The organism is Mycobacterium sp. (assembly GCF_036273375.1).
Taxonomy (GTDB): Bacteria; Actinomycetota; Actinomycetes; order Mycobacteriales; family Mycobacteriaceae; genus Mycobacterium.
In genome coordinates, this window is record NZ_DASUHS010000147.1 from 1 (window position 1) to 51552 (window position 51552).

Annotated in this window: 45 protein-coding genes and 1 pseudogene; 23 read left to right on the forward strand and 23 right to left on the reverse strand. The window is 66.5% G+C overall.

Annotation, left to right across the window (positions count from 1 at the left end; translation table 11 throughout):
• The 3 genes and pseudogenes from VFW69_RS13905 to ribD form a co-directional block, all read left to right on the forward strand.
• Nucleotides 1-197 (forward strand): annotated as a pseudogene (locus VFW69_RS13905) (rRNA cytosine-C5-methyltransferase); the annotation flags it as partial.
• A 51-nt stretch (nucleotides 198-248) separates the two neighbouring features.
• The gene (gene rpe, locus VFW69_RS13910) at nucleotides 249-938 is read left to right on the forward strand and encodes a ribulose-phosphate 3-epimerase (RefSeq protein ID WP_526502102.1); all 690 of its coding nucleotides are present in this window, start codon (nucleotides 249-251) and stop codon (nucleotides 936-938) included.
• A complete protein-coding gene (gene ribD, locus VFW69_RS13915) occupies nucleotides 935-1960 on the forward strand; it encodes a bifunctional diaminohydroxyphosphoribosylaminopyrimidine deaminase/5-amino-6-(5-phosphoribosylamino)uracil reductase RibD (RefSeq protein WP_526502103.1) in 1026 nt (341 codons plus the stop codon). Before rpe ends, ribD begins: the two co-directional genes overlap by 4 nt.
• Here the strand turns inward: ribD and VFW69_RS13920 are convergent.
• Both VFW69_RS13920 and VFW69_RS13925 read right to left on the reverse strand, forming a co-directional pair.
• Nucleotides 1957-3525, reverse strand: a complete 1569-nt coding sequence (locus VFW69_RS13920; RefSeq protein ID WP_526502139.1) for an MFS transporter — start codon at nucleotides 3523-3525, stop codon at nucleotides 1957-1959. The genes ribD and VFW69_RS13920 overlap by 4 nt on opposite strands.
• An 8-nt stretch (nucleotides 3526-3533) precedes the next feature.
• Complete coding sequence (locus tag VFW69_RS13925; protein ID WP_526502104.1) at nucleotides 3534-4241, reverse strand: LppX_LprAFG lipoprotein; 708 nt, start codon at nucleotides 4239-4241, stop codon at nucleotides 3534-3536.
• 115 nt (nucleotides 4242-4356) lie between these two features.
• On the opposite strand from VFW69_RS13925, the gene VFW69_RS13930 reads away from it, so the two are divergent.
• Entirely contained in the window at nucleotides 4357-5004 is a 648-nt protein-coding gene (locus VFW69_RS13930) for a riboflavin synthase (RefSeq protein WP_526502105.1), read from the forward strand.
• 179 nt (nucleotides 5005-5183) lie between these two features.
• Complete coding sequence (locus VFW69_RS13935) at nucleotides 5184-5393, forward strand: hypothetical protein (protein WP_526502106.1); 210 nt, start codon at nucleotides 5184-5186, stop codon at nucleotides 5391-5393.
• 858 nt (nucleotides 5394-6251) lie between these two features.
• Here VFW69_RS13935 and VFW69_RS13940 read toward each other — a convergent pair.
• Nucleotides 6252-6563: a hypothetical protein gene (locus VFW69_RS13940; protein WP_526502107.1), complete on the reverse strand. Its 312-nt coding sequence runs from the start codon at nucleotides 6561-6563 to the stop codon at nucleotides 6252-6254.
• A 528-nt stretch (nucleotides 6564-7091) separates the two neighbouring features.
• Between VFW69_RS13940 and VFW69_RS13945 the strand changes: the two genes are divergently transcribed.
• Genes VFW69_RS13945 through VFW69_RS13960 form a run of 4 tightly spaced genes read left to right on the forward strand, consistent with a single transcriptional unit; the run spans nucleotide 7092 to nucleotide 10011 of the window.
• Complete coding sequence (locus tag VFW69_RS13945; RefSeq protein WP_526502108.1) at nucleotides 7092-8369, forward strand: bifunctional 3,4-dihydroxy-2-butanone-4-phosphate synthase/GTP cyclohydrolase II; 1278 nt, start codon at nucleotides 7092-7094, stop codon at nucleotides 8367-8369.
• The gene (gene ribH / locus VFW69_RS13950) at nucleotides 8366-8848 is read left to right on the forward strand and encodes a 6,7-dimethyl-8-ribityllumazine synthase (RefSeq protein WP_526502109.1); all 483 of its coding nucleotides are present in this window, start codon (nucleotides 8366-8368) and stop codon (nucleotides 8846-8848) included. Before VFW69_RS13945 ends, ribH begins: the two co-directional genes overlap by 4 nt.
• Nucleotides 8845-9315 carry a PH domain-containing protein gene (locus tag VFW69_RS13955; RefSeq protein WP_526502110.1) on the forward strand — a complete coding sequence of 157 codons (471 nt, stop codon included), beginning with the start codon at nucleotides 8845-8847 and terminating at the stop codon, nucleotides 9313-9315. Before ribH ends, VFW69_RS13955 begins: the two co-directional genes overlap by 4 nt.
• An 18-nt stretch (nucleotides 9316-9333) precedes the next feature.
• Entirely contained in the window at nucleotides 9334-10011 is a 678-nt protein-coding gene (locus VFW69_RS13960) for a hypothetical protein (RefSeq protein ID WP_526502111.1), read from the forward strand.
• A gap of 31 nt (nucleotides 10012-10042) precedes the next feature.
• Here the strand turns inward: VFW69_RS13960 and VFW69_RS13965 are convergent, their stop codons facing one another.
• The 3 genes from VFW69_RS13965 to VFW69_RS13975 all read right to left on the reverse strand — a co-directional run bounded on the left by VFW69_RS13965 (nucleotide 10043) and on the right by VFW69_RS13975 (nucleotide 13428).
• Nucleotides 10043-10375 (reverse strand): hemophore-related protein, encoded by a 333-nt coding sequence (locus VFW69_RS13965; RefSeq protein WP_526502112.1) that lies wholly within the window; start codon nucleotides 10373-10375, stop codon nucleotides 10043-10045.
• 102 nt (nucleotides 10376-10477) lie between these two features.
• The gene (locus VFW69_RS13970) at nucleotides 10478-11947 is read right to left on the reverse strand and encodes a PPE family protein (RefSeq protein ID WP_526502140.1); all 1470 of its coding nucleotides are present in this window, start codon (nucleotides 11945-11947) and stop codon (nucleotides 10478-10480) included.
• 299 nt (nucleotides 11948-12246) lie between these two features.
• Nucleotides 12247-13428 carry a cupin domain-containing protein gene (locus VFW69_RS13975; RefSeq protein WP_526502141.1) on the reverse strand — a complete coding sequence of 394 codons (1182 nt, stop codon included), beginning with the start codon at nucleotides 13426-13428 and terminating at the stop codon, nucleotides 12247-12249.
• Between the two features lie 97 nt (nucleotides 13429-13525).
• Between VFW69_RS13975 and uvrC the strand changes: the two genes are divergently transcribed.
• From uvrC to VFW69_RS14000, 5 genes are all read left to right on the forward strand, one after another.
• Nucleotides 13526-15469 carry an excinuclease ABC subunit UvrC gene (gene uvrC / locus VFW69_RS13980; protein WP_526502113.1) on the forward strand — a complete coding sequence of 648 codons (1944 nt, stop codon included), beginning with the start codon at nucleotides 13526-13528 and terminating at the stop codon, nucleotides 15467-15469.
• Nucleotides 15466-16386, forward strand: a complete 921-nt coding sequence (gene rapZ, locus VFW69_RS13985) for an RNase adapter RapZ (protein WP_526502114.1) — start codon at nucleotides 15466-15468, stop codon at nucleotides 16384-16386. The genes uvrC and rapZ overlap by 4 nt, the downstream gene beginning before the upstream one ends.
• A gap of 8 nt (nucleotides 16387-16394) precedes the next feature.
• On the forward strand, nucleotides 16395-17456 hold the full coding sequence (yvcK, locus tag VFW69_RS13990; RefSeq protein ID WP_526502142.1) for a uridine diphosphate-N-acetylglucosamine-binding protein YvcK: 1062 nt from the start codon (nucleotides 16395-16397) through the stop codon (nucleotides 17454-17456).
• Nucleotides 17447-18430 carry a DNA-binding protein WhiA gene (gene whiA / locus VFW69_RS13995; protein ID WP_526502115.1) on the forward strand — a complete coding sequence of 328 codons (984 nt, stop codon included), beginning with the start codon at nucleotides 17447-17449 and terminating at the stop codon, nucleotides 18428-18430. Before yvcK ends, whiA begins: the two co-directional genes overlap by 10 nt.
• Nucleotides 18431-18495: 65 nt before the next feature.
• A complete protein-coding gene (locus VFW69_RS14000) occupies nucleotides 18496-19896 on the forward strand; it encodes a WS/DGAT/MGAT family O-acyltransferase (protein ID WP_526502116.1) in 1401 nt (466 codons plus the stop codon).
• A 21-nt stretch (nucleotides 19897-19917) separates the two neighbouring features.
• Here the strand turns inward: VFW69_RS14000 and VFW69_RS14005 are convergent, their stop codons facing one another.
• The 4 genes from VFW69_RS14005 to VFW69_RS14020 all read right to left on the reverse strand — a co-directional run bounded on the left by VFW69_RS14005 (nucleotide 19918) and on the right by VFW69_RS14020 (nucleotide 25055).
• On the reverse strand, nucleotides 19918-21285 hold the full coding sequence (locus VFW69_RS14005; protein ID WP_526502117.1) for an HNH endonuclease signature motif containing protein: 1368 nt from the start codon (nucleotides 21283-21285) through the stop codon (nucleotides 19918-19920).
• Nucleotides 21286-21409: 124 nt separating this feature from the next.
• The gene (locus VFW69_RS14010; RefSeq protein ID WP_526502143.1) at nucleotides 21410-22675 is read right to left on the reverse strand and encodes an alpha/beta hydrolase; all 1266 of its coding nucleotides are present in this window, start codon (nucleotides 22673-22675) and stop codon (nucleotides 21410-21412) included.
• A gap of 5 nt (nucleotides 22676-22680) precedes the next feature.
• Nucleotides 22681-24312, reverse strand: a complete 1632-nt coding sequence (fadD12, locus tag VFW69_RS14015; protein ID WP_526502118.1) for an acyl-CoA ligase FadD12 — start codon at nucleotides 24310-24312, stop codon at nucleotides 22681-22683.
• Nucleotides 24313-24314: 2 nt separating this feature from the next.
• On the reverse strand, nucleotides 24315-25055 hold the full coding sequence (locus VFW69_RS14020) for a lysophospholipid acyltransferase family protein (protein ID WP_526502144.1): 741 nt from the start codon (nucleotides 25053-25055) through the stop codon (nucleotides 24315-24317).
• Nucleotides 25056-25695: 640 nt separating this feature from the next.
• On the opposite strand from VFW69_RS14020, the gene VFW69_RS14025 reads away from it, so the two are divergent.
• On the forward strand, nucleotides 25696-27456 hold the full coding sequence (locus tag VFW69_RS14025) for a DUF3556 domain-containing protein (RefSeq protein ID WP_526502119.1): 1761 nt from the start codon (nucleotides 25696-25698) through the stop codon (nucleotides 27454-27456).
• Nucleotides 27453-28880: a phytoene desaturase family protein gene (locus VFW69_RS14030; RefSeq protein WP_526502120.1), complete on the forward strand. Its 1428-nt coding sequence runs from the start codon at nucleotides 27453-27455 to the stop codon at nucleotides 28878-28880. The genes VFW69_RS14025 and VFW69_RS14030 overlap by 4 nt, the downstream gene beginning before the upstream one ends.
• Before the next feature lie 406 nt (nucleotides 28881-29286).
• Here the strand turns inward: VFW69_RS14030 and VFW69_RS14035 are convergent, their stop codons facing one another.
• The 4 genes from VFW69_RS14035 to VFW69_RS14050 all read right to left on the reverse strand — a co-directional run bounded on the left by VFW69_RS14035 (nucleotide 29287) and on the right by VFW69_RS14050 (nucleotide 33203).
• Nucleotides 29287-29667 (reverse strand): hypothetical protein, encoded by a 381-nt coding sequence (locus VFW69_RS14035; protein ID WP_526502121.1) that lies wholly within the window; start codon nucleotides 29665-29667, stop codon nucleotides 29287-29289.
• A 234-nt stretch (nucleotides 29668-29901) separates the two neighbouring features.
• Entirely contained in the window at nucleotides 29902-31506 is a 1605-nt protein-coding gene (locus VFW69_RS14040; RefSeq protein ID WP_526502122.1) for a wax ester/triacylglycerol synthase family O-acyltransferase, read from the reverse strand.
• Between the two features lie 663 nt (nucleotides 31507-32169).
• Nucleotides 32170-32295: a hypothetical protein gene (locus VFW69_RS14045; protein ID WP_526502123.1), complete on the reverse strand. Its 126-nt coding sequence runs from the start codon at nucleotides 32293-32295 to the stop codon at nucleotides 32170-32172.
• 164 nt (nucleotides 32296-32459) lie between these two features.
• A complete protein-coding gene (locus tag VFW69_RS14050) occupies nucleotides 32460-33203 on the reverse strand; it encodes a TetR/AcrR family transcriptional regulator (RefSeq protein ID WP_526502124.1) in 744 nt (247 codons plus the stop codon).
• 368 nt (nucleotides 33204-33571) lie between these two features.
• Between VFW69_RS14050 and gap the strand changes: the two genes are divergently transcribed.
• The 4 genes from gap to secG are packed head-to-tail and all read left to right on the forward strand — an operon-like array spanning nucleotide 33572 to nucleotide 36901.
• Nucleotides 33572-34591, forward strand: coding sequence for a type I glyceraldehyde-3-phosphate dehydrogenase (gene gap / locus VFW69_RS14055; protein WP_526502125.1), 1020 nt, complete (start codon nucleotides 33572-33574; stop codon nucleotides 34589-34591).
• 3 nt (nucleotides 34592-34594) lie between these two features.
• On the forward strand, nucleotides 34595-35824 hold the full coding sequence (locus VFW69_RS14060) for a phosphoglycerate kinase (protein ID WP_526502126.1): 1230 nt from the start codon (nucleotides 34595-34597) through the stop codon (nucleotides 35822-35824).
• A 14-nt stretch (nucleotides 35825-35838) separates the two neighbouring features.
• Nucleotides 35839-36624, forward strand: coding sequence for a triose-phosphate isomerase (tpiA, locus tag VFW69_RS14065; protein ID WP_526502127.1), 786 nt, complete (start codon nucleotides 35839-35841; stop codon nucleotides 36622-36624).
• 43 nt (nucleotides 36625-36667) lie between these two features.
• Nucleotides 36668-36901, forward strand: a complete 234-nt coding sequence (secG, locus tag VFW69_RS14070; RefSeq protein ID WP_067132831.1) for a preprotein translocase subunit SecG — start codon at nucleotides 36668-36670, stop codon at nucleotides 36899-36901.
• 39 nt (nucleotides 36902-36940) lie between these two features.
• Here the strand turns inward: secG and VFW69_RS14075 are convergent, their stop codons facing one another.
• On the reverse strand, nucleotides 36941-37153 hold the full coding sequence (locus tag VFW69_RS14075) for a hypothetical protein (RefSeq protein WP_526502128.1): 213 nt from the start codon (nucleotides 37151-37153) through the stop codon (nucleotides 36941-36943).
• Between the two features lie 105 nt (nucleotides 37154-37258).
• Between VFW69_RS14075 and ppc the strand changes: the two genes are divergently transcribed.
• Together ppc and VFW69_RS14085 are read left to right on the forward strand one after the other, a co-directional pair.
• A complete protein-coding gene (gene ppc, locus VFW69_RS14080; protein WP_526502129.1) occupies nucleotides 37259-40066 on the forward strand; it encodes a phosphoenolpyruvate carboxylase in 2808 nt (935 codons plus the stop codon).
• 74 nt (nucleotides 40067-40140) lie between these two features.
• Nucleotides 40141-40926, forward strand: a complete 786-nt coding sequence (locus tag VFW69_RS14085; protein WP_526502130.1) for a bestrophin-like domain — start codon at nucleotides 40141-40143, stop codon at nucleotides 40924-40926.
• 36 nt (nucleotides 40927-40962) lie between these two features.
• Here the strand turns inward: VFW69_RS14085 and VFW69_RS14090 are convergent, their stop codons facing one another.
• The 7 genes from VFW69_RS14090 to tkt all read right to left on the reverse strand — a co-directional run bounded on the left by VFW69_RS14090 (nucleotide 40963) and on the right by tkt (nucleotide 48838).
• Nucleotides 40963-41892: a histone deacetylase family protein gene (locus VFW69_RS14090; protein ID WP_526502131.1), complete on the reverse strand. Its 930-nt coding sequence runs from the start codon at nucleotides 41890-41892 to the stop codon at nucleotides 40963-40965.
• Nucleotides 41893-41911: 19 nt separating this feature from the next.
• Nucleotides 41912-42310, reverse strand: coding sequence for an ATPase (locus VFW69_RS14095; protein WP_526502132.1), 399 nt, complete (start codon nucleotides 42308-42310; stop codon nucleotides 41912-41914).
• Nucleotides 42311-42417: 107 nt separating this feature from the next.
• On the reverse strand, nucleotides 42418-43161 hold the full coding sequence (pgl, locus tag VFW69_RS14100) for a 6-phosphogluconolactonase (RefSeq protein ID WP_526502133.1): 744 nt from the start codon (nucleotides 43159-43161) through the stop codon (nucleotides 42418-42420).
• Entirely contained in the window at nucleotides 43158-44069 is a 912-nt protein-coding gene (gene opcA / locus VFW69_RS14105) for a glucose-6-phosphate dehydrogenase assembly protein OpcA (RefSeq protein ID WP_526502134.1), read from the reverse strand. The genes pgl and opcA overlap by 4 nt, the downstream gene beginning before the upstream one ends.
• Nucleotides 44069-45613, reverse strand: a complete 1545-nt coding sequence (gene zwf / locus VFW69_RS14110) for a glucose-6-phosphate dehydrogenase (RefSeq protein ID WP_526502135.1) — start codon at nucleotides 45611-45613, stop codon at nucleotides 44069-44071. The genes opcA and zwf overlap by 1 nt, the downstream gene beginning before the upstream one ends.
• Complete coding sequence (gene tal, locus VFW69_RS14115; RefSeq protein ID WP_526502136.1) at nucleotides 45610-46731, reverse strand: transaldolase; 1122 nt, start codon at nucleotides 46729-46731, stop codon at nucleotides 45610-45612. The genes zwf and tal overlap by 4 nt, the downstream gene beginning before the upstream one ends.
• A 16-nt stretch (nucleotides 46732-46747) precedes the next feature.
• Nucleotides 46748-48838: a transketolase gene (tkt, locus tag VFW69_RS14120; protein WP_526502137.1), complete on the reverse strand. Its 2091-nt coding sequence runs from the start codon at nucleotides 48836-48838 to the stop codon at nucleotides 46748-46750.
• 257 nt (nucleotides 48839-49095) lie between these two features.
• On the opposite strand from tkt, the gene VFW69_RS14125 reads away from it, so the two are divergent.
• Nucleotides 49096-50022, forward strand: coding sequence for a heme o synthase (locus tag VFW69_RS14125; protein ID WP_526502138.1), 927 nt, complete (start codon nucleotides 49096-49098; stop codon nucleotides 50020-50022).
• A gap of 180 nt (nucleotides 50023-50202) precedes the next feature.
• Here VFW69_RS14125 and VFW69_RS14130 read toward each other — a convergent pair whose 3' ends face one another.
• Entirely contained in the window at nucleotides 50203-51438 is a 1236-nt protein-coding gene (locus VFW69_RS14130) for a DDE-type integrase/transposase/recombinase (RefSeq protein ID WP_526502145.1), read from the reverse strand.
• Nucleotides 51439-51552: the final 114 nt, after the last annotated feature.

Genomic DNA, 51552 nt, shown 5'->3' on the forward strand with positions numbered 1-51552 from the left:
CCTGCTCACCGCACCTGGCCGAAACCGTCGGTGTGGTCGCCGACGCGCTGCGCCGCCACCCGGTGAGCGCGCTGGACGCCCGGCCGATGTTCGCGCCCGTCGCCGACCTGGGGGACGGGCCGCACGTCCAGCTCTGGCCCCATCGGCACGGCACCGACGCGATGTTCGCCGCCGCGCTGCGCCGCGAGGCGGATTAGCGGGGCGCGCCGGATGTGAAGCGGGCCGCGCGGCTCAGTAGTCTGGCGCTCATGCCTCGCAATACCGCGGGACCTCTGATCGCGCCGTCGATCCTTGCCGCTGACTTCTCCCGGCTCGCCGACGAAGCCGCCGCCGTGACCGGCGCCGACTGGTTACACGTCGACGTGATGGACAACCACTTCGTGCCGAATCTGACCCTCGGGCTGCCGGTGGTGGAGAGCCTGCTGGCCACCACCACCATCCCGATGGACTGCCATCTGATGATCGAGGACCCCGACCGCTGGGCGCCTCCGTACGCCGAGGCGGGGGCATACAACGTCACCTTCCACGCCGAGGCCACCCAGAATCCGATCGCGGTGGCCCGCGATATCCGCGCCGCCGGCGCCAAAGCGGGGATCAGCGTCAAGCCGGGAACCCCGCTGGAGCCCTACCTGGAAATCCTGCCGCAGTTCGACACCCTGCTCATCATGTCGGTGGAGCCCGGCTTCGGCGGCCAGAGCTTCATCCCCGAGGTGCTGAGCAAGGTGCGCACCGCGCGCAAGCTCATCGAGGCGGGGGAGTTGACGATCCTGGTTGAAATCGACGGCGGCATCAACGCGGACACCATCGAGCAGGCCGCCGAGGCCGGCGTCGATTGCTTCGTCGCCGGGTCGGCCGTCTACGGCGCCGATGACCCGGAGGCCGCGATCGACGCGTTGCGGCGCCAGGCCGCCGACGCATCCCCGCACCTGCGTCGATGACGGTTTCGCCGGGCGACAGCCTGGACACCGCGATGCGCCTGGCGATCGACCAGTCCAACCACGTCAAGGGGACCACGTATCCGAACCCACCGGTGGGGGCGGTCATCTTGGACGCCGGGGGCGAGGTGGTCGGTGTCGGCGCCACCGAACCGGCCGGTGGCGATCACGCCGAGATCCTGGCGCTGCGGCGGGCCGGTGATCTGGCGGTCGGGGGCACCGTCGTTGTCACTCTCGAGCCGTGCAACCACTACGGCAGAACCCCGCCGTGCGTGAACGCCCTGCTGGACGCGAAGGTGGGGGCCGTGGTGTACGCCGTCGCCGACCCGAACCCGGAGGCCGCCGGTGGAGCGGGCCGCCTCGAAGAAGCCGGCGTGGCGGTGCACTCCGGCGTGCTGGCCGACGAGGTGACCGGCGGCCCGCTGCGGGAGTGGCTACACAAGCAACGGACCGGGCTCCCGCACGTGACCTGGAAATACGCCAGCAGCGTCGATGGCCGCAGCGCGGCCGCAGACGGCTCCAGCCAGTGGATTTCCAGTGAGGCCTCGCGGCTGGATCTGCATCGCCGCCGCGCGGCCGCCGACGCGATCGTGGTGGGGACCGGCACCGTGCTGGCCGACGACCCGGCGTTGACCGCCCGACTGCCCGACGGCTCACTGGCCGGCCGGCAACCGCTGCGTGTCGTCGTTGGGAAGCGTGAAATACCCTCGGAGGCAAAGGTTCTCAACGACGATTCGCGGACCATGCTGATCCGAACGCACGACCCACTAGAGGTACTCAAGGCTGTGTCGGACCGCACCGATGTGCTGCTGGAGGGTGGCCCGACCCTGGCGGGCGCCTTCCTGCGGGCCGGGGTGGTCAACCGGATCCTGGCTTACGTCGCGCCGACCCTGCTGGGCGGCCCCATCACCGCGGTCGACGACGTGGGGGTGTCCACGATCGCGCGGGCGCTGCGCTGGCAGTTCGACGGCATCGACCGGGTCGGACCCGACCTGGTGCTCAGCCTGGTGCCGCGCAGCGGCTAGCGCTCACCCAGCGAGACCGCCTCCGGCTCGGGGACTTCCGGCTCTTCGGCGTGCTCTTTACGCCCGCCGAGCAACAGACCCAGCAGCGCACCCGCGATACAGATCACGACGGTGGCCAAGAAGATGTCGCCGTACATCTGGGCGAAGGCCTTGAGGTACAGCGTGCCCTGGGCGGCGATGCGCTCCAGCAGGGTGGCGTTGGGTGGGATCGAGGCAGTCAGGTTCGCCACGATCTGATTGAACCGGTACAGGCCCCACGCGCTGAGCGCGGCCACACCGATCAGCATGCCGGTCATCCGGGCCACCACCACCGCCGCCGAGGCGATGCCGTGTTGGGCGGACGGCACAACCCGCAGCGCGGCCGAGGTCAACGGGCCGATCACCAGGCCGAGGCCCAGGCCGGGCACCAGCAGGTCGGCGTGCAGCACGGGCACGCTGAACAGCCCGAAGATGTTGTGTTTTTGGTCCATCACGTCCTGGCGCCAGAAGTGAATCAGCCAGTACCCGTAGGCCGCGATCAGGAGCCCGAGGAAGGTCATGATCCGGTCACCGACCCGGGTGGCGATCCACCCGCCCAGCACAGCCCCGATCGGTAGCGCGATCAGGAACCAGAGCAGGAGCCCGGCGGCCTGGGCCTGGTCCTGTCCCAGCACGCCCTGGCCGAACAGCTCGACGTCCACCAGCGTCACCATCAGCGCGGCACCGGCGAACAACGAGGCGCCCAGCGCGGCCAGGAACGGGCGGAAGTGCACGCCCTCCGGTTCGATCAGCCGGGTGCGCGCGAAGCGCTCCCACAGCAGGAACAGCACCGCCACCACGACCGCCCCGATGACCAGCGGCAACCCGTAGCTCGGCAGAATCTGCTTGCCGTCGGGTTGTGGGTTGTAGAGACCGATCACCGCAAGGCCCAGGGCGACCGCCAGCAGCACACCACCGACCAGGTCGACCTTTTCGGGCTGCTCGACCCGTTGGTGCGACGGCAGGCTGAACTGGATCATCACCATCGCGATGAGGGTCAGCGGGACGTTGATCCAGAACACGTAGCGCCAGTCGTGTGTCAAGAAGACGATGAAAATCCCGTACAGCGGGCCCAGCACGCTGCCGAGCTCCTGGGCGGCGCCGATGCCGCCCAGCACACCGGCGCGGTTGCGCTGCGCCCACAGATCGGCGCCCAGCGCCAGGGTGACCGGCAACAGCGCGCCACTGGCCACGCCCTGGATGGTGCGGCCACCGACCAGCAGGTGGAAATCGCCCCAGTGACCGGCCAGCGCGGTGACCACGGAACCGACGATGAACAGCGCCAGGCTGACCTGCAGCACCAGCTTGCGGCCGAATCGATCGGAAGCGCGGCCCAACAGCGGCATGGCGGCGATGTAGCCCAGCAGGTACATCGTGATGATCCAGGTGATGCGCTGCAGCTGGTTAATCGGAATGTGAACGTCGGTCATGATGTCGCGCATGATCGTCACGACGACATAGGCGTCCAGGGCGCCCAGCAGGACCGCGAGGCTGCCCGCGCTGATCGCAACGCGGCGCCCGGTTTGGTGCCCGGTCTGGGCGGCGATCTCCGCGGTCACTGGCTCACCGGGGGCTTGGTGACCTGAACCTGCTGGCCCCAGTTGGACAGGGTGATCTGGGCGGTGTTGCCCGAGCTCTTCTGCAGGTTGGCCTGGACCAGCTGGTGGTCACCGCTCTCCTGGATCCACACTGTGCTCGGCACCGGCTGCGTCGCGTTGAACTGCGGGACGATCTTGTTCACCGCATCCGCCGAGACGTTTCCGCTGATACGGATCGTGTTCTGCCCGGCGATGTTGTCGCGGCCCTCGGCCTTGGCGTTGCTGAAGTTCGCCAGCACGTTACCCAGCCCGATGTCGGGGTTCAGCAGCACCGAGACGTCGTAGATGTCGGAGGCCTTGCCGAAGTCACTCCACTTGTTCGGGGTGAGGGCGGCGTACAGGGTTCCGTCGACGACCACGAAGTTGGCGTCAATGTCGGACCCGCCCAGAGTGATCGTCGCGTTGCCCGATGCGGCGGTCGCAGGCGCCGTGGTGAGGTCGCCGGTCAGAGTCTTGAGCGGTAGCCCGGGAATCTTGCCCTGAACGCTCAGCACGAGGTGCGCGCTTTTCACCTTCTTGGTGGCGTCGGCCGACTGCTTGACCAAGGTCGTGGCGTCGGGGAGCGGTGCGCTGCTCTGCTTTGAGCCCGACGAACAGCCGGCGATCAAGGCGGTGGCGAGGGTCAGGGATGCGATGACGGCCGATAGCCGGCGGCGGGTCTGCATACTGTGCATCGTAGAGGGTGCCGGTGACTGCTCTGGTGAACGCGGGGTGCCGGTGTCGCCCGGGTCTTGGTCTTTGCCTGCTCATCAGCCTGCTGAGGGCCATTAGCCTAAGAGGATGTTTACCGGAATAGTCGAGGAACTCGGCGAGGTGACTGCTCGCGACGTCCTCTCCGACGCGGCGCGGCTGACCATCCGTGGCGCCGTCGTGACGGCCGATGCGGGTCACGGCGATTCGATTGCCGTCAACGGCGTGTGCCTGACCGTCGCCGAACTGTTGCCCGGCGGTCAGTTCACCGCCGACGTGATGGCCGAATCGCTCAACCGGTCCAACTTGGGCGAACTGCAGGCCGGCAGCCGGGTGAACTTGGAGCGCGCAGCAGCCGTCAACAGTCGGCTGGGTGGCCACATCGTGCAGGGGCACGTCGACGGGACGGGGCGCATCGTGGCCCGGACCCCGTCCGAGCACTGGGAAGTGGTGCGAATCGAGATGCCGGCCGAGGTGGCCCGCTACGTCGTGGAGAAGGGATCGATCACCGTTGACGGGATTTCGTTGACGGTGTCCGGGCTGGGCGGCGAGCCGGCGGACTGGTTCGAAGTCTCGTTGATACCTACCACCCGCGAATTGACCACCTTGGGCCGCGCACCGGTCGGGACGCAGGTGAACCTCGAGGTCGATGTCATCGCCAAGTATGTTGAGCGGCTGCTCTCGCGGGATACTGGATCTGCCAGCGGTTCAACTGACACACGCGAGAGTGACGCGTAAGTACCGCGTAGTGGCCGAAGATAACCGTGTGTCTCCCGAAAGCGTTGTGCAGGAATAGGAACGCAGCGGGTCCGTCGAACGCTTCGAGAACCAACACAGAAGCTAGCGGTTCACGTCGGGTCCGCCCCGTGTGACGTGGACCTCGTGTACGTGTGGCTTCGATGGGATACCCAAACGTCATGACCGTAGAGATGTTGATTGTCGACGTCCTGGTGGGTGTCGTCGTCCTCGCTGCCGTTGTTGGAATGGTTGTGTTGATTGCGGCAGTGTTGAGGGTGTTGCAGGTGCAGATATACGTCTCAAGAGGTGGTATCCAAATGCCAACATCGGATCATCCGGATGAGTTCGAGGCACCCATCACCAGGGAGTATGCAAATCTCAGCAAATAACCATCCGGACGAGCCAGAGGTTTCGGCACTCTTTGTCGCATGCCAGCGAAACTTGTCGCATGCCAGCGAAACCGACACTGCCACAACGCTTTTCGTGAACGAATCAACGCCTGGCGGCCATGCCGTCGATGCCGCAGGAGACCGAGCGAAATCACCAGCGCCGCGGCCAGCGGGCTATTCCGCTCTGACTGCTCCAAAGTCGATCGTTATGTAGCCCGATGACCCCAGCATCACACCGGCCAGTACTGCGGCCGCTGCAACAGCTTTCAGCATCCTTTTGGTGCTCTTCGTCCTCATCGGTCACACCTTTCTGCTGGGCGAGATACCGCGGCAGGCTGACTCCCCCCGGCTAGCTGATGCTAACGCGGTCTTTAGACGTGTGTGGAATATTTCGCAAAACGCCTGGATAGACTTTTGGTGACGACTCGAGGTTCGCGCCGACGCGGCCGACAGCCCCCGTCAGCTCGCTGCGAAGTTGGGCACGCACTTGAAGGGGATGCAGCGTCGCGGGACGCCGGCTTGGTCAAGTCGATGACGACGACTTTATCGCCGGGCTCAGGCGCACACTTCCGTATGTTCTCGGAGACGCGCTACGCGATGAACGGGGCTTGGCCGTCGGGTACCGTGCGACGCACGAGAGGATTCGCGACATCGTCTTCGTCCGAGTTGGTTCTCGAACTGTGCGGCATTTCCCGAGCTGCCGTACTTCAGCCCTGGCTGTAAGCGCTTGGCGTCGAGGTGCGTGCCGGGTTGCACACCGGCGAGTGCGAGGATCGCGGCGCTCCCGCGCTCGAGGGCGTCCCCGGCGAATGGCGCGCTGTCGCTTCTTCGTACCCGCCTCAGTCAAGCTCGCGCCGCTCATCCAGCAGCGTTATCCGGCACGTCTCTCTCGGCGGAATCGGCCGCTGCGATTAACGCCCTGCCCACCTTTCGCGCTTCGGCTGGCGTGATGATCGGGGTATCGGGGCAGTCAATGATGATCTCGCGCAAAGCGCGCCCGTCCGCGTATTGCAGCCCGATGACGGATACCACGATATCGGCGCGTTGCCCTCGATCGATGGCGTCCTTGATTATCCACTCCGGGCCGTCGAATGCCCTGACGGCTGCCCCGATGTTGTCCCATTCGTCGACCCAGGTTGCCCGGGCGGGTGGTGCAAGGTTGGGTTTCATCGCTAGATCGTTTCCGCGAACCCGAGAGCGGGCACGAGTAGTCCACTACTTCACTTGTTGCGCCCGGCGCCGCGGTGCGTGTACCCCGTACCCCTTGAGGGATCGACAGGGCAGGTGTTCTTTGGGAGAGCGCCAGGGAAGCTGGGTAGCTCGTTCAAACATATTCAGACCACAGTGCAGACGGATGACCTGGTTCTAGCAGTTCAGGCATAGTGCTCGCTCGCTGCTAATCGCCAAATACGTCGAGCGATTACGCGACGCCGCCGGCGGTGACAACCCTGATCCGGCGCCGGGACGCCGTTGGCTTCTGCAGCGACGGGATACGTGCAAGGTCATCGGAAGTGGTCAGGCCGTCGGCACCGCCAACCCGCTCGGCGGCGCAACGCCTTCCGAGGCCGTCCCACTGATCGAGCCGCGGCAATAACGGGGGCGTCCCCGTGGTTCATACTGAATGCAACACGTGGGCTTCTCGTGTGAGCCGTTTCGACAGTGTTCCCGCCGGAGAGCGGGAACAGCGAGGTAGCGAAGATGACGAGGTTGGACTCCGTCGAGAGGGCGGTTGCCGACATTGCGGCCGGCAAGGCCGTCATCGTCATTGACGACGAGGACCGCGAGAACGAGGGCGATCTGATCTTCGCCGCCGAGAAGGCGACGCCGGAGATGGTGGCGTTCATGGTGCGCTACACCTCGGGATACCTGTGTGTGCCGCTGGATGGTGCGATCTGCGACCGGCTGGGGCTGCTGCCGATGTACGCCGTGAACCAGGACAAGCACGGCACCGCCTACACCGTCACGGTCGACGCACGACGCGGTGTGGGCACCGGGATTTCCGCCTCTGACCGGGCGACCACAATGCGCCTGCTGGCCGATCCCACCAGCGTCGCCGACGACTTCACCCGGCCGGGTCACGTGGTTCCGTTGCGCGCCAAGGACGGTGGCGTGTTGCGCCGTCCCGGTCACACCGAGGCCGCCGTCGACCTCGCCCGGCTGGCCGGGCTGCAGCCTGCGGGCGCCATCTGCGAGATCGTCAGCCAAAAAGACGAGGGCTCGATGGCGCAGACCGACGAACTGCGGGTATTCGCCGACGAACACGACCTTGCGATGATCACCATCGCCGACCTGATCGAGTGGCGACGCAAGCATGAAAAGCACATCGCCCGGATCGCCGAGGCCCGGATCCCCACTCGGCACGGGGAATTTCGTGCCATCGGCTACGCCAGCATCTACGAAGAGGTCGAACACGTCGCGCTGGTGCGCGGCGACATCGCCGGGCCGAACTCCGATGGTGACGACGTGCTGGTGCGCGTGCACTCCGAATGCCTGACCGGCGACGTGTTCGGTTCGCGCCGCTGCGATTGCGGACCCCAGCTGGACGCAGCGATGGCGATGGTTGCCCGCGAGGGACGCGGCATCGTGCTGTATATGCGCGGTCACGAGGGCCGCGGCATCGGGCTGATGCACAAGCTGCAGGCCTATCAATTGCAGGACGCCGGTGAAGACACCGTCGACGCCAATCTCAAGCTCGGATTGCCCGCTGATGCAAGAGATTACGGTATCGGCGCGCAAATACTGGTGGACCTCGGGGTGCGCTCGATGCGGCTGCTGACCAACAACCCGGCCAAGCGGGTCGGGCTGGATGGGTACGGCCTGCACATCATCGAGCGCGTGCCGCTGCCGGTGCGCGCCAACGCGGAGAACATCCGTTACCTGATGACCAAGCGGGATAAGATGGGCCACGACCTGGCCGGGCTGGACGACTTTCACGAATCCGTCCATTTGCCAGGTGAATTCGGCGGTGCTTTGTGAGTGGTGGCGCCGGCGTGCCGGAGGTGCCGGCGCTTGACGCATCTGGTGTGCGCCTCGGCATCGTGGCAAGCACCTGGCATAGCGAGATCTGCGACGCGCTGCTCGACGGTGCACGCAAAGTCGCCGCCGATTCGGGTGTCGACGACCCCACGGTGGTCCGCGTGCTCGGCGCGATCGAAATCCCCGTGGTGGCACAGGAACTCGCCCGAAACCACGACGCCGTGGTCGCGCTGGGCGTCGTAATCCGCGGGCAGACACCACATTTCGAATACGTCTGCGATGCGGTAACCCAGGGCTTGACCCGGGTCTCACTGGACGCCTCCACGCCGGTCGCCAACGGCGTGCTGACCACCGACAACGAGCGGCAGGCCCTGGATCGGGCCGGGCTTCCCGCGTCGGCCGAGGACAAAGGGGCCCAGGCAGCCGGGGCGGCCCTGTCCGCCGCGCTGACGCTGCGCGAGTTGCGCGCTCGGTCGTGACGCCAACGCCGGACCGCGAGAGCTGGGATGCGGTGTTGCGTCCCCATCGCACACCGTTATTCGTTTATGGGGCGGCCTTTATCATCGCCGCGGTGCACATCGCGGTGGGACTGCTGCTCAAGGTGGGCTCCACCGGGGTGGTCTTTCAGACCTCCGATCAGGTGGCGATCGCGGCGCTGGGTCTGGTCATCGCCGGCGTCGTGCTGTTGTTCGCGCGGCCGCGGCTGCGAGTGGGACCGGCCGGCGTTGAGGTACGAAATCTCCTGGGCGACAAGCTGATCGAATGGCCAGATGTTGCCGGCGTGTCGTTTCCCGTGGGTCACCGCTGGGCGCGAATCGACTTACCCGATGACGAGTACATACCGGTGATGGCCATCCAGGCCGTTGACAAGGGCCGAGCCGTGGACGCCATGGACACGGTGCGCTCGCTGCTGGCGCGCTATCGACCGGACCTGCAGAGGCACTGAGCGCTGTACCATCGGCCGATGGCACTTCAGGCACGGGCGGCCGCGGTCGCCGTCGTCGCCATGCTGGCGCTCAGTGGGTGCAGCGTTGTGGTGGGGGGACGGGCGGTCGGGGCGTCCGGTCAGTCAGGGGGAGCACCGTCGGCGCCAGTGAGACACCCGCCGGCCCGTGCGCAAGACCTGCTGCTCCAGACCGGGGACGACACGCCTTTCGGGGCGGCGACCGCGATACCGGTGGGCGACAACTACTTCACCACGGCCCAGCCCCCGAACTGTGAGGCGGCGGTGGTGTTCGAGAACTCGCCCCTGCGGCCGCCCGGCGCATCTGACCACGCCGAGTCCGCCTACCGCTTCGCCGGTCCGGCAACCTACGGCGAGTCGGTCGATATCTACGGCGACCCGCTGGACGTCCGCCACGTGCTGGTGGACGGTTTTATCGCGATCGCCCAGTGCCGCCGCGAAGCCGTAGGCGTGACCCGAGACGGGCAATCATCGTCGATGCACCTCAGCGACGTCGATACCTCGTCACACACCGCCGTGGTGTGGGCCATGACCCAGCCGGGCTGGACTTGTGACTACGGGCTGGCGGCCCTGCCGCGAACAGTTCTGCTGCTGTCAGCCTGCGACGCCAAGCCCGGGTTCCCCATGGCGGACTGGACGTCGAAACGCCTCGCACAGATCAGCGGGCGTACCGCCTAGGAACCTGTGCCGGCTAAGGCGGAGGAGGCCCTCAGTAGCGAGTGCAGTCCGTCATCATTTGCTGAAGAATAGGCATGGCCTGCTCGGCCCCTCGAGTGTGCTCGATCGCGTGCAGCAGGTTCAGCCGCTGATCGGGCGACGAGGCCAGGAACTGCTGCAAGAATTGCTGGTTCGGCCGCGACTCGTCGAGGTACTGAGCGGCCGTCGGGTTTTCCGCGTGTACGGCCCGCATCGCCTGGTCGTAGCTGCAGGTGGTGTTGATCATCGGACCATAATCGGGGTCAGCCGATGCGACCCCGGCCCCACCTGTCGACGCCAGTGCCAGACCGCCGACGGCGACGATGACCAACCAGCGCTTCATCATTTATCGGATTCCCCGTTGCTCCGCCCCAGTTTAACGTTGGGCCAGGAGCTCGGTAGCAGAACCGAAGCCGTTCACGCGCCGCCACGCGCGCGTGGGGCTCCCTCACCGGCCTTCTCCCTGCCCGGTTGTTCCTTCTTCGGTTTCGGGGCTCCAGCTGCTCGGCAGTAGCGGCAGACTCGGGCCGTCGCCCAATGAAGCGTTGGCAATCGTGGTCAAACCCGCTGGAGCGGCGTCGGCCTCGCGGGCGGTGCCGGCGAAGCCCATGCGCCCCGCACCCCGATCCGACACCGTCGCCGGGCGGTCGGTGGATTCCGCCCCGGATCCGTGTTCGAGGTATTCGTAACGATGAACGGGGTCGATCAGGCCCAGCCGGGCGCGCCTGCGGCGCCGAGCCTGTTCCCGTGGGGCCGCGTCGGCCGGCGCCACGACGGCGTCGAGCTTGGGCGATTTCTGCCCGGCGCGGGAGTCGATACTCATGTCCGTGCCGGCCCCGAGGCCGGGAGGGCCGACCACGTAGGGGTAGCTGACAGCCGGGAGCCCGGGGGCGGGCGGCGCCGGCGTCGCCGCGGACGCCGAAGCCGCGGCGGGGGCGGGCGCGTGCGTCGGGGCGGTGGCCGGGGTCGCAGCGGGCGCACCGAGGCCGGGGGCCATCGCAACGGGCGCTCCGGTGTGAGACGGAGCCGGCGCGGCCGCAGCGCCCGGCAGCGTGGGGGCGGGTTGAGTCTCGCCCGCCAAACCGGCCAACCCCGCCAAGCCCGCGGCACCCGCGACGGGGATGGAGGGGGCGATCAGGCCGAACGAGAGTTGCGTCAATTGCGGCACTTGCGGGGCGAAGTAGAGGAGCGACTCGCCCGCCCAATGCGGAACCTCGGTGGCCAGTAACGGGTCAGTCATCAGGTCGGAGAGGGTCGCGGATGGGTTCGATGGCGACTGGCTCAGGTCCCCGCTGATGGCCCTTGCCACCTCCTGCACGCGAGTTACCCACCAGCTCAACTGAGTTGGGTTGCCGCCGGCGTCCTGGTTGGCGACGTCGGTTTTCTGAATCGCCGGCGGTGGGGCGGTGGGTGGTGCCCACGTCATCGCGGTCTCGGACACGGCTTCGTAGATCGCCATCGTGGTGGCCGCCTGCAGCCACATCTGCAGGTACTCGATCTCGTTTTGTGCGATCGGAATCGTGTTGACACCAAAGAAATTCGTCGCCACCAGCTGCGCGAAGACGGCGTGGTTGGTGGCCAGCTCCTCCAGGGTCGGCATCGCAGACAGTGCGGCGGTATAGGCCGCGGCAACGGTCTCGGACTCGAGGGCCGCCGCCGTGCTGTTGGCGCTGTTCTGCAAAAGCCATGCCAGATATGGCACATGGGCGGCCACGAACGCCTCCGCGCTGGGGCCCTGCCACGTGCCGGCCTGTACCGCCGCCAGCAAGTCGCCGAGTTCCTGGGCGGCCGAGTCGTATTCGGCACTGAGCGCCTGCCACGCCTGCTCGGCCGACAGTAAGGATCCGGGCCCGGGGCCGCTGGACAGCGCCGCCGAATGCACTTCCGGCGGGAAGGCGGCCCAGATTGGCATGGTCATCATCGGCCGTCCGCGTGCGCCCGCGCTGCCATGTTGCGCTCCTCCCGACGAACCGGTCAGCGGTCCCGCGTTGGCTGGCGGACGGCGGCCCGATCAGCCACGCGGGGGCGTTTTTCCCGGCCTCTCAGTGGTTTCAGCGTTTCAGCGATGCGACAACTGCGAGTCCAGCGAAGACGTTGCCGCCGATTTCCCACCAGCGGCAGCAGGAACAGTGGTCCGCATGTACCGGAGTTTAACTGGAAAATAACCGTAAATACGGATAGAAACTCGAACTTTCACCGGAGATGCAAAGCTAACTCTCAGCTATTGGACAGCCGAAGGAGGAATCCGTTCAGTATCAGCGTCTGCGCCAGCCCCGTCCGCTGCGCCGCGCTCAGCCCGGGCAGATCCGCGACCCGGAACGGACCGGTACTGCCGGCCAGGAACAGCATCGCCGCTTCATGGTCGGCGCCGGCGCCCACCGACAGCTGAGCGAACTGCAGAACGACGCGGTCGTCGACGTGCGCCACTCGCGCATAGAGCGGTTCATACTTCGCGACCAGCGTTTGCCCGTCGATACCGACCGTGTCGCTGACCCGCCCGACCGGAGGGCATCGGCCGCGCCGCACCAAGACGTCGGCCAGCGCGTCGAGGCTTTCGTTGAGGATCTCGGGATTCTCGACGGCTCGCAGGGTGTCCCGCACGAGATCGCCCAGGCCGACACGGGCGGTTACGTCATCCAGGTGTCGCGGCGACAAGCGGGCGTGCACGCGCGGGTCGCGCAAGCTCAGCGCGTACAGCGCGTGAGTGATGAGCGTGAGCACTGTGGGTGCATGGAGGCCGATTGTCAGATGGACCGACGGCTCGAAGTGTGTTTCGGCCGAATGCACTTGGCCGCGCGGCAAATACAGCACGTCGCCGGGCTCCATGCACACGTCTGTCGGCGACGTTAGCCCACCCGTCCCCACCCCCTTGCGCCGCTGGATCTCGTGCGCCGGCACGGCGGCGGTGCCGGACACATGCCACGTCTTGGATCCCTGGATCTGCAGGACCAGCACATCATGTGGGTCGTAATGCGGGACGAAGCCGGTTGATTCCGGTGGCGTGACGTAGCCGTTGACCCGTGTCGGAAAGTTCAGCTCGACCTCGATGGAGTGCGACAACGACGCGATCGTGCGCGAATACCGCTCGAGTCCATTCAGGACGATCGTGTAGCCGTCGGCCAGGTTGTCGCGTACCCGGACGGGGTCCAGGCCGCCGTCGGCGCGGCGGTAGGTCGCCGGATCGATGTCCTCGCCGCCTTTGACGAGCCGCACGGCAGACGGTTCCGGCTGCACCTGTTCAAGGAGTCGGTCGACCGCCGACGGCCCGGGCAGCAGCCGGTCGAAGTAGCCCGGCTGGCATCGCTTGATGTGGTGGTGCCTGCTCGTCCAGATTTCGTCGAGGAAGGTGTCGACGCCGACGGGCTGCAGCAACCACGCTAGCGAGGAATCGACGGTAATCCCCCCAAACGTCGGCGACCGGTATGCACCACAGTAGACGGCACCCGCACGCGCCCGCCTTTCTCGGCACCACGCCGGCGGCTACTAGCCTGGATCTGTGCCCGATCCCGCCACCTACCGCCCCGCGCCCGGGTCCATCCCGGTCGAGCCCGGCGTCTATCGATTCCGGGATCCGCACGGGCGAGTCATCTACGTCGGCAAGGCCAAGAGCCTGCGCAGCCGGCTGACGTCATACTTCGCCGACATCTCCAGCCTGCACCCGCGAACCCGGCAGATGGTGACCACCGCGGCCAAGGTCGAGTGGACGGTGGTCAACACCGAAGTCGAGGCACTGCAGCTCGAATACAACTGGATCAAAGAGTTCGACCCGCGGTTCAACGTCCGCTATCGCGACGACAAGACCTATCCGGTGCTGGCGGTGACCCTCAACGAGGAGTTCCCGCGCCTGATGGTCTATCGCGGCCCCCGCCGCAAAGGGGTGCGATATTTCGGGCCGTACTCGCACGCCTGGGCCATCCGGGAAACACTGGATCTGCTCACCCGGGTGTTTCCGGCTCGGACCTGTTCGGCGGGAGTGTTCAAGCGGCACAAGCAGATCGACCGTCCCTGCCTACTCGGCTACATCGACAAATGCTCGGCGCCGTGTATCGGCAGGGTCAGCGCGGAGCAGCACCGCCAGATCGTGGACGATTTCTGCGACTTCCTGTCCGGTAAGACCGACCGGTTCGCGCGGGAGCTGGAACAACAGATGAAGGCCGCGGCCGAGGAACTCGATTTCGAGCGGGCCGCGCGGCTGCGCGACGACCTGGGCGCGGTGAAGAGGGCGATGGAAAAGCAGGCCGTCGTCCTCGGCGACGGCACCGACGCCGATGTGGTGGCGTTCGCCGACGACGAGCTCGAGGCCGCGGTGCAGGTGTTCCACGTCCGCGGCGGCCGGGTCCGCGGTCAGCGTGGCTGGATCGTCGAAAAGTCCGCCGACCCTGGTGATTCCGGTGAGGAACAGCTGGTCGAACAGTTCCTGACCCAGTTCTACGGCGAGCAGGCCGAATTAGGTGGCGCCGCAGACGAATCGATAAACCCGGTGCCGCGCGAGGTGCTGGTACCCTGCCTGCCGTCCAATGCCGGCGAGCTGACCAGTTGGCTGTCCGGCCTGCGCGAATCCCGGGTGGCGCTGCGAGTGCCGCAGCGCGGCGACAAACGAGCGCTGGCCGAAACGGTACAGCGCAACGCCAAAGAGGCACTGCAGCAACACAAGCTGCGGCGCGCCGGCGATTTCAACGCCAGATCCGCTGCGCTGCAGAACATCCAAGAGGCCCTCGGCTTGTCGGACGCGCCGCTGCGCATCGAATGTGTGGACATCAGCCATGTGCAGGGCACCGACGTGGTGGGCTCGCTGGTGGTGTTCGAGGACGGTCTGCCGCGCAAATCGGACTACCGGCACTTCGGCATCCGGGAAGCCGCCGGACACGGGCGCTCCGACGACGTCGCCTCCATCGCCGAGGTGACCCGTCGCCGTTTCGCGCGGCACCTGAGTGAACAAAACGACCCGAATATGCTTTCGCCGGAAGGAAAGTCTCGCCGCTTCGCTTACCCGCCGAATCTCTACGTCGTCGACGGCGGTGCGCCACAAGTCAATGCGGCCAGTGCGGTGCTCGAGGAACTCGGCATCACCGACGTCGCGGTGATCGGCCTGGCCAAGCGGCTAGAAGAGGTGTGGGTGCCCTCGGAGCCCGACCCCGTCATCATGCCGCGCAACAGCGAGGGGCTGTATTTGCTGCAACGCGTCCGTGACGAAGCGCATCGGTTTGCGATCACCTACCATCGCAGCAAGCGATCCAAGCGAATGACGGCATCGGTGCTGGATTCGGTGCCAGGATTGGGAGAACACCGCCGCAAGGCATTGGTAAGCCATTTCGGATCGATAGCCCGCCTCAAGGAGGCCACCGTCGACCAAATCACCGCGGTTCCCGGCATCGGCGTGGCAACCGCCACCGCCGTCCTGGAGGCGCTGCGACCCGAACAGTCCGAGGCCGCCCGATGACGGGCCCAGGTGAGTTCGCGGGCGGTCACTCGGTGGACGCGCCGGCCGGTATCGACGTCGTTCTGGTGACCGGATTATCTGGCGCCGGGCGGGGTACCGCAGCCAAGGTGCTCGAAGACCTCGGCTGGTATGTGGCCGACAACTTGCCCCCGCAGCTCATCACTCGGATGGTCGATTTCGGTCTGGCCGCCGGCTCGCGGATCACCCAGCTGGCGGTGGTGATGGATGTGCGGTCGCGTGGCTTCACCGGCGATCTGGACTCGGTGCGCACCGAGCTGGCCACCCGAAACATCGCCCCGCGCGTGGTGTTCATGGAAGCATCCGACGACATGTTGGTGCGTCGCTACGAACAGAATCGTCGCAGCCACCCGCTGCAGGGTGACCAAACCCTGGCCGAGGGCATCGCCGCTGAGCGCCGGATGCTCGCATCGGTCCGCGCCACCGCCGACCTGATCATCGACACGTCGACGCTGTCGGTGCGCGGCTTGCGCGAGACCATCGAGCGGGCATTCGGCGGCGCCGCCAGCGCGACCATCAGCGTCACGGTCGAGTCGTTCGGCTTCAAGTACGGCCTGCCGATGGACGCCGACATGGTGATGGACGTGCGGTTCCTGCCGAACCCGCACTGGGTCGACGAATTGCGTCCACGCACCGGGCAGGACCCGGCGGTGCGGGATTACGTGTTGAGCCAGCCCGGCGCGGCCGAATTCCTCGACGCCTACCATCGATTGCTATCTCTGGTCGTCGACGGCTACCGCCGGGAGGGCAAGCGCTATATGACGGTCGCCATCGGCTGCACCGGCGGCAAGCATCGCAGCGTCGCGATCGCCGAGGCATTGATGCAGTTGCTGAACGCTCAGCAGGGGGAAGCGCAACTGTCGGTGCGGGTGCTGCACCGGGACCTGGGCCGCGAATGACCGAGCCGATGAACCGGGGCATCGTCGCGCTGGGCGGCGGACACGGCCTGTACGCGACGCTGTCGGCGGCCCGCCGGCTGACCCCCCATGTCACCGCGGTGGTGACCGTCGCCGACGACGGTGGATCTTCTGGCCGGCTGCGCAGCGAACTGGACGTTGTGCCGCCGGGCGATCTACGAATGGCATTGGCGGCCTTGGCATCTGATAGTCCTCACGGGCGACTGTGGGCGACGATTCTGCAGCACCGGTTCGGCGGCAGCGGCGCCCTGGCCGGGCATCCGATCGGCAACCTGTTGCTGGCCGGCCTTTCCGAGGTGCTGGCCGATCCCGTCGCGGCCCTCGATGAGTTGGGGCGCATCCTCGGCGTCAAGGGGCGGGTGCTGCCGATGTGCCCGGTCGCGCTGCAGATCGAGGCCGACGTCTCCGGTCTGGAAGGTGACCCGCGGATGTTTCGGCTGATCCGCGGCCAGGTGGCGATCGCGACCACACCGGGCAAGGTGCGTCGCGTGCGGCTGTTGCCCGACAACCCCCCGGCGACACGGCAGGCCGTCGACGCCATCATGGCCGCCGATTTGGTGGTGCTGGGCCCCGGCTCGTGGTTCACGAGCGTGATCCCGCATGTGCTGGTGCCCGGACTGGCGGCGGCGCTGCGGGCGACCACCGCGCGGCGCGCCCTGGTGCTCAATCTGGTGGCCGAGCCGGGGGAGACGGCCGGCTTCTCCGTCGAGCGTCATCTGCACGTGCTGGCACAGCACGCACCGGAATTCAGCGTGCACGACATCATCATCGACGCCGAACGGGTGCCCAGCGAGCGCGAACGCGATCAACTGCGCCGCACCGCCACACTGCTTTCGGCCGAGGTCCACTTCGCCGACGTGGCCAAACCTGGTACACCTTTACATGACCCGGGCAAGCTCGCGGCGGCCCTGGACGGGGTCCGGGCGGCCCGCAAGGCTCCGGGAGCGTCTCCGGTCACGGCCATCGCCGATATTGCGGTCGACGGTGCAAGCCCACAAGCCGGGGGTGGACCGGCCGGCAGCGGACCAAGGGGTGACGACGCGTGGCGATGACGACCGAAGTCAAGGACGAACTGAGCCGCCTCATGGTGAAATCGGTCAGCGCCCGCCGCGCGGAAGTCACTTCCCTGCTGAGGTTCGCCGGCGGGCTGCACATCGTCGGCGGCCGCGTCGTGGTCGAAGCCGAGGTGGACCTGGGCAACGTCGCGCGGCGGCTGCGCAAGGACATTTTCGAACTCTACGGATACAACGCCGTCGTGCATGTGTTGTCGGCCAGCGGGATTCGCAAGAGCACCCGATACGTGTTGCGGGTGGCCAATGACGGCGAGGCGCTGGCCCGCCAGACCGGCTTGCTCGACAATCGCGGCCGCCCGGTGCGCGGTCTGCCGGCGCAGGTGGTGGGTGGCAGCGTCGGCGATGCCGAAGCCGCGTGGCGAGGAGCCTTCCTGGCGCACGGGTCGCTGACCGAGCCGGGGCGTTCGTCGGCGCTGGAAGTCAGCTGCCCCGGCCCCGAGGCGGCGCTGGCATTGGTGGGTGCCGCGCGCCGGCTCGGTGTCAGCGCGAAGGCCCGCGAGGTGCGTGGCGCCGACCGGGTGGTGGTGCGCGACGGTGAGGCGATCGGCGCACTGTTGACCCGGATGGGCGCCCAGGACACTCGGCTGGTGTGGGAGGAGCGCCGGATGCGGCGCGAGGTTCGGGCCACGGCCAACCGGCTGGCCAACTTCGACGACGCCAACCTGCGCCGATCGGCACGGGCGGCCGTCGCCGCGGCGGCCCGGGTGGAGCGGGCGCTGGAGATCCTGGGCGACACCGTCCCGGACCATCTGGCCTCGGCCGGGAAGCTGCGCGTCGAGCACCGGCAGGCATCGCTGGAGGAGCTCGGCCGGCTCGCCGACCCCCCGATGACGAAAGATGCTGTGGCGGGCCGCATTCGGCGGTTGCTGTCGATGGCCGATCGCAAGGCGAAGGTCGAGGGCATTCCCGACACCGAGTCGGCGGTCACGCCGGATTTGCTGGAGGACGCCTGACCGCGTCCCGCCAATTGTTGGACATTTGCTGGTGGGGACGGGCTTTAGGGGGCTACGGTCAGGTGATGAAACGGCTTTCGAGTGTCGATGCGGCGTTTTGGTCGGCAGAAACCGCGGGCTGGCACATGCACGTGGGGGCGTTGGCGATTTGCGACCCGAAGGAATGCTCCGAGTACAGCTTTCAACGTCTCCGTCAATTACTGATCGAGCGCCTGCCGGAGGTACCCCAGTTGCGGTGGCGGGTCACCGGCGCGCCGCTCGGCCTGGACCGGCCGTGGTTCGTCGAAGATGAGGACCTCGACGTCGATTTCCACGTCCGCCGCATCGGTGTTCCCGCGCCGGGCGGTCGCCGCGAGCTCGAGGAGCTGGTGGGCCGGTTGATGTCCTACAAGCTGGACCGCTCCCGACCGCTGTGGGAGATGTGGGTGATCGAGGGCGTCGAGGGTGGGCGGACGGCGATGCTGACCAAGATGCACCACGCCATCGTCGACGGGGTTTCGGGCGCCGGCCTGGGTGAAATCCTGTTGGATGTCACGCCGGAACCGCGTGCGCCGCAACAGGAAACGGTCGGATCGCTGGTGGGTTTCAAACTGCCGGGGCTGGAGCGGCGCGCCGTGGGCGCCCTCATCAACGTCGGTGTCAAGACGCCGTTCCGCATCGCGCGGCTGATGGAGCAGACCGTGCGCCAGCAGGTCGCCGCGTTGGGCGTGACCAGCAAGCCGTCGCGCTACTTCGATGCGCCGAAAACTCGGTTCAATGCGTCGGTGTCGCCGCACCGGCGGATCACCGGCTGCCGTGTCGAACTGGCTCGCGCCAAGGCCATCAAGGACGCCTACGGCGTCAAGCTCAACGACGTTGTGCTGGCATTGGTGGCCGGCGCCGCGCGCGAATATCTACAGAAGCGCGGCGAGCTGCCCGCCAAGCCGCTGATTGCGCAGATCCCGGTATCCACCCGTACTGATGAGAACAAGGACGACGTCGGCAACAAGGTGGGTTCGATGACCGTGTCCCTTGCCACCGATATCGAAGATCCCGCTGAGCGGCTGCGTGTTATCCACGACAGCACGCGAAGTGCCAAGTTGATGGCCAAGGCGTTGTCGGCGCATCAGATCATGGGGCTGACCGAAACGACGCCGCCGGGACTGTTGCACCTCGCCGCGCGGGCCTACACGGCCAGCGGGTTGTCGCGAAACCTGGCCCCCATCAACCTGGTCGTCTCCAACGTCCCCGGCCCACCGTTCCCGCTGTACATGGCCGGCGCCAAACTGGATTCGCTGGTGCCGCTGGGACCGCCGGTGATGGACGTCGCGCTGAACGTCACGTGCTTCTCCTACACCGACTACCTGGACTTCGGTTTCGTCACGACGCCCGAGGTGGCCAACGACATTGACGACATGGCCGATCGGATCGAGTCGGCGTTGACCGACCTGGAGAAGGCCGCCGCGCGGGAGAGCAGCTCCAGCTAGGCCTGCCTGGCGATCTCGCGTCTACTGGCCGTCGTCGTCACCGTTATCGCGTATCAGATTTTCGGGGTGGTGGAAGGTGTTGGTGCGGGCTTGACCTCTGTCCAGACGCGGGGGCGGAATCCATTCGGTATCGCCTTTGACGTTTTTGCGTGTCGTCCAGCCGCCGGGTCTGAGCAGGCGGTGATGGGGGCCGCAGGCGAAGGTCAAGTCGTTCACGTCGGTGGTACGACACTTGGCGTAGTCGGTGACGTGATGAACTTCGGAATAGTAGCCGGGCACGGTGCAGCCGGGGGCCGAGCACCCGCGATCCTTGGCGTATAACACAATTCGCTGCCCGGGCGAGGCGAGCCGCTTGGCGTGATACAGCGCCAGCGCTTTGCCGTGGTCGAAGACGGCCAGATAGTGGTGGGCATGCCGGGCCAGGCGGATCACGTCGCTGATCGGCAGGATGGTGCCGCCGCCGGTCAGGCCGCGCCCGGCGGCGGCCTCGAGCTCTTGCAGCGTCGTCGTGACGACGATGGATGCCGGTAACCCGTTGTGTTGCCCCAATTCTCCGGAGGCCAACACGCCGCGCAGGGCTGCCAGCAACCCGTCGTGGTTGCGTTGGCTCGCTGAGCGCGGGTCATGCTCGATAGCTTCTTGGCTCGGTGCGCCGTCCACACAGGGGGTGTCATCGAGGGGATTGCACATGCCCGCGGCGGCCAGTTTCGCAAAGACGGCTTCGAGGGTGGCGCGGGCTTCGGGTGTCAGCCAGGCATGCAGTTCGGACATCCCGTCAGAACACTGTCTGCCCAGGTTCAGTCCGCGCCGTCGAGCGCGGTCCTCGTCGCGGTAGGTACCGTCGGGGTTAAGGCAGTCAGCGAGCGTGTTGGCAAGCGCGGCCAGTTGTTCGGGACGAAACCGGCTGCCTTCCTCGGCCAATCGCGCTTCGACGTGCTCGCGGGTCGCCATGTCGACCCAGCCGGGCAGCTGGTGGCAGAACTTGCGGATCACCGCTACCTGGCCGGCGCCCAGCTTGCCGTCGCGTTGGGCGGCGGCGGTGGCGGCCAGGACCGGTGGGACGGGTTCACCGGTCAGGCCGTGCCGAGGGCCCAGGTCCCGCGCCTCCTTGACGCGCCGGGCGGCTTCGCCGCGGCTGATCAGCGTCGATTCGGTGATCGCATGGGTCAATGTGCCGCCGAGTTCCTCGGAGGGGGCTTGGCGGGCAAGGGAATTGATCAGCGGATGCTCCAGGGCCGGTATGCGCCGGCGCAGCTTCTCGCAGCGCTCCAAGATCGCCAGTTGTTGCCGCGCGTTCAGTGCGTCGAACGACAATCCGCAGGCACGGTCCAAGTCGGTATCGAGCGCGTCGAACACCGCGTCAATATCTTGCTGACTACTTGGACCCACACCGCCAAACTAACCGCACCCACCGACAAGAATCGCCGCTCTGTGACCACTGAAACCAAAGCGACACAAGGGGATTGCGAGGCGCGCCGCGGCGACGCCGGGCGAAGCGGCCGGCCGATACCTCCTAGTCTCGCTCGGGCGGATTCGTCGCGTACACCCACGACAGGAATCGAGCCACGGCCTCCGCGGACCGATGCGCCCGCGGCGAACTGAAGATGTCGAAAGCGTGTTGGGCGTGCGGTAATTCGGCGTAGGCGACCGGGTTTTTGGATACCCCACGCAGTTCCTCGACGAACTCTTCGGCCTCGCCGACCGGGATCAGCGAATCGTCGTGGCCGTGCAGGACGAAGAAGGGTGGCGCGTCGGCGCGCAGCCGCCGGATCGGCGAGGCGTCGACGTAGATGTCGCGGTGCGTGGCGAATTTCTTTTTGACAACGAATTTTTGGAGCAGGTCCACGAATTCGCCCCGGCCTTCGCCCTCGGTGGAGAACCAGTCGTAGCGTCCGTACACCGGCACCGCGGCGACCACCGAGGTGTCGGCTTCCTCGAAACCGGGCTGGAATTTCGGGTCTCCTGCGCTCAACGCCGCCAGCGAACATAGGTGCCCGCCGGCGGATCCGCCGGTGATCGCCACAAAGTTAGGGTCCCCGCCGTAGTGGGAGATGTTCTCCTTGACCCACGCCAGCGCGCGTTTGACGTCGACGATGTGGTCGGGCCAGGTGTGCCGGGGCGACACCCGATAGCCGATCGATACGCACACCCAGCCGCGCGCGGCCAGGTGGCTCATCAGCGGATAGGCCTGGGGGCGGCGCATTCCGATCATCCAGGCGCCGCCGGGCACCTGCAACAGCACCGGCGCCTTACCGTCGCGCGACAGATCGCGGCGGCGCCAGATGTCGGCGAGATTGGCGCGCCCGTGCGGACCGTAGGACACCACGTTGGTCTTCTCGACGTAGCGGCGGCGCGCGATGGTGTTGCCCAGCGGCAGGGTGCGCCGCCCGCTGCGCGTCGGTGTGCTCTGGGGCAGTTTGTTCAGCGCCTCCTGGTAGTCGTCGCCCAGTTGCTCGCGCAGTCCGGCCTCCAGCACCGGGCCGGGAGTGGTGACACCGCGATACTTGATCACACCCAGGATGGCCCAGGACGCCACCGTCAGCGCCAGGGCGGCCTTTCCGCGCCGTCCCGCGAAGTCGCCGCGGCGCCCCCGCCGTAGCGCGTCTAGCAGCGAGGCGGAGAAGTAGACGCCGGGCACCTCTGAGGCCGGCCAGCCGAACCAGAAGACCAGCACGGTGGTGTAGCCCTTGCGGGCCAGCGGGCGTAATCCGTTGGCGGCGTTGGCCAATTCGAGCGCGGCGCGCGCCAGCGGCCGGGGCGTTCTGATGTTCCGGGCCAGCCGCGTCACCCCTGCACCCGCGCTTGCAAGTCGGCGCGCAGGATCTTGCCCGTGCTGCTGCGCGGAAGTTCGTCCAGCACGGTGATTTCGCGGGGGATTTTGTAGTTGGCCAGGGTCTCCCGCACGTGCTGCTTGAGCGCCTCGGGAGCGGCGTCCGCGTCGAGCGTGGCGCCGGGCTCGAGCACCACGAAGGCCGCCAGCCGCTGCCCGTATTGTTCGTCGTCCACGCCGATCACTGATGCCTCCGCCACGTCGGGGTGTGCCGCCAGGGTCTTCTCCACCTCGATCGGGTACACGTTCTCGCCGCCGGAGACGATCATCTCGTCGTCGCGGCCGACGACGAACAGGCGTCCCGCCTCGTCCAGATATCCCACGTCGCCCGATGACATGAATCCGGCGTGGAAGTCCTTGGTACTACCCGAGGTGTAGCCGTCGAACTGGGTGTTGTTGCGCACGTAGATGCTGCCGACCTCGCCGGTGGGCAACTCGTTGAATTCCGGGTCCAGGATGCGGATTTCGGTTCCCCCCGCGGGCCGGCCCGCGGTGTCGGGTGCGGCCCGCAGGTCCTGCGGGGTGGCGGTGGCGATCATGCCGGCCTCGGTGGCGTTGTAGTTGTTGTAGATCACGTCGCCGAATGCGTCCATGAATGCGATGACCACGTCGGGTCGCATCCGCGATCCCGATGCCGCCGCGAATCTCAGGGACCGGCCGCGGTAGCGGCGTCGCACCTCGGCGGGCAGCTCCATGATGCGGTCGAACATCACCGGCACCACGGCAAGCCCGGTGGCCTGGTGGCGGTCGATGAGATCCAGCGTGGCCTCGGGGTCGAATTTGCGCCGGGTAATCACCGTGCAGGCCATCGACGCGGCGAAGATCAACTGGGAGAACCCCCAGGCGTGGAACATGGGCGCGACGATCACGATGTTTTCCTCGGCCCGCCACGGGGTGCGGTCCAAAATCGCCTTGAGCGTGCCGATTCCGGCGTTGCCGCCGGTTTGGTTGGCGCCCTTGGGCGTTCCGGTGGTGCCGGAGGTGAGCAGGATCATCCTGCCCTTGCGGCCGGAGCGCTGGGGCTGTTGCCCGGCGTGATCGGCGATCAGCTTCTCGACGGTGAGATCGTGTTTGCCGTCGGTCCAGGCCACGATGCGGCTGGCGTCCGGCTTGTCGGCCAGCGCACGGTCCACCGTCGGGGTGAACTCCTCGTCGTACACCACGGCGTCCACGCCCTCGCGGTTGACCACCTCGGCCAGCGCGGGCCCGGCGAACGAGGTGTTGAGCAGCACGACGTCGGAGCCGATCCGGTTGACGGCCACCACCGCCTCGACGAAGCCGCGGTGATTGCGGCACATGATGCCCACGACCTTCGGCTGACCCGCGGGCAGGTGTTGCAGCGCGGCGCCGAACGCGTTGATCCGTTCGTCGAGCTCCCGCCAGGTCAGCGCGCCGAGTTCGTCGACCAGCCCGGGGCGGTCGGGGCAGCGCTGCGCCGCACTGGCGAAGCCTACGGTCATGCCCATGCCCTCGCGGCGCATGGCCGCGGCCATCTTGAGGTAGCGGTCGGGCCGCATCGGCGCGATCATGCCGGCGCGGCTCAGCGTGGTGACCAGCCCGAGGGTCTCGCTCAGCGGATTCGGCATCGCTAGCCCAGGAGCGGGAAGCGACGCTTGGCGGCCAACTCGGTCAGGGCCTCCTGCATCACCGACCGCACGTACTCGTCGACCTCTTCGACGTCCGGGTCGTCGCCGAACTGCTTGGCGATGTCGATGGGCCCGAGCACCTGGGTCACGATCTTGGTGGGCAGCGGCAGGTTCGGCGGGATCACCGCGCTCAGGCCGAAGGGGAAGCCGAACGACAACGGCAGAATCGCGCTGCGCAGCAAGCGTTTAATGCCCAGCCGCTCGGCCAGCCAGGTGCCGCGGGTCAGATAGAGCTGGGTTTCCTGCCCGCCGATGGACACCGCCGGCACGATCGGGACGCCGGCCTCGATCGCCGTGCGGATGTATCCCTTGCGGCCGTTGAAGTCGATGACGTTCTCCGAGAGGGTGGGCCGATAGGCGTCGTAGTCTCCACCCGGGAACACGATCACCACCCCGCCGGACCGCAATGCCTGCGCCGCGTTCTCGCGGTTGGCGCGGATGTATCCGGTCCGCCGGAAGAACTCTGCGGTGGGCCCGGTCATGAGAATGTCGTGGCTCAGCGTGTAGACCGGCCGGTCGTAGCCGAGTTTGTCGTAGAAGTGGACGCTGAAGATCGGGACGTCCATGGGGAACATGCCGCCGGAGTGGTTACCGACCACCAGCGCTCCGCCGGGCGGGAACGCGTCCAGGCCGTGTACCTCGGACCGGAAATAGGTTTTCAGGACCGGGCGCATGACCGCCATCAGGCGCTGGGTCAAGCCGGGGTCGAATTTGCCGATGTCCCCGCCGTCGGGGTTGCCGTTGTCGGTCACTTTCCTCCCTTGACGCTCGCGCGGGGCCGCTTCGCCGAGTCGAGTCCCTCGATGGTAGCGACCGGGGCCCGGCCGCTGTCATGGTGTTTCGTCTTTGAAGATCCAGAGGTGCGGTGGGGGTCAGGCCGGGGCGCTATTGTTACGGCGCCCTAAGTAATCCTCGAGCCAAGGGGCCGCCGATGGACGTAGCCGGTCTGTCACCCGAACGTGGCGCGCGCTCGAGCGTTACACGCAGATCGGCCGGCGCCCGAGACCGGCGCGGGCGGCGTTCGCACCCCGCGGTCCGCGCCCTGGTGCGCGTCGCCGAGCAGGATCAGGGGGCTCGGGACCGCCTGATCGACAAGCTGCGCCGGCGATTTGTCCGCCCGACACCGGCGGAGGCGCGCCCTGCGGTCCGCCGGTGCGCCCCCGGCGCGCGTTGAATCGCCCGTCGCTGCAGCTGTTTTCGTCAACTCTTCACTGAAGAGGCAGCCGGGCACAGATCACTGACACGCGCAAATCGGCACCACCCGCGTGGTGGTGCCGATACATTCAATGGGCCAGCTGGTTCTAGACAGGAACGAGGCCGCCCATGGGATTCATGGCTCCGGAATTTCCCGACGTCGACCCCCAAACGTGGCTCGCCTTGCCGCGTGCGACCAGGCGCCAGATCATGACCCGGCACTGGGTCGAACACGGCTTCGGATCTCCGTACGCGGTCTATTTCTTCTACGTCTTCAAGATCGCCGGGTACGTCGCCGGCGCGGCCGCGGTGATCTCGCTGACGCCGGGTCTGGGCGGGCTTGGGCACATCACCGACTGGTGGACGCAGCCGATCGTGTACCAGAAGCTGGTCATCTTCACGTTGCTGTTCGAGATCCTGGGCCTGGGCTGCGGATCGGGCCCACTGACCGCGCGGTTCTGGCCGCCGTTCGGCGGCTTCCTGTATTGGTTGCGGCCCAACACTATTCGGTTGCCAGCCTGGCCGGACAAGGTTCCGTTCACCCGTGGGGACAGTCGCAGCATCGTCGACGTGGCGCTATATCTCGTGGTGCTGGGCTCCGGCGTCTGGGCGCTGCTTTCACCGGGGCGGGGCAGTCCGGTCACCTCGGCAGGCGACGTCGGCCTGATCGATCCCATGCTGGTGGTTCCCGCAATCGTCGCGCTCGCGCTGCTCGGTCTGCGGGACAAGACCGTGTTCCTGGCGGCGCGCGGCGAGCATTACGGGCTGACCCTGCTGGTGTTCTTCTTCGGGTTCACCGACCAGATCGCCGCCTTCAAGATCATCATGCTGGCGCTGTGGTGGGGCGCGGCAACCTCCAAGCTCAACCACCACTTCCCGTATGTCGTGGCGGTCATGATGAGCAATAGTCCGCTGCTGCGCAGCCGGGCGTTCAATTGGTTCAAGCGCCGGCTGTACGTCGACCCGGTCAACGACCTGCGCCCATCGTGGATACCGAAGGTCATGGCCCACGTCGGCGGGACGACGGCGGAATTCCTGGTGCCGCTGGTTCTGGTGTTCGTCGCCGATGGTCACCGATGGGCGTGGTTCCTGATCGCCTTCATGGTGCTGTTCCATCTCAACATCACGTCCACCATTCCGATGGGCGTGCCGTTGGAGTGGAACGTCTTCTTCATCTTTTCGCTGTTCTATCTGTTCGGGCACTACGCCGGCGTGACGGCCACCGGGCTGCGCTCGCCGCTGCTGCTGATCATCCTGATCGTCGCGCTCGCGGTGCTGCCGATCATGGGAAACATGTTCCCGCAACAGATTTCGTTCCTGCCGGCAATGCGCTACTACGCGGGCAACTGGGCCACCAGCACCTGGTGTTTACGTAAGGGCGCCGAGGATAAGATCGAGGCGAACACCACCAAGGCGTCGGCGCTGGCGCCCAACCAGCTTGCCCGGCTCTACGATCCGCAGACCGCCGAGCTCATGATCGACAAGTTGATGGCGTGGCGATCCATGCATACCCACGGGCGGACGTTGGGCGGGCTGGTGCCCCGCGCGTTACCCTCCGGTGCCGATGAGGCCGACTACCTGTTGCGGGACGGCGAGATCATCGCCGGACCGCTGATCGGGTGGAACTTCGGCGAAGGCCACCTGCACAACGAACAGCTGCTGGCCGCCGTGCAGCGGCGCTGCGACTTCGACGAGGGCGAGGTGCGGGTGATCATTTTGGAGGCCCAACCGATCCAGCGGCAAACGCAGGCCTACCGCATCGTCGACGCCAAGACCGGCCTGATCGAAGAGGGCTACGTCGACGTCGCGGCCATGCTGACCCGTCAGCCCTGGCCCGAGCCCGGCGACGACTATCCCGTCCACGTCACGACCCGGCACAACGCTCGATGACCACCGCGGTCGTCGTCGGCGCAGGGCCCAACGGCCTGGCCGCAGCGATCCACCTCGCCCGCCGCGGTGTCGACGTGCAGGTGCTGGAGGCCCGCGACACCGTCGGCGGGGGAGCGCGCTCGGCTGAGCTGACGCTGCCGGGGGTGATCCACGACGTCTGCTCGGCCACCCACCCGTTCGGCGTCGGTTCGCCGTTCTGGAAGGAGATCGACCTGCCGCGTTACGGGGTGGTCTGGAAGTGGCCGGATATCGACTGCGCGCATCCGCTCGACGACGGCACCGCCGGCGTGCTGTACCAGTCGATCGATCGGACGGTGGCCGGGATGGGGCCTGACGCCACCAGGTGGCGGCGGGCCGTCGGGGGCCTTGCCGCCGGGTTCGATCAGCTGGCGCAGGATTTGCTGCGCCCGGTGCTGCACGTCCCGCGTCACCCGGTGCGCCTGGCCGGTTTCGGGCCCCGCGCGCTGCTGCCTGCCACCGTGATGGCCCGCTGGTTTCGCACCGAGCAGGCCCGCGCCCTGTACGGCGGCGCCGCCGCGCACATCTACACCCGGCTGGACCGTCCGCTGACCGCATCAATGGGGCTGCTCTTCCTGGCCAGCGGGCACCGCTATGGGTGGCCCGTCGCCGAGGGCGGATCCGGGTCGATCACCCGCGCCCTGGCCGCAGCCCTGGAAGCGCACGGCGGTGCCGTCACCACCGGCGTGACCGTCGCCGCCCGCCGCGACATCCCGGACGCGGACATCGTCATGCTCGATCTGAGCCCCGCCGCGGCCCTGCGGATCTACGGCGACGCCATGCCCGGCCGCATCAGCCGGTCTTACCGGCGCTACCGCCACGGGTCCTCGGCGTTCAAGGTCGACTTCGCGGTGCAGGGCGACATCCCCTGGACCAATCCCGACTGCAGGCGCGCCGGCAGCGTCCACCTGGGCGGCAGCTTCGCCGAGATCGCCGACACCGAACGCCAACGCGCGCAGGGCAAGATGGCCCAGCGCCCGTTCGTCCTCGTCGGGCAGCAGTACCTGGCCGACCCGTCCCGCTCGGCGGGCGGCGTCAACCCGATCTGGGCTTACGCGCACGTGCCGTTCGGCTACACCGGCGACGCTACCGGGGTCATCATCGACCAGATCGAACGGTTCGCCCCGGGATTCCGCGACCGCATTGTCGCGACGGTCAGCAACGGCACCGCCGAGCTGGCGGCCTACAACCCCAACTACATCGGCGGCGACATCCTCGGCGGCGCCAACGACGGACTCCAGGTCATCCTGCGGCCGCGCATCTCGGTCAACCCGTATGCGACCGGTGTGCCGGGTGTCTACCTGTGTTCGCAGTCCACGCCGCCGGGAGCCGGCATCCACGGCCTGTGTGGTTTTTACGCCGCCGAGGCGGCGCTGGGCTGGTTAAGGAAGCGCCGCCGCGACTGACGGCACCAGCGGTCGGATACGCCTGCGCCGGTGTGTGGATGGGCGAACCGTGGTTATCGCGTTGCGCCGCCTGGCAACCTGTGTGTTGTCCACCGCTCGCCTACGCCGCCGTCGGAATCCCAGATCGACTCCCGGGCCATTTCCTTGCGTCTGGCCCTGCGGCGCATGCCCGCACGGAGTACGTCTCCGATGGTCAATGGGCCATTGTCGATCAACGAGATATCGGATTCTGTTGGGAGCGTGACGCGCTCCCCGGTAGAGGTGATGACCGAATGCGTTTCGGTAGTGTGCGTCATGGTCGTGCACCTATCTGCTCGCTGAAAGCGAGCTGATGTTTATCGTGGGTCCTGCATATGTTTATCGTGGTCCTGCATTGCGTACCGGGGCCACCTCGAAAGGCGCGGAACTAGACCGGATGGCGGATCGTCGCGCGCCTGAGCCGACGGTTGTTCATCGGATCGTGCGTCGACTTCTGGTGGTCAAGCTGCCGGGTCAACTCGCGCTTTGCATCGCACAGAGCACGGGTGATGTCCGGATTTTCCGCGACCGCTACGAGTAGTGGATGGCCGGGAAGGGTTGTGCGCAGCGTGATGCGCTGCTCCTTGCCGCCGCGGTCCTGCAGGGTGACTTCTATGTCCACATCATTTGAATCCCACCTGCCTAGATGCGCCTCGAGCGTGGACAGCGTCTGTGTGACGTGCGGGCGCTCCTTGGCGAGGAAGCCCGCGCCCACGTGGATCACATTCTCGCGGAAAGTGTTTCGTTTCGCGCGGCCAGAGTTCCTCATTGTCGCCTCATTTCCGGTGTTTGGTTGCGGGGTCTTCAGCTGAGTAGGCGCTACGCGTCGGCTAGACGAAGATCATGATGCCGGTGACCGGAACCGCCAGCCCCGGGACGGTCATAGTGCCGGTCCTGAGGGCCTGAGTGCGGTGTGCTACGGCGGACTCGTGAGCGCCGACGACCAGTTTCGGACTGGACCTTCAGTAAACGCCCTATCGAACGCAATGTCAACACTGTAGGCCTACGGCGTTGGCACGCTGTGACTAGGGAAGTGGGCTACGCTGGCATTTCGTGCGGCGAGGCCCATTGCGCGCGCCGGCCCGATTCGCGCCCCCGCGAATTGGGTTGTGGCAGTGGTATTCATGGCGGGCGCCGAGTCGCTGGAGCGGGTTAAGCCTGCGCTCTGGCCGGTTTTTTCGTCGGCGGCCACTTTCAGTTCACCCACCACGTCTTCGATGCCGCTCGCGACCGATGCGACGTCATCGACGTTGTCTGGGCACGCGACGATGCCCACAGCCAGGGTGCCGCCATAGGACACGGCAGTGATGTTGAGATTGGAGCCCTCAAACAGCGGAGCCAGGGCGTGAATGCCCAGCACATGTGCTCCGGCGCAATAGATTGCGTCACTGGGACCCGGAACGTTGGAAGTGATGACATGGGCGACTGGGGCGTGGAATCGCGACAGTTTCAAGGCGGTGTACACACCCATGGCCATACCGATGACCACAGGTGGAACGAGATCTATGACATCGGCGAGGTTGACGGGCGGCACGGCGCGTCGCCCGTCCTTGATCCTGGACGTCGCGCAGTGAATGCTGGCCAGTTGCTGTCCCGGATCGGCCAGATCGATCGGCAATTTGACGAGCACCGGTGACCAACTATTGGACGCGTCGCCATCGATACCACGTGTCGAGATCGGCATCATGGTGCGCAGCGGATGACTGGGCACCGTGTCGTGGGTTGCCAACCACCGGCGCAGCGCCGACGTTGTTGCGGTCAGGAGAACATCATTGACGGTGACATCAAACGCTGCCGTGATAGCCCGCAGATCATCCATCGCCATCGCGGCGAACGCGACGCTGCGTCGCGCGGTGAGCGGGGCGTTCAGCGGCGTTCGCGGCGACTTCTCGCCCTCTTCGGAATCCAGACCACCGGAGCGTTGCGGGCCATCACCCGGGAGGAGTTGGCGTACCGCTCCCAGCGCGGTTCCTACCACCGATTTCACCGCGACGGGACCCAGCCTGACGGCGATCCGAATGCCCACAGCGGTGTTGGCCGCGACCTCGTCGATCGCATCCCATACCCTCGCGGCCGTGCCTGGCAGCGTGGCCGCGGCCCGCTCGGGCGCAGCCGCAAATTCGGCGCCGGCATCAACAGTCATCAGTTCGGGCAGCATCGACGTCACTGCGCCCACACCATCGGTAATGGCGTGGGAGAACTTGATCAACACGACGAGTCGGCCGTCGGCGAGACCTTGCACGACCCAGGCGTCCCACAGCGGGCGATCGCGGTCCAGAGGGCGCCCATGCAGCTTGCCGATGAGTGTGGTCAACTCCCGCATGTTGCCGGGTTTGGCCAGCCGGACGCGATGCAGATGGCTGTGGACATCGAACGCGGGGTCCTCGATCCATGACGGCTGGCCCAACCCAAAGGATCTGGTGAGCAGGCGCTGCCGGAAACCTGGCATCGCCGCAGTGCGCTCAGCCAGCAGCTGGTAAATCGCCCCGGCGGTCAATTCGCCGCGCGCCTCAGGGTCGCAAAACAACACTGCCGTTACGTGGGTGGGCATCACGGATGTTTCGCCGTGCAGCGTGACACCGTCCAGACCGGTCAATCGTTTCATCATGCTGCTCCATCCGTATATCCGAGCTGTCAGCTCAAAAGCTTGGCTGGCGATTTTTCCCGCCGCGCTCAGCAACGACGGCGCCGGACATGCGCCAAAGCGCACGGCCGCAAGATGATTCGGTGATAGGCGGGACCGTCTCGCAATGCGTGCCAGCGGCACTTCGACCAGCCTACACCGTAGCTAGCCACCGTACGTCTACACCGTTGACGCTGCCCGGCTCGGCATAGCGCGCAATTATGAACAGCGATGTCCGACGAGCAATCGAGGGTCTCGGGGCATCGATCAAGCCTTGATGAACTAGTCCACCGAGGAGGGCCGTAGAGCGATCAACGCCAGATAGCGCGCTTCATCGATCTTTTGTGGTTGCCGTCCACGTGAGTCCACGCTCCCGGCTCGTAGCGGTAGCCGTGCTTCGTGCCGCCACGCCTTAAGCACAAGGTGCCGTCCTTGCGCTCTATGTAGCTGTCGCCAAATCGCATGTACTTGTCGGTCCCGCCGTCGGCGAGAGACACAGTAACTGTCATGGTCAATACCCTCCAAGGAGCCGGTGAATCCGGCTCGAGATAATGCGGCTCCATCCATACCGGATATGTACGACGACGAAGCGCGTACCAGTCGAGAAGCCCTGCGGCCGTAGGATATTGAAGCCCATCGGGCCGTTGCTTAGCGCACCTTCTCGGGGATCGAGTTCGATGCGGCCAGGACATGTGTGGCGAGGTCGTCGTCGTCCAGACAGATCAGGGGTGCGTTGGTGTCCTGCAACACGCAGTTGACGATGAAACCCGACAACTGCGTATCGGAGACGCCGAAACGCTCCCCATACCCCGCTTCGAGATAGATGCTTGCGCGAACATCGGCAGCTATGCGGTCAAATGGGCGGGTGGATCGGCAGACGGCGCTCGTTCTCCTTGAGTCGCGCCGATGACACCGAGACGCAGTTGACCCATGCCCGCCTACTTCCTCACGCGCTTGCGGGCCGAACGCCTTGGCGCTGCCACGGTGGCGGCCAGACCGATGAACAACAGATCCAGAGCGCGGTCGAGTTCGGCTGCACCGTTGTAGGAGCCCAGTGCTGAGGCCAGCGCACGCACCTGAGGGAACTCGGTGATCGCCAGCCGGTGCAACCCGAGGCGCAGCACATCATCGGACTCCTCGGGCCGCTCGACGACCTCCTGCAGCTCGGTGAGGATATGGCCGTATAGATAGCCGAACAGCACCCGGTAAATGTGTAGCGCGTCGACTCCGCTGAAGCCCACCGAAGTGAGCAGCGCGACGACTTCCTCCAGTGGCCGCAGCATGCCCGGCGGCCGCTGCCCCAGCGGCGTGGCTAGTGGCCGAGTCACCAACAGCGGCACCACATTCGGGTGTGCCAGGGCCAGTCGGCGGAAGTCATGCGCCACCGCGCGCAGCTGCCCGGCCCAGTCCGGGTCTGCGGCGTCCACCCGCAATTGGCCCAGCACCATCTCGGTGACCCCGTCGAGCAGCGCCGCCTTGTTCGGCACATGCCGATAGATCACCGTCGGATCCCGACCCACCGCCTCACTCAGGCGCCGCATCGACAACCCGTCCACACCGTCACGATCGACCAATCGCAACGCACACCGCAAAATCACCGACCGGCTGACGGGGCCATGTTCTGGGCGGTTGACGACGGACGGGTCAGGTCCATCAGCGGCAACCGTCCGTTGCTTCGCCATCGTGAGTGCCCCTTCCTTCCTTTAGTGTCCGCGGTTTTGCGCGCTAATTCTAACGCCGTTGGTCTACGTTGTTGACAACAGCGTGAGGGAGCATATGCAGGACTTCAAGGTTTCCACCCAAGATCTGAGCCTTGACACATGCAACCGCCGAGGCGGCGCTGGGCTGGGCGCGCGCAAGCGCTCTTCCCCGATGATGTTCAGCACAGGTTTGGGCGTTGTCCCGATGGCCGTCCTGCAACGGCGATGGTCCACACTCTTACCGGCGCGGCAACCGCATGTGTCGCTGATCTAGGCTGACCACAGGCACTGTGCAGCGGACATGCAGAAGGCACAGCGAAGACGACTCAGGAAAGACAGGGAGACATCAAGTGACGGTCCGAGTAGGTATCAACGGCTTCGGTCGAATCGGGCGGAACTTCTACCGGGCCTTATTGGCTCAACAGGAGCAAGGCACCGCTGACATCGAGGTGGTCGCGGTCAACGACCTCACCGACAACGCCAGCCTGGCGCACTTGCTGAAATTCGACTCCATCCTGGGCCGCCTTCCCTACGACGTCAGCCTCGAGGGTGACGACACGATCGTCGTCGGCAGCAAGAAGATCAAGGCGCTCGAGGTCAGGGAAGGCCCGGCGGCGCTGCCCTGGGGCGACCTGGGCGTCGACGTCGTCGTCGAGTCCACCGGCATCTTCACCAACGCCGCCAAGGCCAAGGGCCACCTGGACGCCGGCGCCAAGAAGGTGATCATCTCCGCGCCTGCCACCGACGAGGACATCACCATCGTGCTGGGCGTCAACGACGACAAGTACGACGGCAGCCAGAACATCATCTCCAACGCGTCGTGCACCACGAACTGCCTCGGTCCGATCGCCAAGGTCCTCAACGACGAGTTCGGCATCGTCAAGGGCCTGATGACCACCATCCACGCCTACACCCAGGACCAGAACCTGCAGGACGGGCCGCACAAGGACCTGCGCCGGGCGCGTGCCGCCGCGCTGAACATCGTGCCGACCTCCACCGGCGCCGCCAAGGCCATCGGCCTGGTGCTGCCGGAACTGAAGGGCAAGCTGGACGGGTACGCGCTGCGGGTGCCGATCCCCACCGGCTCGGTCACCGACCTCACCGCCGAGCTGAAGAAGTCCGCCACCGCCGACGAGATCAACGCCGCGATGAAGGCCGCCGCCGAGGGACCCATGAAGGGCATCCTGAAGTACTACGACGCGCCCATCGTGTCCAGCGACATCGTCACCGACCCGCACAGCTCGATCTTCGACTCCGGCCTGACCAAGGTGATCGACGACCAGGCCAAGGTGGTGTCCTGGTACGACAACGAATGGGGCTACTCCAACCGCCTGGTCGACCTGGTGGCCCTGGTCGGCAAGTCGCTGTAAACCGTGGCTGTCCACAACCTGAAAGAGCTGCTCGCCGAAGGGGTTTCCGGCCGCGGCGTGCTGGTGCGCTCGGATCTGAACGTGCCGCTCGATGACGGCAAGATCACCGATGCCGGCCGCATCAGCGCCTCGGTGCCGACGCTGAAGGCGCTGGTTGATGCGGGCGCCAAGGTGGTGGTCACCGCACATCTGGGGCGGCCCAAGGGCGGAGCCGACCCGAAGCTGTCACTGGCTCCCGTCGCCGCTGCGCTTGGCGAGCAGCTCGGCCGGCACGTGCAGCTGGCCGGCGATGTCGTGGGCACCGACGCGCTGGCGCGCGCCGAGGGGCTGACCGACGGCGACGTCCTGCTGCTGGAGAACATCCGCTTCGACGCCCGCGAAACCAGCAAGGACGATGACGAGCGGCTGGCACTGGCCAGGCAGCTGGCCGAATTGGTCGGGCCGACAGGTGCTTTCGTCTCCGACGGCTTCGGCGTGGTGCACCGCAAGCAGGCCTCCGTGTACGACATCGCCACCCTGCTGCCGCACTACGCCGGCACACTGGTGGCCGAGGAGATCCAGGTGCTGGAGAAGTTGACCAGCTCCACCAAACGCCCCTATGCGGTGGTGCTCGGCGGATCGAAGGTATCCGACAAGCTGGGCGTCATCGAAACGCTGGCCACCAAGGCCGACAGCATCGTCATCGGCGGCGGCATGTGCTTCACTTTCCTTGCCGCGCAAGGGTTCTCGGTCGGTAAGTCGCTGCTGGAGACTGACATGGTCGACACCTGCCGCAGGCTGTTGGACACCTATTACGACGTGCTGCGGCTGCCGGTGGACATCGTGGTGGCCGACAAGTTCGCCGCCGACGCAACACCACAGACCGTCGCGGCCGACGCCATCGGAGACGACCTGATGGGCCTGGACATCGGGCCGGGATCGGTCAGACGGTTCACCACGCTGCTGTCCAACGCCGAAACCGTCTTCTGGAACGGGCCGATGGGCGTGTTCGAATTCCCGGCCTATGCCGCGGGTACCAAAGGCGTCGCCGAGGCGATCGCCGCGGCCACCGGCAAGGGCGCGTTCAGCGTGGTGGGTGGCGGCGACTCTGCGGCCGCGGTGCGCGCGCTGGGCATCCCGGAGGGCGACTTCTCGCACATCTCGACCGGCGGGGGAGCGTCGCTGGAATATCTTGAGGGCAAGACGCTTCCGGGTATCGAGGTGTTGAGTCGACCCCAGCCCGACCACAACTAGGGAGGCCCAAAGTCGTGACCCGCAAACCGCTGATCGCCGGCAACTGGAAGATGAACCTCAATCACTTCGAGGCGATCGCGCTGGTGCAAAAGATCGCGTTCGCGTTGCCGGACAAGTACTACGACAAGGTGGACGTGACAGTTCTGCCGCCGTTCACGGATCTGCGCAGCGTGCAGACGCTGGTCGACGGTGACAAGCTGCGGCTGACCTACGGCGGGCAAGACCTGTCCCAGCACGACTCGGGCGCCTACACCGGCGACATCAGCGGCGCCTTCCTGGCCAAGCTGGGCTGCACGTTCGTCGTGGTCGGGCACTCCGAGCGGCGGACCTACCATCACGAGGACGACGCGGTGGTGGCCGCCAAGACCGCCGCGGCGCTCAAGCACGAGTTGACCCCGATCGTCTGCATCGGCGAGCACCTCGAGGTCCGCGAGGCGGGAAATCACGTCGGCCACTGTGAAGAGCAGCTGCGCGGTTCGCTGGCCGGGCTGTCCGCCGAACAGATCGGCAAGGTCGTCATCGCCTACGAACCGGTGTGGGCCATCGGCACCGGGCGGGTGGCCAGCGCGGGCGACGCCCAAGAGGTGTGCGCGGCAATCCGCAAGGAACTGGGCGCGCTGGCGTCATCGCAAATCGCCGAGGAGGTGCGGGTGCTGTACGGCGGATCGGTGAACGCCAAGAACGTCGGGGAGCTGATCGCCCGCGACGACATCGACGGCGGTTTGGTGGGTGGCGCGTCCCTGGACGGCGAGCAGTTCGCCACGCTGGCGGCGATCGCCGCCGGTGGGCCGCTTCCATAGGGTGCTGCCCTGAGAACGACTCCGCCCCGGTAGGCTGGCCGGCATGCAGTTGGCTTTGCAGATCACCCTGGTCGTCACCAGCATCCTGGTGGTGCTGCTGGTGCTGCTGCACCGCGCCAAGGGTGGCGGCCTGTCCACGCTGTTCGGTGGCGGTGTGCAGTCCAGCCTGTCCGGCTCCACAGTGGTGGAAAAGAACCTGGACCGCCTGACGTATTTCATCACCGCCATCTGGCTGGTGTGCATCATCGGCATAGCGCTGATGATCAAATACCGCTGACGGCGCCGATGGGTGATTCCACCCGACCCGACCGCGCGTTCACAGTGCTGCGGTGAGTCCCCATAGTGCTTCGCGGTCGGCTGTGTTGGAGCGGTCCAGCGGGCTGAGCAGCCACACCTGTTTGACTCCGAGCTCGTGGGCTCGCCTGGCTTGCGCGATCACGTCATCGACCAGATTGGGTGCATCAGGACGGGCCATGACAATGATTCCGGCGGGCATGTCCGCAACCAACGCGTTCAATCGGCTGGTCATTCCTGCCCGATCACGGTGATCTGACCTCTTGGGTGTCATGGTGATTCGCGGCCGGGGGTGACCCTCGACGGGCGGACGTTGGCATCCGCACCGATACTGGGTCCCATGGTTGAGGCATCCGAGGGCACGCTGGAACCGATTGGCGCCGTGCAGCGCACCCTGGTGGGTCGTGAGGCGACGGAGCCGATGCGGGCCGACATCAGGCTGCTGGGCACCATTCTGGGTGACACGGTGCGCGAGCAGAACGGGCAGGAGGTGTTCGGGCTCGTCGAGCGGGCCAGGGTGGAGTCGTTTCGGGTGCGGCGCTCCGAGATCGACCGGGCCGAGCTGGCGCGGATGTTCGATGGCATCGACATTCACCAGGCGATCCCGGTCATCCGGGCGTTCAGCCACTTCGCGTTGCTGGCCAACGTCGCCGAAGACATTCACCGGGAGCGCCGCCGGGCTATTCACGTCGCCGCCGGTGAAGCGCCGCAGGACAGCAGCCTGGCCGGGACTTACGCCAAAATTGACCGGGCGCAACTAGATTCGGCCACCGTCGCCGACGCATTGAAGGGCGCGGTGGTGGCCCCGGTGATCACCGCGCATCCCACCGAGACACGCCGGCGCACCGTCTTCGTCACCCAGCACCGGATCACCGAACTGATGCGGCTGCACGCCGAGGGGCATGAGGAAACCGACGAGGGCCGCAACATCGAACACGAGCTGCGCCGCCAGGTCCTCACGCTGTGGCAGACCGCGCTGATCCGGTTGTCCCGGTTGCAGATCACCGACGAGATCGAGGTGGGGCTGCGGTATTACGCCGCCGCCTTCTTCAAGGTGGTCCCCCAGGTCAATGCCGAGGTGCGCGACGCCCTGCGGACGCGTTGGCCCGACGCCGACCTGCTGAACCAGCCGATGCTGCAGCCCGGCTCGTGGATCGGCGGGGACCGCGATGGCAATCCGAACGTGACGGCCGACGTGGTACGCCAGGCCACCGGCAACGCCGCCTTCACCGCGCTGACGCATTACCTGGCCGAGCTGACCGCCTTGGAACAGGAGCTGTCGATGTCGGCGCGCCTGGTCGCGGTCACCCCCGAGCTGACCGAACTGGCCGAGGGCTGCGGGGAGAAGGCCAGGGCCGACGAACCGTACCGGCGCGCGGCGCGGGTGATCCGCGCCCGGCTCTCCGCGACCAGTGCAAAGATCCTGGACCGGCGACCGCAGCACGAGCTGGACCTGGGTTTGCCGCCCTATGCCGCCCCGGCCGAACTGCAGGCCGACCTGGACACCATCGATGCGTCGCTGCGCGCACACGGCAGTGCGCTGTTGGCCGACGACCGCGTGGCGCTGTTGCGAGAAGGCGTGCGGGTCTTCGGGTTTCACCTGTGCGGCCTGGATATGCGGCAAAACTCCGACGTGCACGAGGAAGTGGTCGCCGAGCTGCTGGCGTGGTCCGGGGTGCATCCCGATTACGGTTCGCTGCCCGAAGACGAGCGGGTCGAGCTCTTGGCCGCCGAGTTGGCCACCCGCCGGCCGCTGGTGGGTGACCGCGCGGAACTGTCCGAGCTGGCTCACAAAGAGCTGGGCGTGGTGCGCGCGGCCGCCCACGCGATCAAGCGCTACGGGCCGGCCGCCGTGCCCAATTACGTGATTTCCATGTGCCGCTCGGTGTCCGACGTCCTCGAGGCCGCGATCCTGCTCAAAGAGGCGGGCCTGATCGACGCGTCCCTGGATGCGCCGTACTGCCCGGTGGGCATCTCACCGCTGTTCGAGACGATCGACGATCTGCACAACGGCGCCAGGATCCTGCAGGCGATGCTCGAGCTCCCGATTTACCGCGCGCTGGTGGCCGCGCGCGACGACAGCCAGGAAGTGATGCTCGGGTATTCCGACTCCAACAAGGACGGCGGCTATCTGGCCTCCAGCTGGGCGGTGTACCGGGCCGAGCTGGCCCTGGTCGAGGTGGCCCGCAAAACCGGAATCCGATTGCGGCTCTTCCACGGTCGCGGCGGCACCGTCGGCCGCGGCGGCGGCCCGAGCTACGAAGCCATCCTGGCGCAGCCGCCGGGCGCGGTGAACGGTTCGCTGCGGCTCACCGAGCAGGGCGAGGTGATCGCCGCCAAGTACGCCGAACCTCAAGCCGCGCAACGCAATCTGGAGACTCTGTTGGCCGCCACGCTGGAATCCACACTGCTGGACGTGGAGGGCCTTGGCGACGCCGCGGAACCGGCGTACGCGGTGCTCGACGAAGTGGCCGTGCTGGCGCAGCGTGCCTATGCCGAATTGGTGCACGACACACCGGGGTTCGTCGACTATTTCATGGCATCCACGCCGGTCACTGAGATCGGCTCGCTGAACATCGGCAGCCGGCCCACCTCACGCAAACCCACCCAGTCCATCTCGGACCTGCGCGCCATCCCGTGGGTGCTGGCGTGGAGTCAGTCGCGGGTCATGCTGCCCGGCTGGTACGGCACCGGGTCGGCATTCGAGCAGTGGATCGCGGCGGGCCCGGAAAGCGAAAGCGAGCGGGTGGACATCCTGCACGACTTGTACCAGCGCTGGCCGTTTTTCCGCAGCGTGCTGTCCAACCTCGCTCAGGTGCTGGCCAAAAGCGACCTCGGCCTTGCGTCGCGCTACGCCGAATTGGTGGACGACGAGGAATTGCGGCACCGCGTCTTCGACAAGATCGTCGACGAGCACCGGCGAACCATCGCCATGCACAAGTTGATCACCGGTCAGGACAACCTGCTCGCCGACAACCCGGCGCTGGCGCGTTCGGTGTTCAACCGCTTCCCCTATCTAGAGCCGCTCAACCACCTGCAGGTGGAGTTGCTGCGCCGCTACCGTTCCGGCGACGATGACGAATTGGTGCAGCGCGGCATTTTGCTGACGATGAACGGGCTCGCCAGCGCGCTGCGAAACAGCGGCTGATAACCCGCGAATCGGTCATCGGGCCGACCCGGTCGCGAATACGCTGATTGACGCGACGTCGATCAAGGAGACCAGTGAGCGGATCCGGACTACCCCTGTGGCTATTTCTGCTTTCGGTCATTGCCGTCGCGATCGCGATCTCGGTGGGCTCCATCTGGCTGGGACATCGCATCCTGCCGAGCCGGCGATACGGGAGCAATCCGGCGATCGCCTCGTTTCTCACCGTCGTCGGCTTCATTTACGGCGCGCTGCTGGGCTTTACCGTGGTGGCCACCTGGGAACACTTCTCGTCGACTCAGGTCGTCGTCTCCGGTGAGGCGTCGGCGCTGACGACGATGTACCGGCAAAGCGTCGCCATGCCCGAACCGGAGCGAACCGACATTCAGGAGCTGCTGCGCAAGTACGCGAGCGCGGTCGCGGGTCCGGAGTGGAACAAGCAGAACAACGACGGCGCGCGCGCCGCGATCACCCGGATGTATCGCACGGTCGGCCGCCAGCAGCCCAATATCGCGGCGAAGCCGATCAATCAGCAATTTCTCAACCAGTTGAGCGAGTTGGCCTCCGACCGTAATGAACGCATCGTCGGCACCAAACCACGGATTCCGCCTTTGATGTGGGCGGGCCTGATATTCGGCGGGGTTGTGCTGGTTGCGTTTACGGGTTTCCTGCGACTGGGCAGCACCGTCGGTCACGTCATCGTGTCCAGCACCGTCGCGGTTCTGCTGGGTTTGTTGCTGTGTGTCGTATTCCAACTCGACCACTCCTATGCGACCGATCAACGGATCACGTCGGGGCCGTTTCAGCACGCACTTGACATTTTCGATTCGGTCGACAACGACAGCCGCTACTTTCCGCGCTGAGCATTGACGGTGCGGTGCGGGCCTTGGCGAGTTAGCTCATCCCTTCAGCAGCTCGCCGACGTGCGCGGTGACCGAATCGGTGAGGCCTTGCAGGTCATAGCCGCCTTCGAGCACCGCCACCAACCGGCCGTCGCACAGCTTTTCGGCCGCCGTCATCAATTCCCTTGTCACCCAGGCGAAGTCGGCGGCGGTCATGGTCAGGGAGCCGAGCGGGTCACGTTCGTGGGCGTCGAAACCGGCGGACACGATGATCAGTTCGGGCGAAAATGCCTGCAGCGCAGGCACGATTCGATCCTGAAACGCCGCGCGCAATTCGGCGCCGCCATCACCGGGCGCCAGCGGCGAATTGAAGATGTTGCCGACGCCGGTTTCCCGCACCGCGCCGGTCCCCGGGAACAGCGGCATCTGATGCGTCGACGCGTAGAGCACACTCGGGTCGGAGTAGAAGATCTGCTGGGTGCCGTTGCCGTGGTGGACGTCGAAGTCGACGATCGCGACCCGTGCCAGCCCGTGCTTGCGCTGTGCATGACGCGCGCCGATGCTGATGTTGTTGAACAGGCAGAAGCCCATGGCGCGCTCGGTCTCGGCGTGATGGCCCGGCGGGCGGCACGCGACGAACGCGTTCTGTGCGTCACCGGCCAGCACCCTGTCCACGGCCTGCTGCGTGGCGCCCACCCCGCGCAGCGCCGTCTCCCAGGACGACGGCTCCATCATGGTGTCGCCGCCGTCGAGGTAGACGTACCCGTCGTCGGGTCGCGCGCCTTCCAGCGCGTCCACGTAGCGATTGGAGTGCACGTAGCGCGTCGCCGCGAGGTCGGCCGGCTCGGCCTCCTCGCGCACCAGGGCGTCGAACTGCGGCCGGCTCAGCGCCGCCTCCACCGCGCGGTAGCGGTCCGGCCGCTCCGGATGGCCGGGAGCGGTCCGGTGGGCGGCGAAGGCGGAGTGGTGCAGCAGCAACGTGGCCATCGAAAGTCCTGCCGACCGCCTAGTGCACGGTCCGGTTGCGCAGTCTGTCCACGAAGCCGCGCACCGCGTGCTCGGTGACCGCCAGCGGAGAAATCATGGTCTCGCCCACCCGCACCATGTCGTCGACCCGCGCAACGATGGCTTCCACCGGTTCGACCAGCACGATCAGCCGCTTGGCCAGGTCGTCGAGGCTGGTCATGGTGCCATCCAGGTGATCCAGCCCTGCCTCCAGGCGCTCGACCGTGGCGTTCAGTGCTGAAAGGGAACTGCTGAGCTCCTTCATGGTGGTGCTCAAACCGTCGAGGACGTCTTCGACCTGCTCCACCGTCTTGTCGGCGTTCAACGCGGCCTGGGTGAGCGTTTTGATCCGGCTTCGCTCTTGCCCCCCGCGCACGGTTCTGTCTGCCATGTCCGTCATTATGACCCGGCCGGGGCGCGCGGGAGCCCGAAGGCATGCACGACGTCGAAAGCGCTGGCGAATCGTGGGACCGCGTCGCCTGGCCGGACGTGACCGTCAGCTGCGCTCTAAGAGCGTGACGGCAGCTTGGCCGCGGCGTCCTCATCGAGCAGCCACAGGGTGGTGTCCTGCCCGACCGCCCCGGCCGCCGGCACCGAGACGGGTGCGGCGCCACCGATGGCGGCGGCGACCGCATCCGCCTTGCCGCCGCCGGAGACCATCAGCCAGACTTCGCGAGAACGGGCAATGGCGGGCAGCGTCAAGGTGATTCGCTGCGGCGGCGGTTTGGGGGAGTCGTCGACCGACACCACCATGCGGGTGGTTTCGAGCACTGCCGGGGTGTCGGGAAACAGCGAGTTGATGTGACCCTCGGGGCCCATCCCCAGCAGGTGCACGTCGAAATTCGGAACCGGCTCGCCGGGTGCGGCATTGGCGGCCAGCAACTGCTCGTAGGCCAGCGCCGCCGCGGCGAGATCATTGCCGAATTCCCCATCGCTGGCCGGCATCGGATGCACCTGGCTGGACGGGATGTCGACGTGGGAGAGCAACGCGGCCCGTGCCTGCTTGTCGTTGCGCTCGTCGTCGTCCTCGGCCACGTACCGTTCGTCGCCCCAGAACAGGTGCACGGATGCCCAGTCGATCTCTCGTCCCACCAACGACTGCAACAGCCCGATGCCGGTGCCGCCGCCGGTCAGCACGATGAGCGCCCTGCCGCGGGCCGCCACGGCGTTCGCGATGGTATCGGTCAGTCGCGCGGCGGCGGCTTCGACCATGGTCTGGCTATCCGGGAAAATTTCGATGCTGGTGCTCACACGTATTGCACTTTCTCGATGCCTTCGAGCGCTGATTGGTAAATCTCGTCGGGATCCAGCCGGCGCAGGTCTTCGGCGAGGCACTCACCGGTTTCCCTGCGCGCCAGAGGAAGTAGGGCGTCCGGTCGGGACGTGCGGCTCAACGTGGCCGTCCGTCCTTCCTGGGGCCTGCTCAAGACGACAGTTTCGCTCTTGCGATCCAGTTCGATCTTGAGCTCGCCGACCGCCCGGCGCACCGGGCCGTCGATACGACTCGCCAGCCACCCGGCCAGGACGTCCAGGGCGGGCTCGGTCGCCAGACCGGACACCAGCGCCGACTCGATCGGTTCGTGCGGCGTCAGGTCGACGGCCGAGGTGAGCAGCGCGCGCCAGTAGGTGATGCGCGCCCAGGCGAGGTCGGTGTCACCCGCGGTGTATCCGGGCAGTCGGCTCTTGATGGCCGCCAACGGGTCCACCCCGTTGGTCGCGTCGGTGATACGCCGAATCGCCAACCGGCCCAAGGGATCTTGCGCGGGTACGGCCGGCGCGACATCGGGCCACCAGACCACCACCGGGATGTCGGGCAGCAGGAAGGGGGTGACCACGCTGGCGGCGTGGCCGGACAACGCCCCGGACAGCCGAAGCACCACGACTTCGCTGGCGCCGGTGTCACCGCCGGCGCGCAACTGCGCATCCAGGCGCGGCTTGTCCGCGTACGGATTGCCCCTCATCGTCACGATGATCCGGCTGGGGTGTTCATGGCTGGCGTCGTTGGCCGCCTTCAGCGACTCTTCGAAAATCTCCTCGCTGTCCGGCGCGATGATCAGGGTGAGCACCCGGCCCATCGCGACGGCACCGACGTTTTCCCGCAGTTCGTCGAGTTTCTTGTTGACCGCCGTGGTGGTGGCGTCCGGCATATCAATGATCATCAGGGCCGCCGCCATTCCCGGTCGGTGCGGCGCAGCATCTCGAACGCCGAGTCCGGACCCCAGGTGCCCGACTCGTACGGCTCGGGCTTACCGCCCGCCGCCCAGTTGTTGAGCACCGGATCGAGTATGTCCCAAGCCAATTCGACCTCTTCGTTGACCGGAAAGAGGGACGGCTCGCCCAGCAGCACATCAAGGATCAGCTGTTCGTAGGCCTCCGGCGATTCCTCGGCGAACGCCGAGCCGTAGGAGAAGTCCATGTTGACGTCGCGGACCTCCATCGCGGTGCCCGGCACCTTGGACCCGAACCGCAGCGTCACGCCTTCGTCGGGCTGGACCCGGATCACCATCGCGTTGGTGCCCAGCTCGTCGGTCATGGTCGCATCGAACGGCAGATGCGGCGCACGCTTGAAGATCAGCGCGATCTCGGTCACCCTGCGGCCCAGGCGTTTTCCGGTACGCAAGTAAAAGGGAACACCGGCCCAGCGGCGGGTGTCCACCTCGAGGGTGATGGCGGCGAACGTCTCGGTGGTCGAATCCTTGGCGAACCCTTCTTCGTCGAGCAGCCCGACAACCTTCTCGCCGCCCTGCCAGCCCGCGGCGTACTGGCCACGGCTGGTCGTCTCGTCGAGAGGCTCGGCGAGGTGGGTGGCCGAGAGCACTTTGATCTTCTCGGCTTGGAGCGCCGACGGGCTGAAGCTGACCGGCTCCTCCATCGCGGTCAGCGCCAGCAGCTGCATCAGGTGGTTCTGGATCACATCGCGCGCGGCGCCGATGCCGTCGTAGTAGCCGGCCCGACCGCCCAGGCCGATGTCCTCGGCCATGGTGATCTGCACATGGTCGACGTAGTGCGCGTTCCAGATCGGGTCGAACAACTGATTGGCGAACCGCAGCGCCAGGATGTTGCGGACGGTCTCCTTGCCCAGGTAGTGGTCGATCCGGAACACCGACTCTTCGGGAAAGACCGCGTTGACGGCCTTGTTCAGTGCCTGTGCGCTTTCCAGGTCGTGACCGAACGGTTTCTCGATGACCACCCGGCTCCACCGCTCGCCCTGCGGGCGCGCCAAACCCGACTTGTGCAACTGCTCGCACACCACCGGAAAGGACTTGGGCGGGATCGCCAGATAGAAGGCGTGGTTGCCGCCGGTGCCGCGCTCGGCATCCAGCTTGTCCAACGTCTCGGCCAGCCGGCCGAACGCCTCATCGTCGTCGAAAGCGCCTGGCACGAAACGGAACCCCTCGGCCAGCCGATCCCAATTCTCCTGCCTAAAGGGTGTGCGGCAGTGTTCCTTGACCGCCTCGTGCACCACCTTGCCGAAATCCTGGGTGCTCCAATCCCGGCGGGCGAAGCCCACCAGGGAGAAGCTGGGCGGCAGCAGACCGCGATTGGCGAGGTCGTAAATCGCCGGCATGACCTTCTTGCGGGCCAGGTCGCCGGTCACGCCGAAGATCACCATCCCGCACGGCCCCGCGATCCGAGGGAGCCGCTTATCGCGCTTGTCCCGTAACGGGTTATGCCATTGCTGCGCGGTGCGGGCCGGGCTCATTTGGAGGTGGAATCCAGCTGCTTCTGCGTTTCCTCCATCAGCTCCGTCCACGAATCCACGAACTTCTCCACACCCTCGTTCTCCAGCGCCTTGAAAACGTCGGTGAGGTCGAGGCCGATTTCCGAAAGCTTGTCGAACACTTCCTGCGCGGCGTCGGCGGTGCCGGTGACTGTGTCACCCTTGATCTCGCCATGGTCGGCGACGGCGTCAATCGTCTTCTCCGGCATGGTGTTCACCGTGTTCGGCGCCACCAGCTCGGTGACGTACAGGGTGTCGGAGTAGTCGGGATTCTTGACGCCCGTCGACGCCCACAGCGGACGCTGAACCCGGGCCCCGTCGGCCTTGAGCGCCTCAAAGCGATCGCCGCCCTCAAACACCTCCTGGTAGGCCGCGTACGCCAGGCGCGCGTTGGCCACACCGGCCTGACCCGCCAGCGCCTTCGCATCGTCGGAGCCGATCTTCTCCAACCGCTTGTCCACCTCGCTGTCCACCCTCGACACGAAGAACGAAGCGACGGAATGGATCTTGGACAGGTCGTGGCCGACCTCCCGGGCCTTCTCCAGGCCGGCCAGGTAGGCGTCCATCACCTGGCGGTGCCGTTCGACGGAGAAGATGAGCGTGACGTTGACCGAAATCCCTTCGGCCAGAACCGCGGTGATGGCCGGGACACCGGCCTTGGTGGCCGGTATCTTGATGAACAGGTTCGGACGGTCGACGATCTTCCACAGCTCGACGGCCTGCGCGACGGTCTTGTCGGTCTCGGCCGCCAGGCGCGGGTCGACCTCGATGGACACCCGACCGTCCACGCCGTCAGACGCCTCCCACTCACGCTTCAAGACATCACAGCCGTTGCGGACGTCGTCGGTGGTGACCGTGCGGATCGTGGCGTCGACATCGGCGCCGCGCTCGGCCAGCTCTGCGATCTGACCTTCGTAGGCGTCGCCCTCGGCGAGCGCCTTCTGGAAGATCGACGGGTTGGTGGTCACGCCGACAACGCTTTTCGTGTCGATCAGCTCTTGCAGGTTTCCCGACTGCAGCCGCTGACGCGACAGGTCGTCAAGCCAGACAGATACGCCGGCGGCGGACAGCGCCGCCAGATTCGGGTTCTGAGCGGTCATCTGAATTACCCTTTCCTCAATTATCCACAACTTCTTCCGCGGCGGCCGCGACGGCTTCGGCGGTGAAGCCGAATTCACGGAATAAGGTCTCGTAGTCGGCGGATTCGCCGTAGTGCTCGATCGAGACGATCTTGCCGGTGTCACCGACCAGCTTGTGCCAGCTCTGCGCGACGCCGGCCTCGACGGCCACCCTGGCCGACACGGTCGGCGGCAGCACGCTGTCGCGGTAGTCGTCGGACTGGGACTCGAACCATTCGACGCACGGCATGGACACCACCCGCGCCACGATGTCCTTGTCCGCCAACAACTTCTGCGCCTCGACCGCGAGCTGAACCTCCGAACCGGTGGCGATCAGCACCACGTCGGGGTCGTCTCCACCCTGGTCACCCAGGATGTAGCCGCCCCGGGCGACGCCGTCGGCGCTGGTGCCCTCGAGGGTCGGCACATTTTGGCGGGTCAGGATCAGCCCGACGGGGCCGCTGCCGTTGCCGCGGGCCAGGACAGTCCGCCAGGCATAGGCCGTCTCGTTCGCGTCGGCCGGGCGCACCACCGACAGGTGCGGGATGGCCCGCAGTGCCGCGAGGTGCTCGATCGGCTGGTGCGTCGGGCCGTCCTCGCCGAGACCGATGGAGTCGTGGGTCCACACGTAGATGGTGTCGATGTCCATCAGCGAGGCCAACCGCACCGCCGGCCGCATGTAGTCGGAGAACTGCAGGAACGTGCCACCGTAGGCGCGGGTCGGGCCGTGCAGCACGATGCCGGACAGGATGGCGCCCATCGCGTGTTCGCGAACACCGAAGTGCAGCGTGCGGCCGTACCAGTGCGCCGTGTAGTCCTTGGTCGAAATAGACGGCGGCCCAAAGGAATCGGCGCCCTTGATGGTGGTGTTGTTGCTGCCGGCCAGGTCGGCCGAACCGCCCCACAGCTCCGGCAGTTTCGGCCCGATCGCGTTGAGCACCTCGTTGGAGGCCTTGCGCGTGGCGATCGGGTCGGAACCGGGTTCCCAGTGCGGCAGGTCGGCGTCCCAGCCGTCGGGCAGCTCCTCGGCGGTCAATCGGTCCAGCAGCGCCTTACGTTCGGGTTGGCCCTGTGCCCAGGCGTCGAAATTTGCCTGCCATTTCTCGTGGGCTTCCTTGCCGCGGTCCACCAGCTTGCGGGTGTGGGCGATCACCTCGTCGCGCACTGCGAACTTCTTGTCCGGGTCGAAGCCGAGGATCTCCTTGACGGCGGCCACTTCCTCGTCACCCAGGGCCGCGCCGTGCGCCTTGCCCGTGTTCATCAGCTTGGGCGCGGGATAGCCGATGATGGTGCGCAGCGAGATGAACGACGGCCGGTCGGTGGCCGCCTTGGCGTTGGCGATGGCCTCCTCAATCGCGACGACGTTCTCGCCGCCCTCGATCTCCTGTACATGCCAGCCGTAGGCGCGGTACCGCGCGGCGGTGTCCTCACACAGCGCGATGTCCGTGTCGTCCTCGATCGAAATCTCGTTGTGGTCGTAGAAAACGATCAGGTTGCCCAGCTGTTGGACGGCGGCCAGCGACGAGGCCTCCGAGGTGACGCCCTCTTCGATGTCGCCGTCGGAGGCGATGGCGTAAATGAAATGGTCGAACGGGCTGGTGCCCGGGGCGGCGTCGGGATCGAACAGGCCGCGCTCGTAGCGGGCGGCCATCGCCATGCCCACCGCCGAGGCCAGGCCCTGTCCGAGCGGGCCGGTGGTGATCTCAACGCCCTCGGTGTGCCGGAACTCCGGGTGCCCGGGGGTCTTGGATCCCCAGGTCCGCAGCGACTCGATGTCGGACAGCTCCAGGCCGAAACCACCCAGGTACAGCTGCAGGTACAGCGTCAGGCTGCTGTGCCCGCAGGACAGGACGAACCGGTCGCGGCCCAGCCAGTGGGTATCGGTCGGGTCGTGGCGCATCGCCCGCTGGAACAAGGTGTAAGCAAGGGGCGCCAGGCTCATCGCCGTCCCGGGATGGCCATTGCCGACCTTTTGCACCGCATCGGCGGCCAGCACCCGGATCGTGTCGACGGCGGCCGAGTCGAGCTCGGACCAGTCGTCGGGAAGGTGCGGTTGGGTCAGCGTGGAGATCTCTTCGAGTGTCGTCACAGACTCTGTCCTTGGGTCATCGAGCTGATCAATCCCACCCTAGTGCGGGAGGGCCGGCTCTTGCAGCGCAGGATTTCGGGGTACCCACCGCCAGCAGATGTGAAAATTACGCGCCCGTCGAAACCGTTTAACATTCAGTTCGGAAATCTGGGAAAAATCGGCCGTGTGAGGACCCGCGGGCGGGCCATCGCCACAACGCGGTCTACCATCGTGTGTAGTAGATGCTGCGCGCCGCTGCGACCCCGAGGAGTTATTGCGTGAGCGTTCGCGGGCGCGTCGCGCCGAGCCAATTGCCAAGCCGAATACAAGGCGCGGTGCTGGCTTATCTGGCGCTGACCAAACCGCGGGTCATCGAATTGCTGCTCGTGACCGCGATCCCGGCGATGTTGCTGGCCCAGCGCGGCACCGTGAACCCGCTGCTGATCGTCAACACGTTGATCGGCGGAATGCTGGCCGCCGGGGGTGCCAACACGCTCAACTGTGTGGCCGACGCGGACATCGACAAGGTGATGAAGCGTACGGCCCGCCGGCCGCTGGCCCGCGCTGCGGTGCCCACGCGTAACGCCCTGATGCTCGGCCTGGTGCTGACGGTGGCCTCGTTCTTCTGGCTGTGGTGGACGACGAACCTGCTGTCCGGGCTGCTGGCCCTGGCGACGATCGCGTTCTATGTGTTCGTCTACACGCTGCTGCTCAAGCGCCGCACCTCGCAGAACGTGGTGTGGGGCGGCGCCGCCGGCTGCATGCCGGTGATGATCGGCTGGTCGGCCGTCACCGGCACCATCGGCTGGCCCGCGCTGGTGATGTTCGCCATCATTTTCTTCTGGACGCCGCCGCACACCTGGGCGCTGGCGATGCGCTACAAGGACGACTACAAAGCGGCAGGCGTGCCGATGCTGCCGGCCGTGGCGACCGAGCGTCAGGTGACCAAGCAGATTCTGATCTACACCTGGCTGACGGTGCTGGCCACGCTGGCACTGGCGCTGGCGACGGGCTGGCTGTACGCGGCCGTCGCCGTGGCGGCCGGGGTGTGGTTCCTGGCGATGGCCCACCAGCTGTACGCCGGGGTCCGCGCGGGCGAGCCGGTCAAGCCGTTGCGATTGTTCCTGCAATCGAACAACTATCTGGCCGTGGTGTTCTGCGCGTTGGCCGTGGACTCGGCCATCGGCCTGCCGCACCTGTTCTGACTGACGCCCCGACCGGGCGGCTGGGCACAACGGCCACTCCTGTCTGCTGTTCAGGCGGGTGGTGAATTGCCCGCCTCACAGCGACAACCGCCCGCCGTGACGAGTTGATGCTCGAAGGCGGGCAAATGACCGAATGCCCTGTTGCCTCATGTCAATATGCCCGCGATGGTATTCGTTGCCTCAAATGCCGGATGCCCGCGTCAGCTGATCCGTCGCTTCGTTTGCTGGCGCCTTCTTGGGTGGGGTTTTGCGCTGAGGTCCAGCCTTGGTGATAGTCAAGGTGAGTAGCTCATTGATAAGGGCCTGAATGTGGCGTTGCAAGGCAGCAGGATTGATGTCGAGGTAGGCGCGGGTGAGGTCTGCTTTGGCGGTGGTCGGCAAGTTCGGGTGTGCTTGTGCCCGCCGGTGCGGGGTGGCTGCGGTGTCGTGCTTCTTGACGACCTTCGCGCCGTCACGGGCCTTGTAAACGAGTTTTTGCTGGGGGTAGAAGAAGTTGCTCAATAGGGCTTGCAACGTCCAGACCTTGTTCAGTAGCAACAATTCTGCGGGCGTGTCGTAGCGGTGGTAGCCGACGAGGGTGCGCACGGCGGCCCAGTTCTTCTGCTCGACGTGACAGCCGTCGTTCTTGTTGCCGACACGCGAGCGGGTGAAGGTGATCTGGCGCTTGTCGCACCAGTCCAGCAGATGGAAGTTGATGAACTCCGAACCGTTGTCAGAATCGATGCCGCGGATCGGGAACGGCATCACCGCGGTGATGTCGTCGAGGGCGGCCATGACCCATTTGCGGGCCTTGGTGGGCACGCTGCGGTTCTCGGTCCAGCCGGTGGCGACGTCGGTGACCGTCAGCGTCCAGACATGCTCGCCCGCGGCGTGCCCGCCGTCATGGCTGACCAGGTCGATCTCGACGAAACCCGGGACCGCATCGTCCCAGTCGGCCCACGTCCGCACCGGGATCTGACTCTTGAGCAGGGTGCCGGGCTTGGTGCGTGAGCGTCCCCTCGCCAGGTACTTCTTGCGCTCTGGGGCCAACCGGCGATCGATGGTGGCCGCAGACATTTCTGTCAGCAGCTTCGCGGTGTCCTCGTCGATGTCCAACTCGCCGTACCGGCGCAGCACCGACACCAACTCACCCAAAATCGGCGCCAGCCGCTTCCCGGCCGGCATCCCTAGCACCGACCAGCACAACACCAGCGCGGCAACAGCTTTGGGCCCATACTTCGGTGGACGCGGCCGCCGCGTACTCACCAGCTGTGGGCGCCGCGCGAGACGCAACGCTTTCCGCGCATGATCACGATGCCACCCCGTAATAGCGCACAGCTCGTCAAGAATTTTAGCCTTCTCGGCGTTGCCCGCCCGCCGATAGCGGACCGCAATCACCCGCGTCACGGCCGTGCGCTGCGCCAACGTCAACTCCATCATCCCGCGGTAGCTCAGCACGCCCCTTTCGGGCCTCAACGACACGCACCAGGCGGGCAATCTCAAATGAGGCAACGAAAGGGCTAACCGGGCATCTTTAGTGAGTCAACGCGA

Coding starts and splice junctions, on each gene's coding strand:
- rapZ (WP_526502114.1), top strand. CDS start 15,466: ATGACGGGCCCAGGTGAGTTCGCGGGCGGTCACTCGGTGGACGCGCCG.
- VFW69_RS14020 (WP_526502144.1), bottom strand. CDS start 25,055: ATGGCGGTCATGCGCCCGGTCCTGAAAACCTATTTCCGGTCCGAGGTA.
- VFW69_RS13925 (WP_526502104.1), bottom strand. CDS start 4,241: ATGCAGACCCGCCGCCGGCTATCGGCCGTCATCGCATCCCTGACCCTC.
- VFW69_RS14130 (WP_526502145.1), bottom strand. CDS start 51,438: ATGGAGTTGACGTTGGCGCAGCGCACGGCCGTGACGCGGGTGATTGCG.
- yvcK (WP_526502142.1), top strand. CDS start 16,395: ATGAACCGGGGCATCGTCGCGCTGGGCGGCGGACACGGCCTGTACGCG.
- VFW69_RS14095 (WP_526502132.1), bottom strand. CDS start 42,310: ATGACGGACATGGCAGACAGAACCGTGCGCGGGGGGCAAGAGCGAAGC.
- opcA (WP_526502134.1), bottom strand. CDS start 44,069: ATGATCATTGATATGCCGGACGCCACCACCACGGCGGTCAACAAGAAA.
- VFW69_RS14025 (WP_526502119.1), top strand. CDS start 25,696: ATGGGATTCATGGCTCCGGAATTTCCCGACGTCGACCCCCAAACGTGG.
- VFW69_RS13970 (WP_526502140.1), bottom strand. CDS start 11,947: ATGACCATGCCAATCTGGGCCGCCTTCCCGCCGGAAGTGCATTCGGCG.
- tal (WP_526502136.1), bottom strand. CDS start 46,731: ATGACCGCTCAGAACCCGAATCTGGCGGCGCTGTCCGCCGCCGGCGTA.
- ribD (WP_526502103.1), top strand. CDS start 935: ATGACGGTTTCGCCGGGCGACAGCCTGGACACCGCGATGCGCCTGGCG.
- VFW69_RS13935 (WP_526502106.1), top strand. CDS start 5,184: ATGACCGTAGAGATGTTGATTGTCGACGTCCTGGTGGGTGTCGTCGTC.
- VFW69_RS14040 (WP_526502122.1), bottom strand. CDS start 31,506: ATGATGAAACGATTGACCGGTCTGGACGGTGTCACGCTGCACGGCGAA.
- VFW69_RS13965 (WP_526502112.1), bottom strand. CDS start 10,375: ATGATGAAGCGCTGGTTGGTCATCGTCGCCGTCGGCGGTCTGGCACTG.
- zwf (WP_526502135.1), bottom strand. CDS start 45,613: ATGAGCCCGGCCCGCACCGCGCAGCAATGGCATAACCCGTTACGGGAC.
- VFW69_RS14075 (WP_526502128.1), bottom strand. CDS start 37,153: ATGACCAGCCGATTGAACGCGTTGGTTGCGGACATGCCCGCCGGAATC.
- VFW69_RS13945 (WP_526502108.1), top strand. CDS start 7,092: ATGACGAGGTTGGACTCCGTCGAGAGGGCGGTTGCCGACATTGCGGCC.
- VFW69_RS14050 (WP_526502124.1), bottom strand. CDS start 33,203: ATGGCGAAGCAACGGACGGTTGCCGCTGATGGACCTGACCCGTCCGTC.
- rpe (WP_526502102.1), top strand. CDS start 249: ATGCCTCGCAATACCGCGGGACCTCTGATCGCGCCGTCGATCCTTGCC.
- VFW69_RS14030 (WP_526502120.1), top strand. CDS start 27,453: ATGACCACCGCGGTCGTCGTCGGCGCAGGGCCCAACGGCCTGGCCGCA.
- secG (WP_067132831.1), top strand. CDS start 36,668: ATGCAGTTGGCTTTGCAGATCACCCTGGTCGTCACCAGCATCCTGGTG.
- ppc (WP_526502129.1), top strand. CDS start 37,259: ATGGTTGAGGCATCCGAGGGCACGCTGGAACCGATTGGCGCCGTGCAG.
- VFW69_RS14090 (WP_526502131.1), bottom strand. CDS start 41,892: ATGGCCACGTTGCTGCTGCACCACTCCGCCTTCGCCGCCCACCGGACC.
- VFW69_RS13960 (WP_526502111.1), top strand. CDS start 9,334: ATGGCACTTCAGGCACGGGCGGCCGCGGTCGCCGTCGTCGCCATGCTG.
- VFW69_RS14000 (WP_526502116.1), top strand. CDS start 18,496: ATGAAACGGCTTTCGAGTGTCGATGCGGCGTTTTGGTCGGCAGAAACC.
- VFW69_RS14035 (WP_526502121.1), bottom strand. CDS start 29,667: ATGAGGAACTCTGGCCGCGCGAAACGAAACACTTTCCGCGAGAATGTG.
- VFW69_RS13940 (WP_526502107.1), bottom strand. CDS start 6,563: ATGAAACCCAACCTTGCACCACCCGCCCGGGCAACCTGGGTCGACGAA.
- VFW69_RS13930 (WP_526502105.1), top strand. CDS start 4,357: ATGTTTACCGGAATAGTCGAGGAACTCGGCGAGGTGACTGCTCGCGAC.
- fadD12 (WP_526502118.1), bottom strand. CDS start 24,312: ATGCCGAATCCGCTGAGCGAGACCCTCGGGCTGGTCACCACGCTGAGC.